The organism is Paenibacillus sp. GM1FR, assembly GCF_002803315.1.
Classification (GTDB): domain Bacteria; phylum Bacillota; class Bacilli; order Paenibacillales; family Paenibacillaceae; genus Paenibacillus; species Paenibacillus amylolyticus.
Map to the genome: position 1 here is coordinate 230685 of NZ_MKZL01000063.1, position 43636 is coordinate 274320.

Consider the following 43636-nt stretch of genomic DNA (forward strand, 5'->3'; position numbering starts at 1 on the left):
TGTCGCCATTGCTCCAGTATTGGTTGCGAGCCATTACGCTGCAGCTTTTCTGGTGGGTATGCTCATGCGTTTTCACGGGGGTACAGCAAAAGGCTCACACCCAGACAGTTCTTCTGGATCTCCAACGGAGGGGATACCTAGAAACAGACTGGTCCGGGCCATCTATGCGATGCATGAAGCAAGAAAAGCTGACGGGCGGGCATTTGGTGAACTGCTGCGCCAGGCAGTCTCCTCATCCCTTCGCCTTATTATTATCGTAGGAGGGCTGGTTGTATTCTTCTCGGTCATGATGGAGCTACTTGTCCAGACCGGTTGGCTTGGCGGATTATACGGGATAACCGAGCAATTGTTACGACATAGCGGACTGCCTCCATCCTTATCTCCTAGCTTGGTCGGTGGGCTGTTTGAAGTAACGCTGGGGAACAAAGAGGCTGGGAGTGCCGGGGCATCCATCCCACTCGTCTATAAAGTAGCAGCAGCAGCCTTTGTTCTCTCTTGGGGTGGATTATCCGTCCATGCACAGATTATGAGTGTTCTTAGCAACACACCCATGAGATACGGTCCATTTCTATTTGCCAGAGCAATCCATGCGCTAATCGCCCCTGTGCTGGTCCTGCTGTTATGGACACCCATGATGGGGCGTTCCTCTTCACCCGTTCTCATGGAGCCCGGTTTCATCCCATCGTTATCAACGTATACACCGGACTGGGGACTGATTTTTTTATCCGGAATGATTGTTTTTGTAAGCCTCATCGTGTTGTTGTTATTCCTTGCGATATTAAGTTCCATTCTCAAACCTAGACGACATGCCAAAAAATAAGTGAACGATTCATCTATATTTAACTGAATATGCGCCCAAACGTTGTGTTCTTCAGCGGAATTGATTATCATCGGTAGTATAATGACCACAAAGGAGCTTTCATCTTGAGATACTATGTTCAAGACCGCGGAGACCAGTTATCGATTGATCTCAGTCAGCAGTTTCATGCGCTGGCGAAGGAAGAAGGGTTCAAGCTGGATGCAGAATCGCCGGAGATTGTTATCTCCATCGGGGGCGATGGTACGATGCTACAGGCATTTCACAATTTCATCGACCGTATTCCGGATATTGCTTTTGTTGGGGTTCATACAGGCCATCTCGGCTTTTACGCCGATTGGAAGAAGGAAGAATTACGGGAGTTAGTCAGGCTGATGAGTGGCAAGGGAGATCCGGAGCGTCTCAAACCACGTATTGTACAATACCCACTCTTGGAGCTTGAGATTCGTAAAAAGTCGGGGAATTCCTCTTACATCGCCCTTAATGAATTTACGTTAAAAGGTGTAGACGGTACCGTCGTAGCCCAGGTCGATATTAACGATGTGACATTTGAGATGTTCCGTGGGGATGGCATCTGTGTATCCACGCCATCAGGCAGCACGGCATACAACAAGGCCCTTGGCGGTGCCATGGTTCATCCAACCATCGAGGCGATTCAGATTGCGGAGATTGCATCGATTAATAACCGGGTCTATCGTACACTTGGTTCACCGGTTATTTTGCCCAAGCATCATCATTGTGATATTTTCTCCCGCAAGGATCAGCGGTTATTGATGACGATTGATCATGTGAATGTGATGGTGGAGGATCTGATCTCCGTCCGTTGTCAGGTATCCAGTCACAAGGTCAGTTTCGCACGTTTCCGCCCTTATCCATTCTGGAACCGGGTTCGCACGGCATTTCTTGACTAAAATAAACACACCAAAAAAGCGGTCCTTCTCAGGAACCGCTTTTTGCTTTGGCTTGAGGTTGATCCTTGCTCTTCTGAAGCACAAAGTACGCACAGCCAAAGTTACAATATTCATTGATATAATCCACCATACTGGCAATCGTGGAATCCTTCGTTGCTTTTGGATGGTTATCACGGTAAAAACCTTTTAACCTCAACTGGCTATAACCCCAGTCTCCGATAATATAATCATAACGCTCCAGCACTTCACTGTAACGATCACGGAAAACCTCTGGATTCCAGCCCTCTTTGTGGTTCTGGACGATTTCATAATTTTTGCCGCCGATCTGTACAATGACCGGTTCTTTGGGCTTTTCCTCAACTGATTCAACAACTGATTCCTGAACCGGCTCCTGGATCTGCTCCTGAAGTTGGTCCTGAATCTGTTCTGTGATTTTTTCTTCTTCCAATCCGGTATCCTCCATCACGCGTGTGTTGCCGCCTGTTCAGCATGTTTGGTAGCCGATTTCACCTGTTCATGCGCATGGTAGGAGCTGCGTACCATCGGGCCGGATTCGACGTGGCTGAACCCACGTTTTAATCCTTCCTGTTTCAATGCAGCAAACTCCTCTGGCGGATAATACTTTTCAACATACAGATGTTTCTCCGATGGCTGCAAATATTGACCAATCGTCATAATATCACAGTTCACCGCACGAAGATCATCCATTGTTGATAAAATTTCATTATATTCCTCACCTACACCAAGCATAATGCTTGATTTCGTAGGGATGTTAGGTTGCATTTCTTTGGCACGAGCAAGCAATTCCAGTGAACGTTTATATTTCGCCTTGGCACGCACTTTGTCTGACAACCGCTCAACCGTCTCAATATTGTGATTCAGAATGTCCGGTTTGGCATCCATTACAATCTGCAAAGATTCCCGATCGCCCAGAAAGTCTGGAATGAGTACTTCAACGCTACACAATGGCAACCGTCGTCTTACGGCCTTCACGGTCTCTGCAAAAATCGTAGCTCCCCCATCCTTCAGGTCATCACGGGCTACACTTGTAATTACGCAGTGTTGCAGATTCATCTGCTCTGCTGCTTCCGCCACACGTTCTGGTTCCTGCAAATCAAGCTCCGTTGGCAAGCCTGTATTCACCGCGCAAAAACGGCATGCCCTTGTGCAAATGTCGCCCAAAATCATAAAAGTGGCCGTTCGATTGGCCCAGCATTCATAAATATTTGGACACCGTGCTTCCTCACATACCGTATGCAGCGTTTTGGAACGCATCATCGTTTTCATTTCCTGATAGTTATCGCCGGTTGTCAATTTGATCCGAATCCAATCCGGCTTCGGTTCTTTAACACGTTTAGCCAATGCATAAACCTTCTTTCTACTGAAGTTAGGCTGTTGCTCGGAACATATTATACCATGAAAGCGCTGGAAAAACCCCAATTTGTCACATCTTGTGCATTCATGCCCGATATGGACAATTTGTATAATTGGATTCCCCCCAAGAGCTTACATGGATAAAATGAGAACTTTTGAAGAACGCTAACCTTTAGCTTGGTTCATCGGGTACCTTGTATCATTCTAATGGAAAGGGGTTGCTTCCCAGTGCAACAACGCTTGACCTTCAGGCACACGTGCCGCTTTTGGATCAAAACATTACTTGCAGGTACTCTGCTTCTCCCATTCTTGCCTGTTGAAGTTTACGGTGAACCCGCCCAGGCCGCTCCCAAACCACAGGTTGCCGAGTTAAAACCCGCAGAAATTTTCGCTGCACGTCGCCATTTATATGAAACCATCGGTCAGATGACCCAGATTCCTTGGTACAGGCTTGCTGCCATTGATCAGTATGAACGAACGATTACTCGTGCACATCCAAAGGATCGCAAGCATCCGGAGCGGCTTACGGGTATTTTTATGACCCCTCCGGCCTGGAGAGGATGGCTAAATCCCGATGAGACGGATCAACATCCGGAATCCATTCTTTTTTTCAAAGGATATGGACGTGATGGTTCAGGAGACGGTATAGCGGATGCCAACAATGATCAGGATGTGCTGTACAGCATGGCTTCTGTTATTCAAGGTTACGGAAACAAACAAGAGGACTTCAACATTGCCTTGTGGGAATATTATCACAACTCCCGTGCTGTGCAACGGATACAGCAATTCGCGAAGTTATATGAGCATTTTGACAATCTGGATCTATTCGGACATGCCTTTCCGGTCCCGCTCGGAACCAACTACTCCTATCGCAGTACCTGGGGGACAAAAAGAAGCTGGGGCGGTTATCGCATTCATGAGGGAACAGATATTTTCGCTCCGCATGGCCTGCCTGTGCGCAGTACCTGTTACGGGGTCGTGGAAATCAAAGGCTGGAATCCGTTTGGTGGCTGGCGCATCGGAATCCGTGATTTGAACAATCATTATCACTATTACGCCCACCTTTCGGGTTTTGACAAAAGTGCACGCATCGGTGAAGTTGTGATACCCGGTCAGGTCGTAGGTTGGGTTGGCAGTTCGGGTTACGGGAAACCTGGGACACAGGGCAAATTCCCTCCACATCTGCACTATGGGATCTATCGCGACAGCGGACTGCACGAATGGTCGTTCGACCCTTATCCACAGCTGAAACATTGGGAACAGGATGAACGCAAACAAAAGAGCAAGAAAAGCAAGTGAGACGAGGATATGCACGATCAGCAAAGCGAAAAAGGGACCTCTTTAATAGAGGCCCCTTTCTTTGCTTTGCAATTCAAATTTGTGTGTATCATGGGTGCGCGTCCTTATTGAGCTGCAATCCCCCATTCACATCAGGCAGATCATCCGGCTCAATTTCAAGTTCATTCCCTTGCAAATGGTCTGACGGCGTCTGTTGCTGATTCTGGCCAGGGGGATTCGTAGTTACTCCATTACCGCTTGATACACCCGTATGACCTGATGGCAGCGCAATAGCTGGGGCATTACTGCCGTTACTGCCCACTGGCTTGCCCTGATTATCGTAATAATACATTGGCACATCCCCGACAACCAAAAGGTAGGAAATCGGAATTTCCGTATCAACCGTTTCGGGTTCCATGTCGAAGGGCACCACGACCGCGACCTCAGCAATGATGTGAATGTACACTTCCACCAAAATCATGTTAATACCCGCATTCTGTTGACGGGTGTTCAGGTCCACTTTGACAGCTCCTTGGGGCTCAATACGAACCGGTATACTCGGGCCAAATGAAGCCAACACCGGACTGCCCAGCGCCTGCCCCAGCGGGATTTTTTCTTTTAACATGTGTACATTCTGCAGCGTGGATTGCACAATATTCATCGTACTTGCGGTGATTCGCATATGCTCGTTGTAGTTCAGCATGAAACCGGACACTTTCCCGGCGGTATCCGTCTTCCAGTCAATCAGTCCTTCGTTGGTTTTGCCATCTGCAACCTGTGCTGTAATCGCCTTGTTGATCGCTTCAGTCGCAATCTGTTTCACTCTGATCTTGGCCAAGTGCATGATTGGGGGCTTCATCTTTTTATCCACATAAGCAAAGCCCTGCATCAAACAAAACGCGGTGACCAATAAAATGATCAACCACATTTTGCGTTTGCCGCTTGGCGGCTTACGGCGTCTCCGGCTTCGCCATTTTCTTCTCATCATCGAAGTGTCCCTCCCCTACGGGATGAGCTATAGGCTATATGTTAACCTTATGCACCGTTGTCCCGAAAAAGAAGGACAGTACGTGGACACTGGATAGAAAGTAACAACAACATGAAAGGGACGAGTACTCCTCATTGGCTAAACTAACCCGGAAATCGGAAACACATAAACAGAGATAAAAAAACCTTTCACCCGCAGATTACTCTGCAAGGCAAAAGGCTTTATGTTCACACCACCCAAAGATTCAGGCCATGTCTATCTTTTTATTTCGGAACAGATTCCCAGTCTTTCAGGAAACGTTCAATTCCGCTGTCCGTCAGTGGGTGTTTCCAAAGTGTCGGCAGAAGCGAACCCGGAATGGTGGCAATATGCGCACCGGAAAGGGCTGCATCCTCTACATGTTTGATATTGCGAATGCTTGCTGCGATAATCTCGGAAGGCAGATCATACATGTCCAGAATAAGACGCAGATCACGAATCAATTTCATACCATCCACCGCAATATCATCCAAGCGACCAACGAATGGACTGATGTAGGTTGCACCAGCTTTCGCCGCCATCAGGCCCTGTGCTGCGGAGAAAATCAGCGTGACATTGGTTTTGATCCCTTTTTGCGTCAACTCATGACAAGCGTACAGCCCATCTTCGGTCATCGGCAATTTTATGACTACATTCGGTGCCCATTCTGCAATTTCATAAGCTTCCTTCAACATATCCTCGGCTTTGAGACCGATGACTTCAGCACTGACCGGGCCTTTAACAACGCCACAGATCTCCTGAATGACTTCTTTAAATACGCGACCTTCTTTGGCAATCAAAGACGGGTTAGTCGTGACTCCATCCACCAGACCCAGACGTTCGATCCGTTTGATTTCTTCCACATTCCCTGTATCCAAGAAAAATTTCATGATATGTTCCCTCCACTTGATGAATTCGTAAACACGATATAAGTCATTACCCGATGTTCATCATATGTTAACAGTTATATATAAATTAATTTTTCTCTACAGCGTGACCGCCAAATTCGTTACGCAATGCTGCTACCACTTTACCTGTAAATGTATCTGTTTCCAGGGAACGATAACGCATCAGCAAGGACAACGCAATAACCGGTGTAGCGGTTTGAAGGTCAAATGCCGTTTCAACCGTCCAGCGTCCTTCACCGGAAGAGTGCATAACACCTTTAATCTCATCGAGGTTTGCATCTTTGGAGAAGGCACGTTCTGTCAGTTCCATCAACCAAGAGCGGATAACGGAACCGTTGTTCCATACGCGTGCTACTTGTTCGAAGTCGAAATCAAATCCACTTTTCTCCAATACGTCAAAACCTTCACCGATGGATGCCATCATACCGTACTCGATACCATTGTGAACCATTTTGAGGAAGTGACCGCTGCCCGCTTTACCAGCATACAGGTAGCCATTCTCCACGGAAGTATCTTTGAATGCCGGTTCAACGATTGCCCAAGCTTCCGGGTCTCCACCGATCATATAACATGCGCCATTACGTGCGCCTTCCATACCGCCAGATGTACCTGCATCCATGTAGTGAATGCCTTTAGGTTTCATCTCTTCGTAGCGACGGATGGATTCTTTGTAGTGGGAGTTACCCGCTTCAATAATGATGTCGCCTTTGGACAACAATGGGCTAACTTCAGCCAATACTGCGTCTACTACGTTGTGGGGAACCATGATCCACAATACACGTGGGGATTCGAGCGAAGCCACCATCTCTGCGTAAGAAGATACGCCTTCAGCGCCATATTCTTTCATTTCATTTACTGCTTCAGCGTTCAGGTCAAAAGCAACCACTTCGTGTTTGTGATCAATCAGGTTTCTACCCAGGTTCAATCCCATTTTTCCTAATCCGACAAGTCCAAGTTTCATTTCAAAATCCTCCTGTTATGAACAATGTTTAAATTTTATTTGCGTTCAAAATTAAAAATAAGTGCTTAACGTTTGGCGAAGTAACCGTTCCGGTCACGAATCGTTCTTTTGATCGCTGTTATCCCCAGATTTTTTGAATCTCCTATATAGGAGAAAATCCGGGGATAAAGGCGAACGCTTTGCTTCTACAGAATCGATTTCGTCCCCTACACTACATTCTCAGCGTTCAAGCCAACCCATTTTAAAACTGAACCGCTAATCTATATTCAAAAATTTTCACGGCCTTCCGGCAAACATAACCGGAAGGACTTATGCAAAATTGGAACGGTATAATTCGTAATAGTTACTTTGTTATATCAGCAATTTGCTTCCATCCAACTCGCTTCTGAGTACAAGCTCTAGGGGAATAAAACATTTCGTTCTATATCCTGTTGACTTGAAAAGGTTTGTTTGGATTTGTGCAAATGATTATTTGTGAGCAGAACGGATTGTAAAGTTGTAAGTTGTTTTTACTATTGTGTTCTCTTATGCTCACTCTTTCGTTTCACTTACCACCAACGGTAGCCGTCTGCTGCTGTCAGGCGATCTGCTGACTCTGGTCCATGCGAACCTGCACTGTACGTATCCAGTGGCACGCTGCCAGCTTCGAATGCTTCCTGAATCGGTTGCACCCATTGCCATGCCAGCTCCACTTCGTTCCAGTGAGCGAAGAAGGTGGAATCTCCACGCATCGCATCAAAGATCAGATTCTCGTAGGCTTCAGGGATGTTACGTTTACCTGAATTGAAGGTCATATGCATTGGTTCCACTTCACCATGGTTCAATGGATTCTTCGCATTTAATTGAAGCGAGATGCTTTCTCCCGGACCAATTTCAATCGTCAGCAGGTTAGGTTCCGTTGTATTTTCGGCTTCATGACCGGTCTTCAGTGGAGCCTTGAACTCAACAACGATTCGAGTGGATTTCTCAGCCAGGCGTTTACCTGTACGGATATAAAATGGAACTTCGCTCCAGAATGGATCATCGATCCACAGTCTCGCGGCAACATACGTCTCATTCTGAGATCCGGCTGGAATGCCAGGCTCGTCCAGATATCCAACAACCGTGGAACCTTGCAACTCACCTGCTGCATATTGCGCACGAACAACTTCAGAAGCGATATTTTCATTTGTCAACGGACGAAGTGCTTCAGCAATTTTTTGCTTTTTGAATTGAATTTCTTCCGGTGTGCAACGTTTTGGCAAATGCAAACCAATCATCATCAGCAACTGAAGCATATGGTTTTGGAACATGTCACGCAGGGCACCACTTTGGTCGTAATAAGCGGCACGTTCTTCAACACCCACCGTCTCACTAGCCGTGATCTGTACATTGGCAATATAACGGTTAGACCACAACGCCTGAATCACCGGATTTGCATAGGTGAGCGTCTCAATATTTTGAACCATCGGTTTACCGAGGAAATGGTCAATGCGATAGATTTCTTCTTCCGCAAAGGTATTACTCAGTTTTTCGTTCAGATCACGCGCCGATTGCAGATCGTGTCCGAATGGTTTTTCGATAATCAGTTTCTTCCAGCCTCTGGTGTTACCCAGGCCACTTTCTTGAATGTTTAATGCGATTGGCTCAAAGAATTCCGGTGCCACCGACATGTAGAACATGCGGTTTTCGGGAATGTTAAGCTCTTGTTCACGCTGTTGAACCAGTTCCAACAGCTTGGTGTAATCTTCAAGCTTCGTATTATTTAAAGAACAATAACGGAAAGCTCCAATGAAATCACGAACTTGAGATGCTTCTTCCGGCGTCTGACGTGAGAATTCATGCAGTGACTTTTCAACATTCGCCTGGAAGTCCATATCCGACAATTCACGTCGTCCCAATCCGATAACGGAGAAGGATTTCGGCATTTTCTGATCCATGTACAAGTTATATAATGCAGGGTAAATCTTGCGTTTGGCTAAATCGCCTGTTGCCCCGAACAGGACAAATGTCATTGCATCCATTGGAGTGCCTCCTGTGATCTGTGCAGTATAGTATATGATGTTGCAAAATGTTCAAATCCAAGCATGACAAAAGACGGAATAAGTGGGTGTGTTCCCCGCCTTGCCTCCGTTTATATAACGCACTTGAATTTACCCATGGAACATTCCTTCTCTCCACAACCTGTGTTTAGGTTATAAATTGTAACCATTTGAATTAACGTTACCCATATTACACCTGTCGTCACAATTCGTCAATAATCGTGTCGAACCTGTGAACTCCAGTGTTTATAGGGTTTTTATTTGATGATAACGCTTTATGTGGTAACATTAAGAACAATTGGTATGTGACATTTTACACATATGGCCTGTGGACAAGTAGGTTACAATAAGTATACTAATGATATTACAAGCAATACTAAACCAAAGGAGTACAATCATGAGCGATGATGAGAATGCCAAGCAAATATGTACAAAAGTGGAACAATCTTATCAGATCATTGGCCGAAAATGGGTAGCCCTCATTATCCATGCGTTGATGGAGGAACCCAAACGCTTCAGTGAGATTCACGCTTATATCCCTGACTTGAGCAAACGTGTGTTAAATGAGCGAATGAAGGAACTGGAGGAAGAAGGACTTGTGGTTCGCCATGTGGTCACGGAACGTCCAGTTCGAACTGAATATATGTTGTCCCGAAAAGGAACGGAACTGGGGAGAGCGCTAAGCGCCGTAGAACGTTGGGCTGATAAGTGGCTGTAACAGCTTGAGGAATCCTTAATGTTTATTTAGCTTGAAGCTTACCGATGTGCAATCCCGGAGGTGGAGTATCGCGTTTAGCAACTGGCTAGTGCAATCCGCATCCGGGATTTTTTTAATTCAAACGGTAAATACTAATTGTGTATAGAGACGTAATAACGCTATTATTTTGCAAACTAAAATAATGCTTGCTGCACCGTTCAAATTGTTGCCGATAATACAACGGGCTCGTCCCGGCAGATTTGCGAAATAATTGGATGAAATACATCCGTTCGGAAATCTGGCACGTCTGCCAATCTCCTCCACCGAAAATGTTGTTATATCAAGGCATAAGTAGTCCTGCTTCAACCTTCGAGCTGTGACGTAATCCGTAATGCTGCTACCTGTCTCTTGATGAAAAATGCGGGAAGCATACGATTTGGACAGGTGAACATCTGCCGCCATCTAACCCAATCTTGATCTCATAATCCAAATGCTTTTCAATCCACCACATCATCTTCTCCAAGTGTCTAAAATGACGTGAATCCGCTAACTGTGAAAGCGCTACATTTACACCCTCTTTCTGTTGAACCAACACGCTCAAAAGCTGAAGCTAAACAGCACTGATTCTGCCTATTCTCCCTCACACGACTACGAGACTGATTGTAGCTCTCATTGATCCAATCCCTGACTATGGAGATTATGATCTTGAAGTGAATACGAGTTACATGGATGGAAAAACCAAGTGTATTGATTTTTTATGGTGATGTAGGTGTAATCGACCTAGTACAAAAAAAGATGCCCATCCTCACTTATGTGAGGGGCATCCTTTTCACGGAAAACACTACGAATCCAACTTGCTCCCGAGTGTAATACTCGAATCCTCGAAGTTGTCCACCGTCGTCTTTTTTTCATAAAAGTGTACGGCATGTTGCATAATTCCTTCTCTTGTGTAAAACGCGTCTTCCGACCCAAGTGGAAAAACAACCTTTTCTCCCGTACTTGCCGACTTATAGATGCCCACAATCAGTTCAAGCGTATTCCGACCGCTTTGGCCATCCACCAGAAGGGGAGATCCTGTCTCAATAGCATTTAACACATTCTCAACTTGCCCAGCGTGACCGACATGAATAACATCCGGTAATTCGTCAGCGAGCTTCTGAATCTGGTGTTCCAACTCTCGATTCGGTTCCGGAAATCCGTTATTCCGGGCGGTAGAAGCAACGACTTTCCAAGGTGCAGATACCCGGGCTTCTTTGCCCTGAAAAATTAACTGCTGATCCTCTCCGTGATGTACGACGGAACTGGTAATCATGCCAAGCGCCCCTTCCTGGAAGCGAAGCATCGACATGGATATATCCTCAACTTCGGCATTATCATGTGCCGTATTTGCCATCATCGCCTGTAATTCCACTGGAGGTCCCATCATCCAAAGCATGGCATCAATATGATGCACCGCATGATTAAGGGTACAGCCTCCGCCTTCTTTTTCCCATGTCCCGCGCCACCACAGATCATAATAATTGTGGCCCCGCCACCAGAACGAATCAACCTGCACATGTACAATCGGTCCCATCCGTTTACTGTCCAGCACACCTTTTAGCTTCATCATTGGTGTCGTAAAACGATTCTGTGCTACTACGGATAACAACTTACCACTTGCTTGCGCTGCCCTCAACATCAGATCCGCTTCCTCCAGGGAAGATGCCATCGGTTTTTCAACCAACACATGTGCACCTGCTTGCATGAAATCACACGCAATGGGAGCATGCGTATACGGTGGTGTACAGACTGATACCAGATCAATGTTTAGGGCAAGTAACTCTGTGTAATCCGTGACAGCTTGTGCACCTTCCAGACCATATTCATTAATTCGCTTCTGTGCTTTTTCCATGTAGATATCGACCACAGCAACAATCTGACATCGCTCAGGGAACGCCATATATGCTGAGATATGTGCTCCACTAATTGCACCTGCTCCGATAATCGCTACTTTTAACATCGTTGCATACCTCCCTTATTCTCTTCACAATACACAATAATAAAGCGCTTTTATGCGTTCATCTTGTGCTAAAATAAAACTATCTTGCGCATGATAAGGGAGGCATTCATGAAGTCCATCTTTCTGGGAGAACAATTTAATCTGGTCTGTCGTCGTACATCCAATACTACGTCTCGCGAAGTGTTCCATGCTCATTCGCAGCTGGAGATAACCTATATTCACGAAGGATATGGGCAGTTGATAACCGAAGGTCAGGTTTTCTCCCTTGAACCCGGTATGCTCATGATTTTTCGACCTTTTCAATTGCACCACATCCAGATTCAAGTATCCAGACAGCAGCCTTTCATTCGAAATGTACTCATGGTTGAACTTGATCTACTGAAGGCACATTGGCCCCAATTTATCGTTACTCACGACTTCATACAGGATCTGCTGGAAGAGCAATCCCCCATTCAGCCCATCCGACTTGCTGCCACATCCCCACTCGTTCAACGAATGGAACAATATGCAGATACGTATCCAGCTCTCCTTCCCCACGTAATAGAGGAGGATACACGCCTCTTTTTATTGGATCTGCTCGCACAACTTCGCTATCTGTGGCAGGACGGGCAGCAGCACCGCTCCCAAGATGTACTTTCGTCCAGTGCAACCGTTCTTCACCCTCATGCCGAAGCCATCATGCAATGGATTGAACAGCATTACCAGGAGCCTTTTCGTTTGGAGCATATCGCAGATACACTTCATCTGTCCCCCTATCATCTATCTCATGTATTCAAAAAAGCGACTGGTACCACCATCGTTGCTTATGCTCAAGCCACCCGCATCCGTCATGCCTGTGTGCTGCTCACTCGATCCTCGCTCACCGTTCCCGAAATCGGTCACCGTGTCGGTATGACGAGCCCCTCCTACTTTTGCAAAGTATTCCGTACTACCACAGGCTCTACACCACATCAATATCGGCTGAAAGTGCAGGGGAGGAAGTAATGGATCACAACAACAAGAAAGAAGCGAAAGAATTCACTTCTCCGCTTCTTCTCGTACAAACCGATTTCACTTGCTTCACCGCACATCAAGCCCCAACTTCTCCAAATACGGAATAAGTCGCTCTCTTAATTGCCTCAAATCATCCTTCTGTTCCACTGACAAGCGCTCATCATGAATGCTTCCATCCTTGTCTACCACCATCACTTCATACGCCTTCATTTGTTCATACACAGATTTGAACTCGGTAAACTCCTCTTTAGTTAACATCTCCTCCGCCCGCGCCAACTGCTCCGTCCAGAATTGTTGCTCATTCATAGGATCCTTTTGTGAAGCAGTACTCACAGCTTCCAGCTTCTCGAAAAACGGTTCCAGCTCAGCTACAAGAAGGTTATATCGTTCCTGCTCCACTGTACTCCACTGCTCTGGATACATATTGCCCTGAGAATCGGCATACTTCACGGCCATTTGCCCTAATTGCTTCAGCAAGTCCATATATTGAACAAATTCTTCTTCGCTGAAATGGGCCTTGGCCGTCTGCAGCTTTGCTTCCAACCTCATATAATCCTCAGCTGTTCCCCCCATAGCTTTGATATTCTCCTGCGAACCATATATTCCGTCTGCGAGATAGGTGTATCCTGCGTAGGCTCCGGTGGGAATAATGAGCACAACAGCTAATAGTCCAGTGATCAGCCATTTTTTTCGATTTCTTCTGATGTGTGAATCATTTCGAATACTATCCATCATTTTATGTTTAATTCTCGCAGGAACGGACCAGTCTTTGGTCTCTTCCTGGTAGGCTGTTCGCAACTGTTCATCGAGTTTCATGCAGATCCTCCACCTTTCCCCGCAATCTTGGATTCATCTTCTCTTTCTGTCTTAACTTCGCCAGCGCCGCATGTATGCGCGATTTTACGGTTCCAAGCGGAATCTCCAATATGCCAGCAATCTCCTCTTGCGTGTATTCATTTAAATAATGAAGTGTGACCACCTGCTGCAGCTTGTATGGCAAACGGCGCACCTGTTCCAGGAGAGGACGATTTGCCAGCTTGTTGACCAGATCAGTGGAAAAATCATATTCTAGTCCCACGTCAGATTTTTCGATCCGCTTGCCAAACCGAAACTGCATCAATCTTTTGCGTCGATAACTCTGAACCTGTCGCATCGTCACCCCCATCAACCAGGGACGAAAAGCACGCTCCGCATCATATCGCGCCAATGATCGATACGCCTGAATGTAAATCTCCTGTACTACATCCTCCGCATCAGACTTGTCCTTGATGAGAAATCGCACAGTTTGATATATCCTCGTCACTGTTTTCTCATATAATTCTCCATAAGCTTCTTCATGCCCCGCCCGTATTAACGTTACAAGTTCTATGTACTCATCTTGCTCACTCATTATCCATCCCCCTCCTCCTTACACTATATATTGGTATGTCAGCATCATATCGTTCGATTTAATTATTGAATGAGTAGGTATGGCTGAATCTGACACAAAAAGGCCCTCTGGTGTTTATCATGATATAATATACCTAATTTTGATATAATTGGTGTTTCTGCATCTGAGTTATAAGATCCCCTTTGGTCTTTTGCTATTATCTATTTCGATCATCGGATTTGTAATCGCCAGAAGCAACCTCGAGGCCTACGTCACGGTATATAGACTTATCGGGATCTTGGTTATCTTATCGTCTCTTTTTCTTTCGAAAGCGGATATAAGGGAGTAACTTAGCAGGGGTGGTCACTACTGTAATGAAACTTTTCAGCAAATTGTACTCAGAATATTTACTGATTCCACGACCTCTACGTTTGTTGTTTTTATGGGGATGGATTGTTTTGTTTATTGTTGCTGGTACCAAATTCAGATGGTTCTACTTCCTTTAATAAACTGATTTCAAAGAAGTCTGATCCCCTGGGACATCAAAAAAGAGCTGAGTCGTCATTATGACGTCTCGGCTCTTTTTTGATGCTCATCCTCTTCCTTGCAGATAAAGATATAGGTAATCAACTCGGGCTCGCTTATACGTTCCTTTTGAGACAAACTTTATTTGATATTCTGAAATTCATATCACTTGATCACCGCTCATGAATATGTCCACCTGTTCAAGTCTTGCCACTAAGTTGGTAAGGCTTTTTCTCTTAAACATAAGTTGTTTGGCTTTGCTTATGGATTCTTTAGATTTTCTTCAGATTTATGCTTATTAATTCCTTAGTTTTTTTCATTAAGATTGCTATATCAACAAGAGAGGAGGCAAAACAATGATCAGTAATACGATCTTAGAGCTACTTCATCAGTATGGTTATCTGATTTTTTATTTTGCCTTCTCATTAGGGCCTTTCGGTATTCCAATCCCAAATGAGATCACGATTATCAGCGGTGCCATTTTGAGTCATACAGGAGTTATCAATTCATGGATCACATACTTCTGTATTTTATCAGGACTATTAACAGCCATTACCTTTGCTTATTTTGCAGGGAAGTTATTTGGAACCAAGATAAAACACAGCTTTCAACATCATAAACACTTCGTTAAGGCTGAACTGATTCTGAATAAAAGTGGCAATTGGGCGATGTGCGTCGGTTTGTTCATTCCAATCGTGCGGTATGTTCTCCCTTTGGTGATGGGACTCAGTGGCGTGCAGTATAGAAAATTTGCTCTTATCTCCTATTCCAGTGCTTTGTTATGGACCATAACGTATTTTACAGCGGGAATTTACTTCGGTGGCCCCATACTATCTACGCTTCATTTATTACATTTCTAACTGGTTTGAATAACATACCATCACATTATGGAGGAATCCCTATGAATTCCAATGAACCTGTTTTATTTTTGAAAAGCTTTCTTCAAAGCCCTAAACATGTTGGCAGCATCATCCCCAGTTCCCGGTTTCTCGCCAGCAAAATGGTGAAGCAAGCCTCTTGGCTAGAGGCCAAAGCAGTCGCCGAGCTCGGATCGGGTACAGGTGCTATCACTCGTTATATTCAACAAGAGGTGCAGGGTTCAACGCAAGTGTTGTTGTTTGAGATGAACGAAACGATGAGGAATACTCTTAAGACGGCATACCCGGAGTTCTCCTGTTATCCAGACGCCGCTCGATTGGTAGAATCCATGAATCAAGAGGGCGTTCAGCAACTCGATTACATTTTTAGCGGATTGCCGTTTTTCAACTTTGAGCCTGAATTAAGAAGTACGTTGGTAGACCAGATCTATAAGGCACTCAAACCTGGAGGATTATTCATCGCCTTTCAATATTCACTTCAAATGAAAAAAACATTATCCGAACACTTTATCATCGAAAAAATAGAATTAGTGCCTTTGAATATCCCACTTGCGTTCGTTTATGTCTGTCGCAAAAAGGAAACAATTTAAACATTCCAGACTATCGTTTACACTGATGTTATCCTAATTTTTAAGGAGTGTTGAATTATGAATACCGTTCTCGTTGTTGATGATGAACCCGATATCCGGGATGTCATTCATGTCTATTTACGTAACGAAGGATATCAGGTCATTGAAGCAGCCAATGGTGAGGAAGCGCTAAATATTATCAAAACAACATCCGTCCAACTCGTAATACTGGATGTCATGATGCCCATCATGGACGGAATCAAAGCCTGCTTCAAAATAAGAGAAGTATCAGCCACTCCCATTATTATGTTATCCGCAAAGGAAGAAGACATTGATAAAATCACTGGCCTGACTACCGGGGCCGATGATTACATGGTCAAACCGTTTAATCCGCTAGAATTGCTGGCTCGCGTTAAGGCTCAGTTGCGACGTCAAACACTGATCGGGAAACCAGAATCCAATTCACTTATTTTGATCAAGGACCTTGTCATTGATACGAGTAAACATTCTGTGAAGCTCAAAGATAATGACATTTCGCTTACACCATTAGAGTTTTCCATTCTGGTGCTGCTTGCCAGCCATCCTGGACAAGTATTTAGCTCCGAGAAAATTTACGAAACTGTATGGAAAGAACCTTACGGGTATTCGGATAATACGGTGATGGTCCACATTCGTAATCTGCGAGAGAAATTGGAAGTAAATCCGCGGGAACCTCAGTACATTAAAACGGTATGGGGAGTGGGATATAAAATTGATTAAACGATTACCACAGTTTAAAAAAAAGATACAGATTAACATCCTATATCAAATGTTGATCAGTTTATTGATTTCGTTTGTTGGCTCTGTGGGTGTAAATAATATGTTAATCATAGCTGCCGCAAAAATTAGTGAAAGATTTAATTGGCCTTCGCTTCTCTACATCTTTCCTTACGTTCTAACACCAATCTTCATCGTAATTTTCACATTAATTTTTTTGTTTTCCACACGAAAAATTGTGAGAGATCTCATTACATTAGAACAAGGGCTTCAAATCATATCTGAAGGAAATTTGAATTACAGGGTGCCCGTTAATCGACAAGATGAACTTGGGCGCGTCGCTTCCAACATCAATCACATGACAGAACAGTTAAAGCAACAGATTGCTAAAGAACGTGAATTGGAGCAATCCAAGATGGACCTAATCACTGGCATCTCACATGACCTGCGTACACCGCTTACCAGCATAATTGGCTATATTGAGCTTCTCAAATCAGAATCATTTCAAGACAAAGCGGAGTATGACCGTTTCATACAAAACACCTATAACAAAGCAACGCATTTGAAGAAGTTACTCGATGATTTATTTGAATATACGCGTCTTAACGAAGTGAACACCCGATTGGATTTGAAAAATGTTGACCTCTGTCAGCTATTGGACCAATTGTTGTTTGAATTCGAACCTTTAGCTCAGGAGCATGGGATTCGTATTGAAAAAAAACTCGGTAATGCTCCAATCATGGTTTCCCTGGATAGTGATAAGATCGCTCGAGCCATCGACAATCTCCTCATGAATGCACTAAAGTATTCCTTTAAACCGGGCACGATTCATGTTCGAATGAGTGTGCAGGATAATCACGTTACCATTGAAGTAGAGAATAAAGGCATACCACTAACGATAGAACAAAAAAACAGACTGTTTGATCGCTTTTATAAGGTGGATTATTCGAGGAATAGCGAAGGTATTCAATCAGGATCTGGTCTGGGACTTTCTATTGCGAGAAACATTGCGGATTTACATCAGGGGACTTTAACACTAAAACATACGCGTAACGTATTTATATTCCAACTAAGCTTGCCTTCTAACATCCAGTGAAACATTCAATAGCATTGATAATGGAGGATACCGCGATGAAAACATCCGAACCTCTTCTTTTCCTGCAAGGATTTCTGAGGAACCCCAAACGAGTAGGCAGTGTTCTCCCCAGTTCCAAATATCTAGCCCGTAAAATCGTCCAGTGCATACGATGGGATGAGGTTAGAACCATTGCTGAGCTGGGGCCAGGAACAGGGGCCATCACCCGGCTCATAAGATCACAATTACCGAAATCGGCAACCGTGTTTTTATTTGAAAGAGACACCAAAATGAGAAGTAATCTGAAGAAAACATATCCTGAATTCATGTTCCATTCCAATGCATCCTATCTATTAAAAAGAATCAACCAAGAACATATGCATCAGTTGGATAGCATCATTTGCGGACTGCCCTTTTTTAATTTTTCCAGAGAAATGAGACAAAACATCCTGTCACAGATCCATACAGCTCTCCGACCTGGAGGCACCTTAGTGTTATACCAGTACTCACTTCATATGAAGAAACGATTAGCTGAGTTATTTGAGATGGAGAAAATTCAATTTGTGCCCTTCAGCTTCCCTCCTGTTTTTGTATATGTTTGTCGTAAAAGACAAGATGAAGGACAACGTGTAACGATCGACTTGAGGAAGACTTGATTTATCCTCTTTATATGTTTAATGTCCTGTCTTGTCCTGTGAGGATCTAATTATGCGAGTCATCATCTTACGCGGCAACAACCGCGGCATAAACGCGATAAATCGGTTACGAGCTCCAGGCATAATTAACGTTTTGCCACGTAAGAAGCCTTGATATCCTTCTTCCGCCACCTGTCCAGCTTCCATGATTGGGCCCTGCAACATCTTCGATACCCCCATACCCGACCGATCAACAAATCCGGTAGATGTCAGACCTGGACACAGTGCTGTCACCGTAACACCAGTACCGTTTACTTCATTCTCCAAAGCTTCAGTGAACGATAGCACATACGCTTTCGTCGCATAATATACCGACATCATCGGTCCAGGGAAAAAACCTACCAACGAAGCCACATTCATCACACCGCCGTGTCCACGTTGTATCATATCCGGCAAGAATAGCTTTGTCATGACGGTTAAAGCCTTGATATTCACGTCAATCATATTAACTTCTTGTTCCATATCCGTCTCCATAAATGTCCCGAACAAACCGAAGCCTGCATTATTGACAAGATAGTCAACAACAATGCCCTTTTCCTTCAACTCATGATAAATCTCCTGTGGTACCCCAGGTGCCGCTACATCTTTGGCAATAACCGTCGCCTGAATGCCATACTTTTTCTGATACTCCTGAGCTAGATCCTGTATTTTACCCTCGCTTCGTGCTACCAGCACAATATGATGTCCATCTTTGGCAAACCGATCAGCTAACTCTTTACCGATCCCACCCGATACCCCTGTGATTAGAACTGTCTTTCTCATATCGTGACCTGCCTCTCTTTTCTATAAAATATGTTTCATCTGGAACATAAATTAGAATGAACATTCTATAATAGTAAAAAAAATAGACTACCTTAGTATGAGATCCATGGATAGCATCGCTATACGAAGCAGTTTTTCCTTGGTCATCGAAGTCTTGGCCATCCCCCTTAACCCAATGCTTACGTTATGCAGATATTCCGCCAATACCTCGGCGTTGTACTCCGTTGTGAATTCACCTTCTTGCTGTCCCCACACCATAATGTCCTTGATTAGTTTCTCCGTATTTGCAAACATCTCCGTTGATCGGTGGTTCATGTCTTTATCACGTGCCGCCAATTCTACCGTCGAATTAACAATGAAGCAGCCTGATGCTGGAGATTCCTCTCCATGAATTAAAGAAAGAAATATAAACTGAAGTGCTTCCGTTGCCGTTTTAGAACGCTTTACGCCTGCTGCAAGAGCGGAGCTGATTTTGTGATCATACAGATCTACTGACTTTAGAAACAAGGTATGTTTGTCGCCAAATGTGTCATACAAGCTTTTACGATGAATTCCCATATGATTAACCAGATCCGTCATAGACGTCTTCTCGTAACCTTGTTCCCAAAAAAGTCTCATCGCTTTATCCAGTACAACAGACTCTTCGAACTCTTTGCTCCTCGCCATTGGTTTCCCTCCTGTTCAGAAAACGAACATTAAATAGCATGAGTATGATCTTAACGAGCCTTTAAAAGGTAACAATGACTTTGCCCTGGGAGTGACCCGTGGACACTTTGATCAATGCCTTTTCAATGTCATCAAACGTATACGTAGAATCGATCGAAGGTTTAATGTCTTCTTTTTCTATAAAAGCTGTAATCTCTTGCAATTGAACTCCACTGGAGTGCACGAATAAAAAACGATATACATTTTGATTCTTACGCGCTAAAGAATCCAGGCGTGCACCTACGAGACCAAACAATGCTCTTTTCCACAACGGGAATTGACTGTCCACTGCAAAGCGATAATTGGGTCCTGCCTTCAAAGAGACTAATTTCCCCTGTGGTTTCAAAATACTCAGTTCAGCTTTGATTTCGTCCGCACCCAAAGTGTCAATGACATAATCGATATCGGACAGAATGTCAGCATAACGCTCAGTCTTATAATCAATGAATTGATCTGCTCCAATGGATAAACTACGTGCTCTGCCCCGTTCACTGCCACTTGTAATCACCGTTAATCCCATAGACTTGGCAATCGGGATGGCCATTGCCCCGAATCCACCCGTTCCGCCTGGAATAAACAACTTTTTATTCGGTTCAGCTCGGAGTACATCATGCAATGCTTGATACGCGGTCAAGGCAGTAAGGGGTACCGCAGCAGCTTCGATAAAAGACAGATTTTCAGGCATCATGGATAAAGCATCCTCATGTACGGCCGCATATTCAGCAAAAGCACCAATTTTATTCAGTGGCAACCTGGTATAAACCGAGTCCCCCACTTTAAAATTCAAAACATCATCACCGACAGCTTCAATAACACCCGATAATTCATTCCCTAAAGTTAAAGGTAACGTATAGTCGGCAATCATCCGAACACTGCCATTCATATTCAAGATATCAAGTGGATTTACACCCGCTGCTTTTACTCTGACAAGAACCTCATGGCTCTGGATCTGAGGTGTCGCAATATCATTAATTTCCACCTGGATTTTTTTAGAGTATTTCTGTATTTGAGCTGCTCTCATCATTTATCCTCTTCCTTTGCTTATAGACTACATAAGTTGAACTAAAGATTATTTACACTGATACTACGATGACAGAACAACCTTCCAATCGCTGTTATCCCCAGATTTCTTTGATCCCCTTTCTAAAGGGAAATCCGGTGATAAAGGCGAGGTGTATGCTTCCGAAGTAGCTTTCTTTCAGAAAGCTTTTAGCTTCGCTTTTTCAGGTTCTTTCTGTCCTCTCCGTTAATGTGTAAATGATTAGTTCAACTTATGTAGTAACATGGCGCGCGGTATTCAGTTGTACGCCATGCTCCATGGTTTGTTCTAGTGTAGCCCCTCTTGCGACTTTAATTCTTCCAACGTAGGATAATCCGTGTAGCCCTTACTTCCCAATCCAAAGAATGTTGTCGGATCTGCTTCATTCAGTGGCTCACCTTGTTGAAGTCGTTCCACCAAATCTGGATTAGCTAAGGACCATACACCTACAGGTACCAGATCAGCGAGACCACGATCCAGATCTACACTAAGATCATCCAACGTTCTTCCAGCCCGATTGACCAACAGTGGATTTTGCCAGATCGAACGAATGTCTTGGAGCAGTTGTTCATCTCCAAGATGCATAACATGAAGGTAAGCCAAATCCAATTGAGCCAATTCTTCTACAAGATAGCGATAGAGTTCAGGGCCTTGTTCGCCATCTTGAATTCCACCCAGCGGTGTCCCTGGTGAGATACGGAAGCCAGTTCGTTCTGCGCCTATTTCCTCCACGATGGCTTTGGTTACTTCAATCGCAAAGCGAGCACGATTTTCAATTGACCCGCCATACTCATCTGTCCGTGTATTTGAATTTTCTCCCAAGAATTGATTGATCAAGTATCCGTTGGCCCCATGAATTTCAACGCCATCCGCCCCTGCTTCGATCGCTGCGGCAGCTGCTTTTCGGAAATCGGCGATGGTCGTTTGAATATCCTCCTGACTCAATTCCCGGGGAACGGGGATATCCTGCATCCCTGTAGCCGTAAACATTTCTACACCCGGTGCGATTGCTGATGGAGCAACCGATTGACGATGATGCGGGGTATTATCCGGATGTGACATGCGACCCGCATGCATTAATTGGATATATACATATCCGCCAGCTTCATGCACCGCATCCGTTACCTTTTTCCATCCTTCAATATGCTTATCGGTGTAGATGCCAGGTGACCACAAGTATCCCTGTCCATCATCGGAAGGTTGCGTTCCTTCCGTAATCAGAAGTCCCATCGTTGCACGCTGAGCATAATAAAGTGCCGCCAACTCTCCAGGTGTACCATCTTCTTGTGCTCGACTGCGTGTCATAGGTGCCATCGCTAGTCGATGAGGCAATTCCATGCTGCCAATCTTTGTTTTACTCCATATCTTTTCCAATTGAATGTACTCCTCTTCTTATTTGAGATTTTGTAAATGTATCCTCGGGATTCTGCTGTATTAATTCAATTCTGAAATCACCGGGTAGATTGCACCTGTCAGCTGAAAATCATAGTTCTGATCTACAATCCCTACGACCACTTCATTGTGATCATACAGATCGATCATGAAGCCTGCCATTTCTTTAGCTGTGTGATATTTGGGCATATTCGCTTTGTAATCAAATCCTTCAGCATCTATTGATTTTTGCACAAATTCTGTTTCCGTGATCGCTGGTGCCAGGATCTTCGCTTTTAGTTTTGCACCTTTCAGTTCCAGTTCTTTGGCAAGACCTTCTGTGAAGGCACTAACGTAGTATTTCGATGCAGAATAAGCAACACTGCCTACAGCAATGGCATATCCGAGTGCGGATGAGACGTTGATCAATTGAGTGCCTTCCACATTCGCATAATCTCGCACATACAGTGTAGATAGAATGGTCAAAGATTCGATGTTAACACGCAGCATCGTCTCCACTTTATCCAAATTCTGTTCAGCAATGAACGAGCCTTCTCCGAGCCCTGCATTATTGATCCAAGTCTCAATTTCATATTCCTTCAAATCGTTATATAGCGTGTACGCCTCTGCGCTAACAGACAGGTCGCTTGTATGAACGATAACATTTACTTTAGGGTCGATACCCTGAATAGTTGATTTAAGTTCTTCAAGCTTATCCAATCTTCTAGCTACCAAAATCAAGTTTTTGCCCCGTGCTGCAAATGCCAATGCTGTTTCATATCCAATTCCTGAACTTGCTCCTGTAATCACTGTGTATTTCATCATATTCTCTCCCTTATATTCTTTAGATTAGTGTACTTTTTTTCAAGAACGATCATTCTTTAATGTGTAAAAAAAACTAGTTAGATCTAACTTGCTGTTAGCATATCATTTCTAGAACGAGCAGTAAAGAATTATTTTATATGTAGAAAACATGTTTGGAACTTACTTAAATGAGAAGAGAAACGCTATATAAACCATTTTATATCATAAATTAAGAATTCCTATATCGTTTCACTCCTTCAATTTAAGCAGAACTAACTTTTCTTTCGTTGGTTAATCTAATGTCAGGCCAATGGCCACAAGTATAACCATCAACCTTTCCTAGCTATGCTAATCTGAATTCGACATCATCCATGCCAGAAATTCTCCAAACGAATCGGATACCTTTTCAACCTCTTCAAATTCAGGCTCACATCCACGGACAATAGCTCCACTGTCGGTTGTTAAGTCAATGGCATAGAAGGAATATCCATCTTCCACAGACATTACGATCGGCAAGTGATGATCCCACCAGGCCGTTATCTCTGACTGCCAAATAGAATCACCCTCTGCTGCCTCCAAACTAAGCATTTCAAATTCATTCCATTGGAATGCGGTCTCCGTGCTATTGTTGAACTCAGCCTCACAAATAAACCAGGTTTGCTCATCCGGTGCAACGCATTTTTCAACTACATTTAGAAATTCTAAATATTCATCTGGAAGTCCTTTATATCTTGAAGTAATGCCGCTGTTTAAATGTAGCTGCGAACCGGATTTACTCATTATGTCCCAGCCCTTTTCCCCAGCCCAAGTCATAAATTCCCTAAAGTGAGTTTTTCCTTTTCCATTATTCATTTCCAATTTTTACACCTGCCCATTAGCTTAAGAAATAGAAACTATATCACCTATTCGGGATTTGAATGGAAAATCCCTGCTGTGGTGCTTCAAAGAGAAAGACAAAAAGACTGGACAAATGGTTGGGAAAAGCGGCAACCATGTTCCAGCCTTTGGTGGTTAGGGGGAAGTTAATTTTAGTTAGGGACAGTTATTTGGGAATGGGACAGGAATAATTATTTAATGTTTACCCCATCCGCTGTCTCATCGCCTCAAACAACAAAATCGTTGCCGCCATTGCCGCGTTGAGCGACTCTGCCTGTCCCTGCATCGGGATCGTAATCGCATCATCCACCAAACGTGCCGTAGCATCCGAGATACCTTTGCCTTCGTTACCAATCACAAGCCATACCGACTGCGTAAAATCATAGCTATAACATGAATGCTCTGCCTGCAAAGAAGTACTTACCAGCTTCACGCCCGCAGCCTTCGCTTCGGGAAGCAAAGATTCCAACTGGCCCTCCACAATGGGCAAATGAAACAATGACCCCATCGTCGAACGAATCGTCTTTGGGTTATACACATCAGCACAGCCCGCGCCAAGTACGACCCCAGCGGCTCCAGCTGCGTCCGCACTACGGATGATCGTCCCCACATTACCCGGGTCTTGAACTCCGTCCAGCACAACGACAAGCCCACGTGCTCCTGCGATCAGGCTTTCCAGTGGCTCACTGCCTTTACGCACAATCGCGAATACAGGCTGTGGCGTCATCGTATCCGTACATTTGGCGATAACCGCTGGAGATACACTAACCCACTCCACACGCTGTAGCGGATTCTCAAGCCCGGCGAGTTCGCTAGGTACGCCTTGCTCTCCGTCGTACACAATACACTCCAGATCTGCTCCGGCGCGCAATGCTTCCTGTACCAGATGAATGCCCTCAATGATATATTTATGTTGACGGGTACGATGCTTTTTCTCCAGCAACTGCGCCCATTCTTTTACACGTGTATTTTGCGGTGATACAATATCCATCTTTCCATCCTTCCCATCTGCATCCATCACTTCGGATACGCAAGCTCCATTTTCGTCAAATGATCCTTGTGACCCACAATGATCAGCACATCTCCAGCTTCGATCCGATCCTCAGCGTACGGCGAGATGTTCATCGAGTTCCCACTGCGGATCGCCATCACGTTACAACCAAAACGTGCACGGATGTTTAATTCCATCAAGTTTTTACCGATCATTTGCTCGGAGGCTCTCATCTCCAAAATGCTGTAATCCTCAGATAACTCGATGTAATCCAGTATATTAGGCGAGGTCAGATGATGGGCTACGCGTAGTCCCATATCCCGCTCAGGATAGATGACTTTATCCGCCCCAATCTTCTGCAATACCTTACCATGAAGCTCATTTTGAGCTTTTACGATCAGCACCGGTACGCCCATATCTTTCAATATCAGGGTTGTCAGAATACTCGCCTGAATATCTTCACCAATCGCCACAACGACAACGTCGAAATTCCGTATGCCCAGCGCACGCAGCGCTTCTTCATCTGTTGAATCTGCCGATACCGCATGGGTCACCACATTGGACATTTCCTGAGTCCGCTGCTCGTCCGCATCAATTGCCAGCACGTCGAATCCCATGCCACTCAGTGCATTGGCAACACTTGATCCGAATCGTCCCATACCAATTACGGCATACTGTTTCTTGGCCATTAGGGTCTTAACCTCCCGCTGCTCTTCAGCATGACGCATCATTACGGATACCCATGCTAACGTAAATAATCCTTCGTAGTATACCACAAAGCCCGATAAACTTGAATGCGCTCGCGCTTCCCAGGGAACAGTATTAGAGCAGCCGAATATACGAGGAGGGAATTGCGATGCCCATTACATTAAGCCTGCGTGAAGCGATTGTTCATAAAGTTCATGACAAGAGTGATGATCAGCTCCGGGAGATGATTGAAGGTTCAGTAGATGGACCGGAAGCTGCATTACCTGGACTTGGCGCCATTTTCGAGATGATCTGGAAGAACACAGAACCTGCCAAGCAGGAAGAACTCATTCAAATCGCGCAGGAGCATCTGCACACCATTCCCGTTCAACCGCTTCGCTAAGTGAAGCATTGGAGGGTAAGGTAACCATCATTACGTTTGTTCTGTCTGCAAAAGAAAGCTTTCCCTTATTCGGCTGGATCATACCCGCCTCCAGGTAAGGTGTATAGCAATAGATCCCTCCGCCAATTGGCGGAGGGATCTTATTTTTAACAAGCTATCTCATCACATGAGCTTGTCACGTTTAACTAATTTTTTAACAATTCCCACGAAATACTTTTGTCTTCACTTAAGGCGCAGTCTCCAGGAATTGAGCTGTAGGATTTTTATCCATAGCCGTTCTCATTGCGTACTCATTTTCGAAGAGCACTACATAATTTCCTTTTTTATCTTTTACAAGCGCAGAGTTAATCCGGAATTTGCTTGGGTCCAGATTCTCGTCCACGATCCAGCGAGCGAACTGATAAGGCATGCGTTGTAATAGTACGTCTACCCCATACTCGCCTTTCATCCGGTATTCAAATACCTCGAACTGAAGTTGACCAATTACGCCGAGGATAGTCTCGTCGAAACTTGCCGTCTGGAACACCTGAATGGTTCCTTCCTCCGTCAACTGATCAATTCCCTTTTGGTACTGTTTATGTTTCAATGCATTTTTCACAGTAACTTTGGCGAAAATCTCTGGGGAGAACGTTGGCAATTCCTCAAAAATAACTTCGCTGCCTTGGCTCAGTGAATCGCCAATCCGGAAAATACCCGGATCGAACAAACCGATAATATCGCCAGCATATGCCTCTTCGACAATATCCCGGTCTTGTGCCAGGAATTGCTGTGGCTGTGACAGCTTGATTTCTTTGCCCACACGAGTATGCTTCACACTCATTCCACGTTGGAACTTGCCTGACACAATACGAAGGAACGCAATACGATCCCGGTGTGCCGGGTTCATGTTTGCCTGAATCTTGAACACATAACCGCTGAATTTTTCATTCGTTGGCTGAATCTCTCCTGCCGTACTGCGACGTGGTTCAGGCTTCGGTGCCAGTTCCAGGAAGTTCTCCAGGAAAGTCTGTACGCCGAAATTGTTAATCGCACTACCGAAGAAAATAGGTGTCAATTCGCCGCGTTGAACTTTCTCCATGTCGAATTGGTCGCCCGCGATATCCAGCAACTCCAGATCCTGACACAATTGATCATGCAGGTATTCTCCTGCCATCTCACGGATAATCGGATCTTTGTAGCCATCTACCTTTTGTACTTTGATCGTTGAGTGATCGTCCCCTTGGAACAACTCCACCTGATTTTTCATCCGGTCATAGACACCACACAGCTCGCGACCTGTACCAATAGGCCAGTTCATCGGAACCGAACGAATACCCAGTACATTTTCAAGTTCTTCCATCAGGTCAAATGGGCTTTTACCCTCACGGTCGAGTTTGTTGATGAAAGTAAAGATTGGAATGCCGCGCTTCGCACATACCTGGAACAACTTGATCGTTTGTGCCTCGACACCTTTTGCCACGTCAATCAACATCACCGCGCTATCGGCAGCCGTCAGTGTACGATACGTATCTTCACTGAAATCCTGGTGACCCGGTGTATCCAAAATGTTGACGCGATGATCCAGATAATCAAATTGCATTACGGAAGAGGTAACCGAGATCCCCCGTTGTTTCTCAATTTCCATCCAGTCACTTGTTGCGTGTTTGCTGGCTTTCCGAGCTTTTACCGTTCCCGCAAGGCGAATCGCGCCCCCGAACAGCAACAGTTTCTCGGTTAATGTAGTTTTACCCGCATCCGGGTGAGAGATAATGGCAAACGTCCGGCGTTTGTCCACTTCCTGTTGAAGAATATCATTTGCAGCTTTGCTCATAGGTTTAATCCCTTTCGTCCGTTCATTCACGTTAATCCGGCATGGCCGGTCCATCATTCAATCTTTATGCAATCCGGCGAGGCCGGTTGATTGTACACGAGTTTTTACGTACTAGGTTTTTACACACTAGATTAATTTTACACATTTACAATGGAGTTCATCCTCCTCAAATCTGTGCTTTCATGTATACCTTGAACTGCTTCTTAACCCAACTCTCCTATTGTACCATAATCTTTACCGAAAATAACCGATTACTACCGCAGATTCTTCTCTTTTCCCTTGCAAAAAAAAAGCACCCTTCAGCCATTTCCATGGCATCCAGGCACTCCTCATTCATTTTTATTTATCGGTTTTAGAAAATCAATGCATCCAGCGCGTATTGTCCGCCACCTGTCAGGGCCAGCGCTACACCAATCACCAGAATCGCGAGATTATATTCGAATCCGTTCTGTGTAGACCAGTATCCGTTCGCTCCATGGACTTTCACAATTGCAATAACCATCGTCAATGCAATCAGAATGCCACCTACTGGTGTAAGCAGACCCAGAGCCAACAGCAATCCGCCACCGAATTCCGCGAGTCCAGCCAGCAACGCCACCAATGCACCGGGCTTCATGCCCATCGACTCAAACCAGCCACCTGTACCCTTGATCCCGTAACCTCCGAACCAACCAAACAGCTTCTGAGCCCCGTGCGCCATGAACGACAATCCAATCACCAAACGAATCAACAACAACCCTACATCCAACATCATTTTCTTTTTCCTCCATTCGATATATACAAAATAGTATTCTTAGATTAAAGATATTATGCACATTTTTTCTTCATGATTCTCTGTGACGCAAACCCCTTCAACTGGTTTACATTTTATCTCATGAATGATAACTTATCCGAAACGTTTGCCCGAATGAAGTTTGTCATTTGCGTAACTCTTTAACTCATGTGTTGAGTATAAGTTACATACTTACTTTTTGTCAATAACTTAATTTAAATTACTTATTTCTTAAGATGGATACCTACCTTTTCACCGCTAAAAAGCCTGGGTACACCGCAAAATTTGCGATTTCCCCAGGCTCAGTCATGTTGTGTATGTTGTTAATACTGTTGTTAATGCCCTTACCCTACCCTAACCATTCACTTGCCAGATCACGCTGTCCTCGTCCTGACCATTCACCGGCCACCAGTGGAATCCATCCTGCTCCAGTAGCTTATCTGTCGCTTCTGGTCCCCAAGTTCCAGCAGGGTACGTATGAAGCTCTCCTTGATTCTGCCCCCAGGCTGCTGCGATCCGATCCACAAAAGACCAGGCTGTTGCCACTTCATCCCAACGGGTGAAGTACGTAGAATCCCCTTCTGCTGCATCATGCAGCAGACGTTCATACGCTTCAGGCGAGTTAATTCCAATCATGCAGCTCTGACAGAAATCCATTGCGAGTGGCTGAATCTCGGAATCCGAGCCTGGTTTCTTGGCATTGATTTTGATATATATGCCTTCCATCGGATTCACCCGAATGACCAGCAGATTCGGTTCCAATTTATACTTTTTCCCAAGGTACACGTTGTTTGGCATCGACTTGAACTCAACCACGATCTCGGTCGTTTTCACCGGAAGTCGCTTGCCTGTCCGAATATAGAATGGCACACCCGCCCAGCGGAAATTATCCACGAATACACGTGCTGCAAAATAAGTTTCCGTATTCGACTGCGGATCAACCTTGTCTTCCTGGCGATACCCCGGAAGCTGCTTGCCACGGTACTCCCCTTCGGCATACTGCCCCCGCACAACGTTGTTGCTCACTTCCTCATCCGAAGTAAAGGCCCGCAATGAACGCAATACCTTCACCTTCTCATCCCGAATGTCTTCCGGGAATAGGCGACTTGGCGGTTCCATCGCAATCATTGTCAGCATCTGAAGCATATGGTTTTGCCCCATATCACGGAGTGCTCCGGAGTGATCATAATAACCGCCACGTTCTTCCACGCCTACCGTCTCACCAAGCGTAATCTGAACGTTGGCAATATGTTTGTTGTTCCAGAGCGGTTCAAAAAAAGCATTTCCGAAGCGGATCACTTCGATATTTTGCACCATTTCCTTGCCCAGATAATGATCAATCCGATAGATTTCCTCTTCACGGAATACCTCACGAATCTGCTCATTCAGATGTTCGGCCGATTGCAGATCATAACCAAATGGTTTTTCGATCACCAAACGGTTCCATCCCTGACTTTCCAACATACCACCGTCCCGCAAACTGTACGAGACACTGCCAAACAGCTCAGGTGCCAGTGCCAGATAGAACAGTCGATTCCCCGGCGTGTTAAACTTTGATTCCAGATGCTCCGTCTGCGCACGCAGCTCTTTGAATCCTTCCACATTATTGATATCCAGTGCTTTGTATTCAAAATGATCGACAAAAGCGTTCCACTCATCAGGTTCCCCCGCTGGATAACGGCAGAACTCTTTAATGGATTCATAGATGTCTTCCCGGAATTCTTCTGGGGACCTCGGACGACGTGCTACGCCAATAACCGCAAAGTCTTCGGCAAGCTTGCCTTCACGGTAAAGACTGTAGATAGCCGGAAACAGCTTCCGGCGGGCCAAATCACCCGTTGCTCCAAAAATGAAAAATACTGCGCCTGGTGTCTGTACTTCATCTTGCAATTGTTTTTCAACCATGGGCTCCTCTTTCTTCCGGGAAGATAACCTTCATGCTCTCCCCGAGCTATGTAATGGTGTTATATATGCACGACATACAACTGTCAATTACCAGCAAGTTCCTTCTTGGATGTGATGCCATTTTAGCATATCAACTGAATGGATGCACTATTTCAAACTCATTTTTCTGATAAAGATTCTCAATATTGGGTCCCAATTCATGAAAAATCCATCCCTTAGTATTCAATCGTAATCACCGGAAACCCCACTGTAATTCGATTATCGACCTCGTCCCCAACCTGGTGAACTGCGAGTTGCATATTCAACATGTGCGAGCCACTCTTGATCGATAGGGGCAGCTCAGCCGCCTTATAAGAGACGCTTGCAGTGCCTGCATCTGTATATCGTTCAACGGAGGCGATATCCACCTTTGTGGACAGCTGTTCTTCGATCAGTTCCAGTTGCTGACTCGCATCATGTTCCGTGGCAGTAACTGCTGTACCTTGCACAGACATATTCCAGGTTGCCTTCATCCCTGAGTCTACAAGCAGTTGATCGACCTCTTCATGTAATGTCATTAATGCCTTCCGATCCGTGTGTGCATCCCCTGAGAGTTGTACGATGGCGTAGTATCCGTTGTCTCCTGTATCGACGACATTGACCAACATGCCTGCACCTCCAGTAGCCGTATCGACAATCTCTTCACTGCGGTAAACATCATGACCCGTCTGGCGTACCCGCACAGGTGGTTCAAGTCCCAAGTGACTTGCCAGTAACACGGCCTGCGCTTGTGCATCTCCCTTGCCTTCTCCTTGCCATTTAATAATTAGATGATCCACATTATCAATCACACTGTCAGCAGTATAGATTAACTGTTCCAGTTGGGCAGCTTTGGATTCGTTCTTCTCTGCGTATACCTGTGTCACACCAATAAGAATTATGATAGCTATTGCCAAGATACCTGCTGTCATCCAACGATTTAACATTCGAATCCCCCGCTTCTTTCTTGCATTCTATGAATCTATCAACAGCATGCCCCTTTCGCATATTTGCTATACTTCTTCTGCACACAACAAAAAAGCCCCACCCGCCACTTGCATGGCAGATCAGAGCTTTCCATTCATCTTTTCTATATAAATTGAACTACACAATATTTACACTCGCCACTCCGATGACAGAACAACCTTCTGATCGCTGTTATCCCCAGATTTTTTGATTCCCTTTTTCAAGGTAAAAATCCGGTGATAAAGGCGAAGTTTATGCTTCCGAAGTAGCTTTCTTTCAGAAAGCTTTTAGCTTCGCTTCTTCAGGTTCCTTCTGTCCTCTCCGTTTTGTGTAAATCTTTAGTTCAATTTATATAAATCATCTCTTATCTATACTTCCGCACATTAATGCACGGTTCTTTGGCTTAATTATGTTATTGCATTTAGTTCTTGTTTTTACTCTGCAAGTCCGTTTTTATAAGCATAGATCGCAGCCTGTGTACGGTCGTCTACGCCTAATTTTGCCAGTAAATTCGTGACATGGAATTTAACTGTCTTGATTCCGATGATCAGATCATCAGCGATGTCCTGATTCGATTTGCCTTTAGCCAGCAATCGGAGCACATCCATTTCCCGGTCCGTCAATTCATCATGCAAAGGAGCTGCTGCCTGTGGCTGCCGGAATCGATTCATCATTTTCGAAGCCACCTGTGACTCCAGAACGGATTGCCCGCGAGCTGCTGCGCGAATCGCATCTGCCACTTCATTGGCTCTTGATGTTTTCAACAGATAACTGAATGCACCTGCTTCAATGACAGGATACATTTTTTCATCATCCAGGTAACTGGTCAATACAATGACTTTGCACTCAGGATACATTTTAAGTACCTGACGAGTAGCCTCAATGCCATCCATTCCTTCCATAACCAGGTCCATCAGAACAACATCAGGCTTATATTCCTGTGCAAGCCGAATGCCTTCCTCTCCACTACCTGCTTCACCAACAACTTCAATTCCATCTTCGGTATCCAGTACCGCTGCAAGACCAATACGTACCATCTCATGATCATCCACGAGCAATACTTTGATCGACGTTTCCGTCTCCGTTTCGACTTCCGGTTCCATTGACATGTTCTTCCTCGCTTTCATCGTTCATCAAAGGTATCGTAATCTCAATCCGCGTTCCCTTACCAGGCGCTGTTACAAAATGTATGGCCCCGCCAATCTCCGTAACACGTTCACGCATGTTAGCCAGACCGTAAGAAGCTTGTTTATTCTCATCCAGATCAAAGCCTTGCCCATCATCACGAATCAATACCCGGATCGCATCAGTACGGCGCTGGATCCGTATCTCCATTTTTTCCGCTTTTGCATGCCGTAACGTATTGGACATAGCCTCCTGAACGATCCGGAACAGATGATTCTCGATGCCTTTGATCAGATCAATGTCTTCGTCCATTTCGAGCACAATGTCCATGGGTACTTTTGTTTTCAGTTCCATCACCAGATCACGCAGACCTTGTTCGAGATGTTTACCCTCCAGATAGACTGGACGCAGATGTAACAGTAACGCACGCATCTCGGACTGGGCTACCGAAGCCATCTCCTCAATCAAAGCCACCTGCCGCTGAGCACGTTCAAAATCCTTCTCCATCTTCCGTCCAACGGCCGTTGCTGTCATGGATATCGCAAACAATTGCTGTGATACCGCATCATGCAGTTCCCGTGCCAAACGTTGCCGCTCTTCCACAATAGCCGTAATTCTGGCTTGTTCAGCAAGCTGTGCATTATGAGTAGACAATCGCTGGAGCGTAGATATCTGATCTTCCCACTTTTTGCCGATTCGTCCGAGTTGCTCACTTAAACGGCCCACATCATCATCGCCCAGATCAGGTACAGTGCGTGATAGAGAGCCCTTCTCCCACAGTAGAAGTGTTTCCCGCAGCAGTTCAAGCCGGCGTTTAACCCGGTAACTCTGATAGAACCCAAAGACCGCACCGATTCCAATCAGAAGCAGCAATAAGGCCAGACCCGATTGAATCAGATGACGCCAACCTGTAAACGGAGCAAGATAACCATATGTATACAATACATACAAAATAACAGCGAGCACAATGAAAACCAGGAGGATCCCTTCACCCATACTTCGGGTTACCATGTCGGTATGTCGTTTTGTCTTCATCGGGGTCTCCTCCTTCTCTTCATCTATTTTACTACGGATTACTGATGTTTAGGTCGCCAACAATATAAGAAATGACAAATTTTGCTTTATGTTCACTGGATTCATATCCAGGCGTTCTCCATACTAATTTGTTCATCATGCCGCTATCTTGTTCTCCAAGAAGATTAATTCGGCCGAAAAGAACCGATGCTTCAATCTCCACACCATAATCTTCTGGTAGTGTAAGGCGAACATTACCCATAACTCCTTGCAGCAGCACAATTGTTTGTTTCTCCTCCGGAATCGAAAGAGATAGATCGGCGTTAACCTCACCTATGGCATGCCACAGACTCATACTACGTAACGTCCAGGATGATTGATCCCAGTAGTACCGAGCCATGAAATTCTGTTTCTTCATAACGCCTTCGTCCAGATGAATCTTTTTGTTTTTTGAATAAAAGTAAGCTAAAGAAGCCAGTACAATCAAAAATACAATCATTAAATTATCCAGCAATAACAGTGCCGCACCAATGCCAAGATACCGATGACCTTTGCGGGTATCCCCATTGCGGACTTGAAGCATTCCAACCGTTAACAGAATCAGTGCGGCAGCGGTCAGGAAGTTAATATTGTCATTCAATAACATCATTGTGCCAATAATCATAATGACAACTGCAAGCCATTTACTCTTTTGATTCATCCCGCCGCACCTCCTCTGTAAGTTAATCTCTCTTTATTCAACGGAAAAGCCATATCAGGCAATGAAGTCCTGTATGGCTTAACTTTTGTTCTACCAACCGTACATTATACACGATTTATAGAATATCATATTGTCCACTAAGCGAACAGTTATTCTTTTGAAGTTCCGTTCGCTTCATTCTTGGAACCATTGCCCATTTTATTTTTGAGGGCTTGTAATTGCTGATCCACTTTGAATTGTTTTTCCACATCTACAGGATTCGTATACGTGGATGATGTGTTGCGATAAGGTGCACGAGCTACGTCAGCCTCAGCTTCCAGTTGCATGATTTTCTCTTCCATGCGGTGGAATCCAAGTGATGCGCCGCCACTTTCGATCGAATGCAAGCTGTTGATGGAAGACATTTGTTTTTTAGCTTTTGCCATTTGTGCACGGGATACAAGTTCATTACGTTTGTTACGCATTTTGTAGAACTCATCTTTCATATCATGCAACTGTTGCAACAGATCTTTTGCTTGTGCTTCGGACTGTGCATGCAGTTCGCTGTACTCCGTAATTTTTTGATCAAAGTAGATTTTCTCTTCCAACAATTTGCGTGCCACTTCTTCCTGACCGTTAGACAGAGCAGCTTCTGCTTGGGACTCACGTTGTACCGAAGTACGCTCCGCTTCATCCAAACGTTGTTTCATGCGGCGCTCATTTGCCATTTGTTTAGCAACAGTTACCTCTGCCTCATGAATCTCAGCCTCCATATCACGCAAGTACTGGTTCAACATTACAATCGGGTCCTCTACTTTATCCAACATATCATTTACCGATGCTTTCGTCATATCCTTAATCCGTTTAAATACTCCCATTTTACTTTTCTCCCTTCTCGTAACGAGATAATTTTTGGCGAAGCTCTTCAACTTCTTTTTTCAGTGCTTTTTTCTCGATATCTTTCATCATGGAATCAAGTTCACTTTCTTGCGGTGCTCCTGCTCCGTAGGCGTTGTTGTCATAAGAACGGGGACCAGATTGAGGTCTGCCGTTGAATCCAGGGCCGGGACCGAAGTTACCAGGACCTTGCTGGTTGTGATTATTTTGAAAAGGACCTCTTGGTGGCTGATGATCATAGTTGTCGTATCCTCTGCCAGGACCAGGGCCTTGGCCCGGACCGTAGCCATATGGATCATAAGGCGGATACGGTTCTTTTGGTACCACCAGTGCTGCAATAAAGTATATTAACAACGACGTGCCGCCAGTTACGAAGATACTGATAACAAAGATGATACGCAGCAGGGTGGAATCCATTCCGATGGTTTCGGAAATTCCGCCGCACAAGCCGGTTAACATCCGGTCACGCGTTGAGCGGTATAATTTGCTCATGTGCTTGCTCCTTTCGTTTACTTGTATCCTCTTACGTTGGAATCATAAGCATATGGATCAACGTGATTGGATTCCTTTGGTACCACCAACGCAGCGATGAAGTAGATCAACAATGATGTACCTCCCGTAGCGAAAATACTGATGAAGAAAATGATACGTAGCAGCGTAGTACTCAATCCGAGATTTTCAGAAATGCCGCCGATCAAACCTGTTAGCCTTCGATTACGCGCCGAGCGGTATAATTTATTCATTGTGACTACTCCTTTCTGTCATTGTTCAATTTCTGTCTTAAGCGTTCCAGTTCCTTATCCAGCGTAGAGGATGACATGCTGCCAGTCACTCCTGAACCATCTTGATTCATCCGCCGGATATCGCGGAGACTTTGTGCTTCATATTCGAGATCAGAGACTTGATCATCCAGTCGGTTAAACATACGGGGTACATTCTGACCGTTGTGATTGCCTCTCTGGTTCATACGTTGCTGTAACTGAATCGTCTGCATACGAGCGTAGTAATATTGGCGTTTGCTGTATACATTCTGATATTCAACCTTCAGCTGGTCGATCTGTTCATCCAACTCCTGTAATGCCGCATAACTTTGTGCATACAATTCATTGTACTGTTCCATTTTTTCCTCGTGGAGGATTTTCTCCTGCAAGGCCAGCTTAGCGAGATGTTCTTCCCCTGCTTTCAGAGCCATGGAAGCCTGTTCTTCCCGTTTGTTCACCATACCTGCTGCCTGATCGGCTTGTTGTTTCATTTGTCTGGTATGGCTTGCATATTGATGACGAAGTTTCTCGGCTTCACCGATGTCTTGGCGGGTCGAGACCAGGAACTGATCAATCAGTTTGACTGGGTCCTGACTTTGCTCCAAATGTTCGTTCAGATTAGCTACGGTAATATCCCGCATTCGACGAAATACACTCATTATGTTCTGTCCCTCCTTTTCATAATCGTGAAAGCTTAGTACCGACCACGACGACTGCGGTTATTGCTTAGCATTGAGATACCAAAGATGATTAACCCGATCGCGATGATCGGTCCGATCAACCATGCCAGTTTACCCATCAGTGAGATGATACCGATGATGAGAACAATCCAGCCAAGCATCACATTCCCTCGTTTAACTCCGTAGTATCCCAGTGCAATCATCAGGACCGGAATCAGATAACCCATTAAGTGTCCAAGAAGTGGAGTTAACTTTCCGAAGAGGAGTAGTGCACCCAGCGCAATCAATACAATCGCCCAGCCATTTCCCTTATTCAATCTCATAATTGTTGTTCACCGCCCTTTCCATTCGTTCCTTTTAATGTGTTGAGTCATTTGTTCGTTTGTTTCTTGTTTTTTGTTTCCGTGTTTCTTGTTTAACCTTATGTCCTTATTCTAGGGGATTCCGCGACTTTTCAAAACAGACCGTGGACGGTTTTTCATCCTAGACTCAGGTCGGGGATCTAGTTGGACCTTTGTCTGTCCCTATATAAGACCAACGTTCCACCTAAGCTGAATAGCACTCCAGATACCTTCTATTACCCGTATTCAGGCTACCCTTTAGCAGATATCGACCTGTAGAGAGAATGTTGTCCATGTCTCTATTTACGTTCACACTGCAATTTCGTTTCTCATGATTCCGTATTGGATAGTCAGTCCAAGCCATTTCTCTAGCCTTTTCTGCAAAATCATCTATCAGCAATCCCTTATCTCTACTTCTATACACTTTTGTGAAATTACTTATTTATCCAAATAAACAAAATTTAGATTGTTCTATATGTAAGCGTTTACTAAAATAGAAAGTGTTACTATTTCTAATGTCAGGGGTGGAACTGAAACTGTGCGACCAATCAGCTATCTCCATAAAATGATCATCTTCGGAATCCTGTTAAGCACCCTGCCCATTTTATTAACGGGAATTGCCGCATTTATCTATTCATCAAACCAAACTGAGCTGCATCGTACGCAGGCCAACAGACAGTTGCTGGAACAAATGCAATCCAACGTAGAGCACAAACTTGCTACAGTCAGTTATATGCTTGATCAGGCCGTTCGCTCTCCAGTAACCCTCCGTTCCCTGTCTGCTTCTTCTTCAATAGAAGGGAAAGGACCTTTACTTGCCGACAAGCTGCAGAACGAATTTCAGAATATGAGGTCATGGGAACCTTTGTTAGATATTACCCTGGTGAATCAATCTCAGAATTGGCTTATTGATCATGCCGGATTATATCGTAATACGGATTTTCCACTGGCTCTTCCCATGAAGGAATTGATATCGGATACGCTAACCTCTGGATGGCAACTCTCCCCTTCATCGGTGTTCAGTAATGATGAGCGTTCACCAGGTACAGGCTGTATCTATCATATTGCCCTTGCGAGATCTATTCCGAATCTGAATACATCTTCCGATGCTGCCCTGATTGCCGGAATCCCTGCATGCTCTTTGCAAAATACACTAGGAGAAGCCTCCTTAGGCAATGCTGCCTCAGGACTGATCATTTTGAATCGGGAACAACGTATCTTGGTGCATCCCGATCCCGTATATATTGGACAACCGTTGTCTGCCATTGGATTACAGGATCGGGATACAGAAGCCAACATAACCAAACTATCACCCATTACATTTTCAACAGGCTTTGAAAAACGGGAAGTCAAGATCGCCGATACACATTATTCTCTGACGTATAGCCCTTCTACCTTAAAAGGATGGACTTATGTTCTAATCTCACCTACCAATATTCTGACACAAGAATATATCGATATCGGATTGCACACCTTGTATATCAGTATCTTCTTACTTTTACTTTCATTATTACTCGCCTGGCTCGGCTCCAAGCGAATGCATGTCCCGATTCGTAAACTTTTAACCCAACTTGGTGACAACCACCTGTCCAAAGAAGGAAACACGGTAGCTCAGCAATCACCACCATTTTCTGATGAGTTCGAACAGATCAGAGCAGGGGTCTCACAATTAACTGCCTCTCGCTCCCAATTAGAGAACACACTTAATGTGCATCTATTGCAGATTCGCAATCATTTTATGATGAATCTGTTCCAGGGTAAGATCCCTGTTCATACTCTTCATGACGCCCTGAATGAATATGGCTACACGCATCAGGTTCGGGAATGGCAACAAATTGCTGTTATTACACTACAGGCCGATCTTGTTAATCATACAAAATATAGAGCTAGTGATCGTGACCTCTTATTATTCGCTATTCAAAACATATTGGAGGAAACCATTGTGCATAACCAACAATTGCTTCCCATTGTGCTGGAACATACAGTAGTCACGGTGATTGGCACCGTGGAACAGGATCAGTTTATTTTTTCACAGCAGCTATATGTATTAACAGACCAGTTACAACAACAGATGGATAAGATTCTGGCTCTTCAAGTCAGTATAGGATTCAGCCAGCCGCACAGCTCTCTATATCACATCTCTCAAGCTTACACAGAAGCCATGGAAGCACTGAGGCATCGGATGAAGCTGGGTACAGGCATTATTTTTCAATATGAGAACATAGATCATTACACTCTCACTTGGTCCATCATCTACCCGGAATCATTGGAATACTCATTGATCCAAGCTATTCAAAATGCGGACGAAGTTCAGGCCTCTGCTCTTCTGCAACAACTGCTAGAAGTGGTCTTTGGTATGGAGGTTACACCGGAGGAGTATGAGGTGGCTCTTACGAGGCTACTCACGCATATTTTGCAAATGACTCAGGAATCCGGCATACGACTTGGACAGATCTCCCAAGGTCGTGGCTCGATGTTTCATGAACTTCATGGTTTGCAGTACGCTGCTGAAGTTGAGGAGTGGTTTAACCATCAAGTCATCTTGCCCGTCATTCAGGTTTTTAAAGCGAGACAATATGCCCAGTATCAGCATATATCTGAGAAAATGATTGCCATGATTCATCAAGATTATGATAAGGATCTGACGCTTGAGGAATGTGCTGTTAAGCTTCACTACAATGCCAACTACTTAAGTAGTGTTTTCCGCAAAGAGACAGGCTATGCATTTAGTGAATTTCTGACCAAGTACCGATTTAATATCGCTAAAAAATGGCTGGACGAAAGTGATCTAACCGTTAAAGATATCGCAGCACGACTTCGGTACAACAATCCGCAAAACTTTATCCGATCATTCCGTAAATGGGAAGGAATCACCCCCGGCCAGTATCGGGAGCGTAAGCAGAAAGCAGAAGTGTCGAACAGAAATTAGAAAAGGAGAACGATTGTAAGTCATACTCATTCAGCCAGCTCAGATACCTATTCATATGGCTCCCCGAACAGGGATAGGACTCGGACCTGTGACAATTCGATTAACCGTCAAGGGGTCTACCAACTGAAATATCAGGGAATATGCTTCAGAGATCATTCTCCGAAAACTAGGTATGTGTTTTGTTTTTCGTTGTCTCCAATATCTTTAAATAAACGAGGGTCTGGTTCAAAGCGGTCGATGTATAAGTCGCTTCAAAAAAGAGGGAGCACATAACCTGCTCCCTTCACTTACAACTTTACTTCTACAATCTTAACTTCATATGTTTCAACCGTTCATCTTTTGGCACAGCGTTGTGATGCTTCCTAGTGTCATCTTAGACGTTAGACTACATTGTCTCCGTCTCAATTCCTGGTTATCAGTACACGTGCCAAGCTTATGCGATTTATCGCTTATCCTTAGTCCGAACTGTTTTCATATTTGGCTGTTCAAGTTGGATTAGAATTTTACCAAACCTTGCTCCCCGTGAGAAGGTCGCCGTACTACCTTTGTACGTATCCCTAATGTACTTCTCAGCCAGTCGGAGAGAATCTTCATCCGATGGTAACTCATACGTATTAAGCCATTCTGGCAGCTGCTCGATAATCTCTTCCACCGGTACTTCAAATGAGTTAACTTCTCTCGTAATGATCATCGTATAAGAATAGCCCTTCAAATACAGCAACTGTTGGATATACCCCATATCATCGACCTTGTGTGAAGAAGTTACACCCAGTACATCCTTAAGTTCATTCATTAGTGTGTGTTCCTTCTGTCCCGCCATAGTACTTATATACACATACTTCCGGGCACAATTGATCGCCTGCTCAATCGTTTCCCAATCCGACATCGCTGGACACATGGATGCAAATGCAAAGTCATATTTCTTCTCCCAGCCTTTATCCTGAATGGAGATTTCTTGATATCGTTCTTTTACGATTTCAATTTTGGATTCCAGAGCTGAAGGTATCGTCTCTTTCATAAGGGAGACAAGCAATTCAGAAGGCTCAACTGCGGTCACACTTGCCCCCTTTTCTGCAAAAGGAATGGTAAATATGCCAGAAGCGGCTCCAATATCCAAAATGGATAACCCTGCGAATTCCACACCCTGATTTTCAATCCAGCCCATAATGCGTTCAGAACGCTGCTCTCCTTCTTCGGTGAACGACTGTGCATGATAATCTCTGGCCCACCGCTCAAATACTTCTTCTGTATTAGAGGGGACGCTTTTCTTCATATATTTTGAACTTCTCGGACGATTCTTCCATGCCTCTTCCCATACAGAAAGATCAAATAACAGATCGGTATCCGATACATTTTTTCCATTAGTCACTCTACTTCACTCCTCCATATTAAAGACTTTACTTATCTACAATATACCGAATATAATCATACGTCAATCTTTATTAACGTCCATCTTATCTTACTCTAGATTTTCTTACTTCACATAAATCGTTTCATATAAGTTAAAAATAGCCCTACACATTGCATAAGCAACATGTAGGGCTATTCAATATACCGGCGAGAGGACTCGAACCTCCACGGTTTCCCACTCGATTTTGAGTCGAGCGCGTCTGCCATTCCGCCACGCCGGCATATGCTGGAGGCGCCACCCAGATTCGAACTGGGGATAAAGCTTTTGCAGAGCTGTGCCTTACCACTTGGCTATGGCGCCATATTTTGGAGCGGACGACGGGAATCGAACCCGCGACCCTCGCCTTGGCAAGGCGATGCTCTACCGCTGAGCCACGTCCGCATAATGGCTGGGGATATAGGATTTGAACCTATGCATGACGGAGTCAAAGTCCGTTGCCTTACCGCTTGGCTAATCCCCATTAAAAAATGAAAAAACAAAGGGGCGATCGAGGGGAATTGAACCCCCGAATGCCGGATCCACAAACCGGTGCGTTAACCACTTCGCCACGACCGCCATAAAAGGTTAATTTCTGAAAAAGTTAATTGGCAGGGGCAGCAGGAATTGAACCCACACCAACGGTTTTGGAGACCGTTGTTCTACCTTTAAACTATGCCCCTAAAAACTGGTGGAGGATGATGGATTCGAACCACCGAACCCGTACGGGAGCAGATTTACAGTCTGATGCGTTTGGCCACTTCGCTAATCCTCCAGGATTACATGGTGCCGGCGAGAGGACTTGAACCCCCAACCTACTGATTACAAGTCAGTTGCTCTACCAGTTGAGCTACACCGGCATATTAGATTGTTTTATAAATGGTGGCTCGGGACGGAATCGAACCGCCGACACGAGGATTTTCAGTCCTCTGCTCTACCGACTGAGCTACCGAGCCATAATAAAGTCTAATCTTAATTCCTTACACTTTATATAGGGCATCAGTGCCATACAGCAGATGTAGTGAACAGTTTGCCTCATGTAAAGATTAAATGGCGGAACCGACGGGATTCGAACCCGCGATCTCCTGCGTGACAGGCAGGCATGTTAGGCCAACTACACCACGGTTCCAGATCACTTTCTCAAAGGAAAGTATAATTGCGGGGGCAGGATTTGAACCTGCGGCCTTCGGGTTATGAGCCCGACGAGCTACCGGGCTGCTCCACCCCGCGTCGTTATAAAGTTTATATGGTGGAGGCTGAGGGGATCGAACCCCCGACCCTCTGCTTGTAAGGCAGATGCTCTCCCAGCTGAGCTAAGCCTCCGAACAACACATTTATGATCATACCATAATCTTGTTGTAAAAATCAACTTCTTTTTTTGAAGTTATTATGACCCGTAGGGGATTCGAACCCCTGTTACCTCCGTGAAAGGGAGGTGTCTTAACCCCTTGACCAACGGGCCTTAATATTATGGCGGAGAGAGAGGGATTCGAACCCTCGAGACGCTTGTGACGCCTACACGATTTCCAATCGTGCTCCTTCGGCCAGCTCGGACACCTCTCCATATGGCTCCCCGAACAGGGCTCGAACCTGTGACAACTCGATTAACAGTCGAGTGCTCTACCAACTGAGCTATCAGGGAATATGCTTCAGAGATCGTTCTCTGAAAACTAGATTCGAAACGAAACACGCGAATTACAACTTGCTAATTGGATAAGCCCTCGACCGATTAGTACTGGTCAGCTCCATGCATTACTGCACTTCCACCCCCAGCCTATCTACCTCGTCGTCTTCAAGGGGTCTTACATACTGGGAAATCTCATCTTGAGGGGGGCTTCACGCTTAGATGCTTTCAGCGTTTATCCCGTCCGTACATAGCTAC

43 protein-coding genes, 16 tRNA genes and 1 rRNA gene (1 of these 60 running past the window's edge) are annotated in these 43636 nt (G+C 44.8%); 12 read left to right on the forward strand and 48 right to left on the reverse strand.

Going from position 1 to position 43636, the window contains the following annotated elements; translation table 11 throughout:
- Positions 1-820, forward strand: partial view of a sporulation integral membrane protein YlbJ gene (gene ylbJ / locus PAEAM_RS29025; RefSeq protein ID WP_100529781.1) — the 3' portion only. The gene continues 434 nt to the left of window position 1, outside the view; the window shows 820 of its 1254 coding nt (coding positions 435-1254); the start codon falls outside the window, past its left edge; its stop codon occupies positions 818-820.
- A gap of 104 nt (positions 821-924) precedes the next feature.
- Complete coding sequence (locus tag PAEAM_RS29030) at positions 925-1728, forward strand: NAD kinase (protein WP_036673293.1); 804 nt, start codon at positions 925-927, stop codon at positions 1726-1728.
- Positions 1729-1756: 28 nt separating this feature from the next.
- On the opposite strand, the gene PAEAM_RS29035 is transcribed toward PAEAM_RS29030, so the two are convergent.
- Both PAEAM_RS29035 and lipA read right to left on the reverse strand, forming a co-directional pair.
- Complete coding sequence (locus PAEAM_RS29035) at positions 1757-2176, reverse strand: YutD family protein (RefSeq protein ID WP_235200693.1); 420 nt, start codon at positions 2174-2176, stop codon at positions 1757-1759.
- Between the two features lie 14 nt (positions 2177-2190).
- Positions 2191-3090 carry a lipoyl synthase gene (gene lipA, locus PAEAM_RS29040; protein ID WP_017692371.1) on the reverse strand — a complete coding sequence of 300 codons (900 nt, stop codon included), beginning with the start codon at positions 3088-3090 and terminating at the stop codon, positions 2191-2193.
- Positions 3091-3330: 240 nt separating this feature from the next.
- Here lipA and PAEAM_RS29045 point away from each other — a divergent pair, with 240 nt between their 5' ends.
- Entirely contained in the window at positions 3331-4401 is a 1071-nt protein-coding gene (locus PAEAM_RS29045; RefSeq protein ID WP_100529782.1) for a M23 family metallopeptidase, read from the forward strand.
- An 88-nt stretch (positions 4402-4489) separates the two neighbouring features.
- Here PAEAM_RS29045 and yunB read toward each other — a convergent pair whose 3' ends face one another.
- The 4 genes from yunB to zwf (PAEAM_RS29065) form a co-directional block, all read right to left on the reverse strand.
- On the reverse strand, positions 4490-5368 hold the full coding sequence (gene yunB / locus PAEAM_RS29050; protein WP_074096394.1) for a sporulation protein YunB: 879 nt from the start codon (positions 5366-5368) through the stop codon (positions 4490-4492).
- 263 nt (positions 5369-5631) lie between these two features.
- Positions 5632-6276, reverse strand: coding sequence for a fructose-6-phosphate aldolase (gene fsa, locus PAEAM_RS29055; protein WP_036605718.1), 645 nt, complete (start codon positions 6274-6276; stop codon positions 5632-5634).
- An 85-nt stretch (positions 6277-6361) separates the two neighbouring features.
- Positions 6362-7255 carry a phosphogluconate dehydrogenase (NAD(+)-dependent, decarboxylating) gene (gene gnd / locus PAEAM_RS29060; protein WP_017692367.1) on the reverse strand — a complete coding sequence of 298 codons (894 nt, stop codon included), beginning with the start codon at positions 7253-7255 and terminating at the stop codon, positions 6362-6364.
- A 548-nt stretch (positions 7256-7803) separates the two neighbouring features.
- Positions 7804-9258 (reverse strand): glucose-6-phosphate dehydrogenase, encoded by a 1455-nt coding sequence (zwf, locus tag PAEAM_RS29065; protein ID WP_100529783.1) that lies wholly within the window; start codon positions 9256-9258, stop codon positions 7804-7806.
- Positions 9259-9673: 415 nt separating this feature from the next.
- On the opposite strand from zwf (PAEAM_RS29065), the gene PAEAM_RS29070 reads away from it, so the two are divergent.
- Positions 9674-9994: a winged helix-turn-helix transcriptional regulator gene (locus PAEAM_RS29070; RefSeq protein ID WP_036605715.1), complete on the forward strand. Its 321-nt coding sequence runs from the start codon at positions 9674-9676 to the stop codon at positions 9992-9994.
- Between the two features lie 117 nt (positions 9995-10111).
- On the opposite strand, the gene PAEAM_RS32055 is transcribed toward PAEAM_RS29070, so the two are convergent.
- Together PAEAM_RS32055 and PAEAM_RS29080 are read right to left on the reverse strand one after the other, a co-directional pair.
- Entirely contained in the window at positions 10112-10435 is a 324-nt protein-coding gene (locus tag PAEAM_RS32055) for a helix-turn-helix transcriptional regulator (protein WP_100529784.1), read from the reverse strand.
- A gap of 379 nt (positions 10436-10814) precedes the next feature.
- On the reverse strand, positions 10815-11972 hold the full coding sequence (locus PAEAM_RS29080) for a Gfo/Idh/MocA family protein (RefSeq protein WP_100529785.1): 1158 nt from the start codon (positions 11970-11972) through the stop codon (positions 10815-10817).
- Positions 11973-12080: 108 nt separating this feature from the next.
- Here PAEAM_RS29080 and PAEAM_RS29085 point away from each other — a divergent pair, with 108 nt between their 5' ends.
- Positions 12081-12956, forward strand: coding sequence for an AraC family transcriptional regulator (locus tag PAEAM_RS29085; protein ID WP_165790096.1), 876 nt, complete (start codon positions 12081-12083; stop codon positions 12954-12956).
- Positions 12957-13031: 75 nt separating this feature from the next.
- On the opposite strand, the gene PAEAM_RS29090 is transcribed toward PAEAM_RS29085, so the two are convergent.
- Both PAEAM_RS29090 and PAEAM_RS29095 read right to left on the reverse strand, forming a co-directional pair.
- Entirely contained in the window at positions 13032-13781 is a 750-nt protein-coding gene (locus tag PAEAM_RS29090; RefSeq protein ID WP_100529787.1) for a DUF3600 domain-containing protein, read from the reverse strand.
- Positions 13768-14355 carry a sigma-70 family RNA polymerase sigma factor gene (locus PAEAM_RS29095; RefSeq protein WP_076328962.1) on the reverse strand — a complete coding sequence of 196 codons (588 nt, stop codon included), beginning with the start codon at positions 14353-14355 and terminating at the stop codon, positions 13768-13770. The genes PAEAM_RS29090 and PAEAM_RS29095 overlap by 14 nt, the downstream gene beginning before the upstream one ends.
- A gap of 860 nt (positions 14356-15215) precedes the next feature.
- Between PAEAM_RS29095 and PAEAM_RS29100 the strand changes: the two genes are divergently transcribed.
- From PAEAM_RS29100 to PAEAM_RS29120, 5 genes are read left to right on the forward strand one after another with little or no spacing between them, the layout of a single operon-like run.
- Positions 15216-15719, forward strand: a complete 504-nt coding sequence (locus tag PAEAM_RS29100) for a DedA family protein (RefSeq protein WP_100529788.1) — start codon at positions 15216-15218, stop codon at positions 15717-15719.
- A gap of 41 nt (positions 15720-15760) precedes the next feature.
- Positions 15761-16327, forward strand: coding sequence for a class I SAM-dependent methyltransferase (locus tag PAEAM_RS29105; RefSeq protein WP_100529789.1), 567 nt, complete (start codon positions 15761-15763; stop codon positions 16325-16327).
- Positions 16328-16384: 57 nt separating this feature from the next.
- Positions 16385-17065 carry a response regulator transcription factor gene (locus PAEAM_RS29110; protein ID WP_100529790.1) on the forward strand — a complete coding sequence of 227 codons (681 nt, stop codon included), beginning with the start codon at positions 16385-16387 and terminating at the stop codon, positions 17063-17065.
- 49 nt (positions 17066-17114) lie between these two features.
- A complete protein-coding gene (locus PAEAM_RS29115) occupies positions 17115-18158 on the forward strand; it encodes a sensor histidine kinase (protein WP_100529802.1) in 1044 nt (347 codons plus the stop codon).
- A gap of 35 nt (positions 18159-18193) precedes the next feature.
- Complete coding sequence (locus PAEAM_RS29120) at positions 18194-18793, forward strand: class I SAM-dependent methyltransferase (RefSeq protein WP_100529791.1); 600 nt, start codon at positions 18194-18196, stop codon at positions 18791-18793.
- An 18-nt stretch (positions 18794-18811) separates the two neighbouring features.
- On the opposite strand, the gene PAEAM_RS29125 is transcribed toward PAEAM_RS29120, so the two are convergent.
- The 8 genes from PAEAM_RS29125 to PAEAM_RS29160 all read right to left on the reverse strand — a co-directional run bounded on the left by PAEAM_RS29125 (position 18812) and on the right by PAEAM_RS29160 (position 26108).
- A complete protein-coding gene (locus PAEAM_RS29125) occupies positions 18812-19594 on the reverse strand; it encodes an SDR family NAD(P)-dependent oxidoreductase (RefSeq protein ID WP_100529792.1) in 783 nt (260 codons plus the stop codon).
- A gap of 87 nt (positions 19595-19681) precedes the next feature.
- Positions 19682-20260 (reverse strand): TetR/AcrR family transcriptional regulator, encoded by a 579-nt coding sequence (locus PAEAM_RS29130; protein WP_100529793.1) that lies wholly within the window; start codon positions 20258-20260, stop codon positions 19682-19684.
- A gap of 61 nt (positions 20261-20321) precedes the next feature.
- The gene (locus PAEAM_RS29135) at positions 20322-21320 is read right to left on the reverse strand and encodes an NADP-dependent oxidoreductase (RefSeq protein WP_100529803.1); all 999 of its coding nucleotides are present in this window, start codon (positions 21318-21320) and stop codon (positions 20322-20324) included.
- A 306-nt stretch (positions 21321-21626) separates the two neighbouring features.
- Positions 21627-22712 (reverse strand): alkene reductase, encoded by a 1086-nt coding sequence (locus PAEAM_RS29140; protein WP_100529794.1) that lies wholly within the window; start codon positions 22710-22712, stop codon positions 21627-21629.
- A gap of 60 nt (positions 22713-22772) precedes the next feature.
- Positions 22773-23531 carry an SDR family NAD(P)-dependent oxidoreductase gene (locus PAEAM_RS29145; RefSeq protein WP_100529795.1) on the reverse strand — a complete coding sequence of 253 codons (759 nt, stop codon included), beginning with the start codon at positions 23529-23531 and terminating at the stop codon, positions 22773-22775.
- A 330-nt stretch (positions 23532-23861) separates the two neighbouring features.
- Positions 23862-24365: an SMI1/KNR4 family protein gene (locus tag PAEAM_RS29150; protein ID WP_100529796.1), complete on the reverse strand. Its 504-nt coding sequence runs from the start codon at positions 24363-24365 to the stop codon at positions 23862-23864.
- 226 nt (positions 24366-24591) lie between these two features.
- Complete coding sequence (locus tag PAEAM_RS29155; protein WP_100529804.1) at positions 24592-25380, reverse strand: TrmH family RNA methyltransferase; 789 nt, start codon at positions 25378-25380, stop codon at positions 24592-24594.
- Positions 25381-25406: 26 nt separating this feature from the next.
- On the reverse strand, positions 25407-26108 hold the full coding sequence (locus PAEAM_RS29160; RefSeq protein ID WP_076254620.1) for a potassium channel family protein: 702 nt from the start codon (positions 26106-26108) through the stop codon (positions 25407-25409).
- 128 nt (positions 26109-26236) lie between these two features.
- Between PAEAM_RS29160 and sspI the strand changes: the two genes are divergently transcribed.
- Positions 26237-26470, forward strand: a complete 234-nt coding sequence (sspI, locus tag PAEAM_RS29165) for a small acid-soluble spore protein SspI (RefSeq protein WP_036673259.1) — start codon at positions 26237-26239, stop codon at positions 26468-26470.
- A 226-nt stretch (positions 26471-26696) separates the two neighbouring features.
- Here sspI and PAEAM_RS29170 read toward each other — a convergent pair whose 3' ends face one another.
- The 12 genes from PAEAM_RS29170 to PAEAM_RS29225 form a co-directional block, all read right to left on the reverse strand.
- The gene (locus PAEAM_RS29170) at positions 26697-28280 is read right to left on the reverse strand and encodes a peptide chain release factor 3 (RefSeq protein WP_036605691.1); all 1584 of its coding nucleotides are present in this window, start codon (positions 28278-28280) and stop codon (positions 26697-26699) included.
- Positions 28281-28632: 352 nt separating this feature from the next.
- Complete coding sequence (locus PAEAM_RS29175; protein ID WP_024634146.1) at positions 28633-29031, reverse strand: DoxX family protein; 399 nt, start codon at positions 29029-29031, stop codon at positions 28633-28635.
- A gap of 375 nt (positions 29032-29406) precedes the next feature.
- Positions 29407-30957 (reverse strand): glucose-6-phosphate dehydrogenase, encoded by a 1551-nt coding sequence (gene zwf, locus PAEAM_RS29180; RefSeq protein ID WP_036605690.1) that lies wholly within the window; start codon positions 30955-30957, stop codon positions 29407-29409.
- A 215-nt stretch (positions 30958-31172) separates the two neighbouring features.
- On the reverse strand, positions 31173-31922 hold the full coding sequence (locus PAEAM_RS29185; RefSeq protein WP_100529797.1) for a YwmB family TATA-box binding protein: 750 nt from the start codon (positions 31920-31922) through the stop codon (positions 31173-31175).
- Positions 31923-32375: 453 nt separating this feature from the next.
- Positions 32376-33044, reverse strand: a complete 669-nt coding sequence (locus PAEAM_RS29190) for a response regulator transcription factor (RefSeq protein ID WP_091020933.1) — start codon at positions 33042-33044, stop codon at positions 32376-32378.
- Positions 32986-34101: a sensor histidine kinase gene (locus PAEAM_RS29195; protein ID WP_036605687.1), complete on the reverse strand. Its 1116-nt coding sequence runs from the start codon at positions 34099-34101 to the stop codon at positions 32986-32988. The genes PAEAM_RS29190 and PAEAM_RS29195 overlap by 59 nt, the downstream gene beginning before the upstream one ends.
- Positions 34102-34132: 31 nt before the next feature.
- Complete coding sequence (liaF, locus tag PAEAM_RS29200; protein ID WP_036605686.1) at positions 34133-34780, reverse strand: cell wall-active antibiotics response protein LiaF; 648 nt, start codon at positions 34778-34780, stop codon at positions 34133-34135.
- 149 nt (positions 34781-34929) lie between these two features.
- On the reverse strand, positions 34930-35637 hold the full coding sequence (locus PAEAM_RS29205; RefSeq protein WP_017692315.1) for a PspA/IM30 family protein: 708 nt from the start codon (positions 35635-35637) through the stop codon (positions 34930-34932).
- Position 35638: 1 nt separating this feature from the next.
- Entirely contained in the window at positions 35639-36148 is a 510-nt protein-coding gene (locus tag PAEAM_RS29210; RefSeq protein WP_017692314.1) for a PspC domain-containing protein, read from the reverse strand.
- A gap of 17 nt (positions 36149-36165) precedes the next feature.
- The gene (locus PAEAM_RS29215; protein WP_036673255.1) at positions 36166-36399 is read right to left on the reverse strand and encodes a PspC domain-containing protein; all 234 of its coding nucleotides are present in this window, start codon (positions 36397-36399) and stop codon (positions 36166-36168) included.
- A 5-nt stretch (positions 36400-36404) separates the two neighbouring features.
- Complete coding sequence (locus PAEAM_RS29220) at positions 36405-37076, reverse strand: PspA/IM30 family protein (protein WP_017692312.1); 672 nt, start codon at positions 37074-37076, stop codon at positions 36405-36407.
- A 35-nt stretch (positions 37077-37111) separates the two neighbouring features.
- Positions 37112-37420: a LiaF transmembrane domain-containing protein gene (locus PAEAM_RS29225; protein ID WP_017692311.1), complete on the reverse strand. Its 309-nt coding sequence runs from the start codon at positions 37418-37420 to the stop codon at positions 37112-37114.
- A gap of 556 nt (positions 37421-37976) precedes the next feature.
- Here PAEAM_RS29225 and PAEAM_RS29230 point away from each other — a divergent pair.
- A complete protein-coding gene (locus tag PAEAM_RS29230; RefSeq protein ID WP_100529798.1) occupies positions 37977-40367 on the forward strand; it encodes a helix-turn-helix domain-containing protein in 2391 nt (796 codons plus the stop codon).
- Positions 40368-40423: 56 nt separating this feature from the next.
- Here PAEAM_RS29230 and PAEAM_RS29235 read toward each other — a convergent pair.
- The 18 genes from PAEAM_RS29235 to PAEAM_RS29320 form a co-directional block, all read right to left on the reverse strand.
- Positions 40424-40505, reverse strand: a tRNA-Asn gene (locus PAEAM_RS29235).
- 304 nt (positions 40506-40809) lie between these two features.
- The gene (locus tag PAEAM_RS29240) at positions 40810-41736 is read right to left on the reverse strand and encodes a class I SAM-dependent methyltransferase (protein WP_100529799.1); all 927 of its coding nucleotides are present in this window, start codon (positions 41734-41736) and stop codon (positions 40810-40812) included.
- Between the two features lie 183 nt (positions 41737-41919).
- Positions 41920-41998: transfer RNA gene (locus PAEAM_RS29245), tRNA-Leu, on the reverse strand.
- 6 nt (positions 41999-42004) lie between these two features.
- A tRNA-Cys gene (locus PAEAM_RS29250) sits at positions 42005-42078 on the reverse strand.
- A 6-nt stretch (positions 42079-42084) separates the two neighbouring features.
- A tRNA-Gly gene (locus tag PAEAM_RS29255) sits at positions 42085-42159 on the reverse strand.
- A 4-nt stretch (positions 42160-42163) separates the two neighbouring features.
- Positions 42164-42238 (reverse strand) — tRNA-Gln (locus PAEAM_RS29260).
- A 22-nt stretch (positions 42239-42260) separates the two neighbouring features.
- A tRNA-His gene (locus PAEAM_RS29265) sits at positions 42261-42333 on the reverse strand.
- A gap of 30 nt (positions 42334-42363) precedes the next feature.
- Positions 42364-42437 (reverse strand) — tRNA-Trp (locus tag PAEAM_RS29270).
- A 6-nt stretch (positions 42438-42443) separates the two neighbouring features.
- Positions 42444-42529: transfer RNA gene (locus PAEAM_RS29275), tRNA-Tyr, on the reverse strand.
- Between the two features lie 9 nt (positions 42530-42538).
- Positions 42539-42614, reverse strand: a tRNA-Thr gene (locus tag PAEAM_RS29280).
- 20 nt (positions 42615-42634) lie between these two features.
- Positions 42635-42710: transfer RNA gene (locus PAEAM_RS29285), tRNA-Phe, on the reverse strand.
- A gap of 95 nt (positions 42711-42805) precedes the next feature.
- Positions 42806-42883 (reverse strand) — tRNA-Asp (locus tag PAEAM_RS29290).
- 27 nt (positions 42884-42910) lie between these two features.
- A tRNA-Met gene (locus tag PAEAM_RS29295) sits at positions 42911-42984 on the reverse strand.
- A gap of 17 nt (positions 42985-43001) precedes the next feature.
- Positions 43002-43077, reverse strand: a tRNA-Val gene (locus tag PAEAM_RS29300).
- Between the two features lie 67 nt (positions 43078-43144).
- A tRNA-Glu gene (locus PAEAM_RS29305) sits at positions 43145-43216 on the reverse strand.
- Positions 43217-43225: 9 nt separating this feature from the next.
- Positions 43226-43317: transfer RNA gene (locus PAEAM_RS29310), tRNA-Ser, on the reverse strand.
- Between the two features lie 3 nt (positions 43318-43320).
- Positions 43321-43396, reverse strand: a tRNA-Asn gene (locus PAEAM_RS29315).
- A gap of 67 nt (positions 43397-43463) precedes the next feature.
- A 23S ribosomal RNA gene (locus PAEAM_RS29320) occupies positions 43464-43636 on the reverse strand; the annotation flags it as partial.

Excerpts from the sequence above, each read along its gene's own strand:
- yunB (WP_074096394.1), bottom strand. The coding sequence starts at position 5,368 with ATGATGAGAAGAAAATGGCGAAGCCGGAGACGCCGTAAGCCGCCAAGC.
- fsa (WP_036605718.1), bottom strand. The coding sequence starts at position 6,276 with ATGAAATTTTTCTTGGATACAGGGAATGTGGAAGAAATCAAACGGATC.
- gnd (WP_017692367.1), bottom strand. The coding sequence starts at position 7,255 with ATGAAACTTGGACTTGTCGGATTAGGAAAAATGGGATTGAACCTGGGT.
- zwf (WP_100529783.1), bottom strand. The coding sequence starts at position 9,258 with ATGGATGCAATGACATTTGTCCTGTTCGGGGCAACAGGCGATTTAGCC.
- PAEAM_RS29070 (WP_036605715.1), top strand. The coding sequence starts at position 9,674 with ATGAGCGATGATGAGAATGCCAAGCAAATATGTACAAAAGTGGAACAA.
- PAEAM_RS32055 (WP_100529784.1), bottom strand. The coding sequence starts at position 10,435 with ATGGCGGCAGATGTTCACCTGTCCAAATCGTATGCTTCCCGCATTTTT.
- PAEAM_RS29080 (WP_100529785.1), bottom strand. The coding sequence starts at position 11,972 with ATGTTAAAAGTAGCGATTATCGGAGCAGGTGCAATTAGTGGAGCACAT.
- PAEAM_RS29085 (WP_165790096.1), top strand. The coding sequence starts at position 12,081 with ATGAAGTCCATCTTTCTGGGAGAACAATTTAATCTGGTCTGTCGTCGT.
- PAEAM_RS29090 (WP_100529787.1), bottom strand. The coding sequence starts at position 13,781 with ATGAAACTCGATGAACAGTTGCGAACAGCCTACCAGGAAGAGACCAAA.
- PAEAM_RS29095 (WP_076328962.1), bottom strand. The coding sequence starts at position 14,355 with ATGAGTGAGCAAGATGAGTACATAGAACTTGTAACGTTAATACGGGCG.
- PAEAM_RS29100 (WP_100529788.1), top strand. The coding sequence starts at position 15,216 with ATGATCAGTAATACGATCTTAGAGCTACTTCATCAGTATGGTTATCTG.
- PAEAM_RS29105 (WP_100529789.1), top strand. The coding sequence starts at position 15,761 with ATGAATTCCAATGAACCTGTTTTATTTTTGAAAAGCTTTCTTCAAAGC.
- PAEAM_RS29110 (WP_100529790.1), top strand. The coding sequence starts at position 16,385 with ATGAATACCGTTCTCGTTGTTGATGATGAACCCGATATCCGGGATGTC.
- PAEAM_RS29115 (WP_100529802.1), top strand. The coding sequence starts at position 17,115 with ATGTTGATCAGTTTATTGATTTCGTTTGTTGGCTCTGTGGGTGTAAAT.
- PAEAM_RS29120 (WP_100529791.1), top strand. The coding sequence starts at position 18,194 with ATGAAAACATCCGAACCTCTTCTTTTCCTGCAAGGATTTCTGAGGAAC.
- PAEAM_RS29125 (WP_100529792.1), bottom strand. The coding sequence starts at position 19,594 with ATGAGAAAGACAGTTCTAATCACAGGGGTATCGGGTGGGATCGGTAAA.
- PAEAM_RS29130 (WP_100529793.1), bottom strand. The coding sequence starts at position 20,260 with ATGGCGAGGAGCAAAGAGTTCGAAGAGTCTGTTGTACTGGATAAAGCG.
- PAEAM_RS29135 (WP_100529803.1), bottom strand. The coding sequence starts at position 21,320 with ATGAGAGCAGCTCAAATACAGAAATACTCTAAAAAAATCCAGGTGGAA.
- PAEAM_RS29145 (WP_100529795.1), bottom strand. The coding sequence starts at position 23,531 with ATGAAATACACAGTGATTACAGGAGCAAGTTCAGGAATTGGATATGAA.
- PAEAM_RS29150 (WP_100529796.1), bottom strand. The coding sequence starts at position 24,365 with ATGAATAATGGAAAAGGAAAAACTCACTTTAGGGAATTTATGACTTGG.
- PAEAM_RS29155 (WP_100529804.1), bottom strand. The coding sequence starts at position 25,380 with ATGGATATTGTATCACCGCAAAATACACGTGTAAAAGAATGGGCGCAG.
- PAEAM_RS29160 (WP_076254620.1), bottom strand. The coding sequence starts at position 26,108 with ATGCGTCATGCTGAAGAGCAGCGGGAGGTTAAGACCCTAATGGCCAAG.
- sspI (WP_036673259.1), top strand. The coding sequence starts at position 26,237 with ATGCCCATTACATTAAGCCTGCGTGAAGCGATTGTTCATAAAGTTCAT.
- PAEAM_RS29170 (WP_036605691.1), bottom strand. The coding sequence starts at position 28,280 with ATGAGCAAAGCTGCAAATGATATTCTTCAACAGGAAGTGGACAAACGC.
- PAEAM_RS29175 (WP_024634146.1), bottom strand. The coding sequence starts at position 29,031 with ATGTTGGATGTAGGGTTGTTGTTGATTCGTTTGGTGATTGGATTGTCG.
- zwf (WP_036605690.1), bottom strand. The coding sequence starts at position 30,957 with ATGGTTGAAAAACAATTGCAAGATGAAGTACAGACACCAGGCGCAGTA.
- PAEAM_RS29185 (WP_100529797.1), bottom strand. The coding sequence starts at position 31,922 with ATGTTAAATCGTTGGATGACAGCAGGTATCTTGGCAATAGCTATCATA.
- PAEAM_RS29190 (WP_091020933.1), bottom strand. The coding sequence starts at position 33,044 with ATGGAACCGGAAGTCGAAACGGAGACGGAAACGTCGATCAAAGTATTG.
- PAEAM_RS29195 (WP_036605687.1), bottom strand. The coding sequence starts at position 34,101 with ATGAAGACAAAACGACATACCGACATGGTAACCCGAAGTATGGGTGAA.
- liaF (WP_036605686.1), bottom strand. The coding sequence starts at position 34,780 with ATGAATCAAAAGAGTAAATGGCTTGCAGTTGTCATTATGATTATTGGC.
- PAEAM_RS29205 (WP_017692315.1), bottom strand. The coding sequence starts at position 35,637 with ATGGGAGTATTTAAACGGATTAAGGATATGACGAAAGCATCGGTAAAT.
- PAEAM_RS29210 (WP_017692314.1), bottom strand. The coding sequence starts at position 36,148 with ATGAGCAAATTATACCGCTCAACGCGTGACCGGATGTTAACCGGCTTG.
- PAEAM_RS29215 (WP_036673255.1), bottom strand. The coding sequence starts at position 36,399 with ATGAATAAATTATACCGCTCGGCGCGTAATCGAAGGCTAACAGGTTTG.
- PAEAM_RS29220 (WP_017692312.1), bottom strand. The coding sequence starts at position 37,076 with ATGAGTGTATTTCGTCGAATGCGGGATATTACCGTAGCTAATCTGAAC.
- PAEAM_RS29225 (WP_017692311.1), bottom strand. The coding sequence starts at position 37,420 with ATGAGATTGAATAAGGGAAATGGCTGGGCGATTGTATTGATTGCGCTG.